49 protein-coding genes, 1 pseudogene and 1 riboswitch (1 of these 51 running past the window's edge) are annotated in these 57,671 nt (G+C 72.2%); of the genes and pseudogenes, 30 read left to right on the top strand and 20 right to left on the bottom strand.

The window, feature by feature from the left end:
* From ABT232_RS21900 to ABT232_RS21825, 16 genes and pseudogenes are all read left to right on the top strand, one after another.
* Positions 1-361 carry the end of a glycosyltransferase family 2 protein gene (locus ABT232_RS21900; RefSeq protein ID WP_351842370.1) on the top strand. Its footprint begins 533 nt before the window's first position, so 361 of the gene's 894 nt are visible here — the last part of the coding sequence; its start codon lies off the left edge, out of view; the stop codon is at positions 359-361.
* A 93-nt stretch (positions 362-454) separates the two neighbouring features.
* Positions 455-1,384: an ABC transporter permease gene (locus tag ABT232_RS21895; RefSeq protein WP_351842368.1), complete on the top strand. Its 930-nt coding sequence runs from the start codon at positions 455-457 to the stop codon at positions 1,382-1,384.
* A complete protein-coding gene (locus ABT232_RS21890) occupies positions 1,377-2,153 on the top strand; it encodes an ABC transporter ATP-binding protein (protein WP_351842366.1) in 777 nt (258 codons plus the stop codon). The genes ABT232_RS21895 and ABT232_RS21890 overlap by 8 nt, the downstream gene beginning before the upstream one ends.
* Before the next feature lie 359 nt (positions 2,154-2,512).
* Positions 2,513-3,424 (top strand): squalene synthase HpnC, encoded by a 912-nt coding sequence (gene hpnC, locus ABT232_RS21885; protein WP_450871712.1) that lies wholly within the window; start codon positions 2,513-2,515, stop codon positions 3,422-3,424.
* On the top strand, positions 3,421-4,371 hold the full coding sequence (gene hpnD, locus ABT232_RS21880; RefSeq protein WP_351842362.1) for a presqualene diphosphate synthase HpnD: 951 nt from the start codon (positions 3,421-3,423) through the stop codon (positions 4,369-4,371). Before hpnC ends, hpnD begins: the two co-directional genes overlap by 4 nt.
* Positions 4,371-4,511: a DUF6380 family protein gene (locus tag ABT232_RS21875; RefSeq protein WP_351842360.1), complete on the top strand. Its 141-nt coding sequence runs from the start codon at positions 4,371-4,373 to the stop codon at positions 4,509-4,511. The genes hpnD and ABT232_RS21875 overlap by 1 nt, the downstream gene beginning before the upstream one ends.
* A pseudogene (hpnE, locus tag ABT232_RS21870) lies at positions 4,445-5,935 on the top strand (hydroxysqualene dehydroxylase HpnE); the annotation flags it as partial. The gene ABT232_RS21875 and the pseudogene hpnE, both read left to right, overlap by 67 nt.
* Positions 5,935-7,065, top strand: a complete 1,131-nt coding sequence (locus tag ABT232_RS21865; protein WP_351842358.1) for a polyprenyl synthetase family protein — start codon at positions 5,935-5,937, stop codon at positions 7,063-7,065. The pseudogene hpnE and the gene ABT232_RS21865, both read left to right, overlap by 1 nt.
* Positions 7,066-7,184: 119 nt before the next feature.
* The gene (shc, locus tag ABT232_RS21860) at positions 7,185-9,203 is read left to right on the top strand and encodes a squalene--hopene cyclase (RefSeq protein ID WP_351842356.1); all 2,019 of its coding nucleotides are present in this window, start codon (positions 7,185-7,187) and stop codon (positions 9,201-9,203) included.
* Positions 9,203-9,844, top strand: coding sequence for a phosphorylase family protein (locus ABT232_RS21855; protein ID WP_351842354.1), 642 nt, complete (start codon positions 9,203-9,205; stop codon positions 9,842-9,844). Before shc ends, ABT232_RS21855 begins: the two co-directional genes overlap by 1 nt.
* A 5-nt stretch (positions 9,845-9,849) precedes the next feature.
* The gene (gene hpnH, locus ABT232_RS21850; protein WP_351842352.1) at positions 9,850-10,872 is read left to right on the top strand and encodes an adenosyl-hopene transferase HpnH; all 1,023 of its coding nucleotides are present in this window, start codon (positions 9,850-9,852) and stop codon (positions 10,870-10,872) included.
* 4 nt (positions 10,873-10,876) lie between these two features.
* Positions 10,877-12,034, top strand: coding sequence for a flavodoxin-dependent (E)-4-hydroxy-3-methylbut-2-enyl-diphosphate synthase (gene ispG, locus ABT232_RS21845; protein ID WP_351842351.1), 1,158 nt, complete (start codon positions 10,877-10,879; stop codon positions 12,032-12,034).
* A gap of 27 nt (positions 12,035-12,061) precedes the next feature.
* Positions 12,062-14,113, top strand: coding sequence for a 1-deoxy-D-xylulose-5-phosphate synthase (dxs, locus tag ABT232_RS21840; RefSeq protein WP_351842350.1), 2,052 nt, complete (start codon positions 12,062-12,064; stop codon positions 14,111-14,113).
* Positions 14,110-15,537 (top strand): aspartate aminotransferase family protein, encoded by a 1,428-nt coding sequence (locus tag ABT232_RS21835; protein ID WP_351842348.1) that lies wholly within the window; start codon positions 14,110-14,112, stop codon positions 15,535-15,537. Before dxs ends, ABT232_RS21835 begins: the two co-directional genes overlap by 4 nt.
* A gap of 132 nt (positions 15,538-15,669) precedes the next feature.
* Entirely contained in the window at positions 15,670-16,302 is a 633-nt protein-coding gene (locus ABT232_RS21830) for a helix-turn-helix domain-containing protein (protein WP_351842346.1), read from the top strand.
* A complete protein-coding gene (locus ABT232_RS21825) occupies positions 16,299-16,433 on the top strand; it encodes a DUF6126 family protein (RefSeq protein WP_351842344.1) in 135 nt (44 codons plus the stop codon). Before ABT232_RS21830 ends, ABT232_RS21825 begins: the two co-directional genes overlap by 4 nt.
* 22 nt (positions 16,434-16,455) lie before the next feature.
* Here the strand turns inward: ABT232_RS21825 and ABT232_RS21820 are convergent, their stop codons facing one another.
* Entirely contained in the window at positions 16,456-17,253 is a 798-nt protein-coding gene (locus tag ABT232_RS21820) for a tyrosine-protein phosphatase (protein ID WP_351842342.1), read from the bottom strand.
* Between the two features lie 204 nt (positions 17,254-17,457).
* Between ABT232_RS21820 and ABT232_RS21815 the strand changes: the two genes are divergently transcribed.
* The 5 genes from ABT232_RS21815 (at position 17,458) to ABT232_RS21795 (ending at position 24,815) form a co-directional block, all read left to right on the top strand.
* Complete coding sequence (locus ABT232_RS21815; protein WP_351842404.1) at positions 17,458-19,533, top strand: alpha-galactosidase; 2,076 nt, start codon at positions 17,458-17,460, stop codon at positions 19,531-19,533.
* A 298-nt stretch (positions 19,534-19,831) separates the two neighbouring features.
* Positions 19,832-19,999: riboswitch (cyclic di-AMP (ydaO/yuaA leader) on the top strand.
* 2 nt (positions 20,000-20,001) lie between these two features.
* Positions 20,002-20,994: a M23 family metallopeptidase gene (locus ABT232_RS21810; protein WP_351842340.1), complete on the top strand. Its 993-nt coding sequence runs from the start codon at positions 20,002-20,004 to the stop codon at positions 20,992-20,994.
* Positions 20,995-21,316: 322 nt separating this feature from the next.
* Positions 21,317-23,212 carry a rhamnogalacturonan lyase family protein gene (locus tag ABT232_RS21805; protein WP_351842338.1) on the top strand — a complete coding sequence of 632 codons (1,896 nt, stop codon included), beginning with the start codon at positions 21,317-21,319 and terminating at the stop codon, positions 23,210-23,212.
* Positions 23,196-23,903 (top strand): DUF6250 domain-containing protein, encoded by a 708-nt coding sequence (locus ABT232_RS21800; RefSeq protein ID WP_351842336.1) that lies wholly within the window; start codon positions 23,196-23,198, stop codon positions 23,901-23,903. Before ABT232_RS21805 ends, ABT232_RS21800 begins: the two co-directional genes overlap by 17 nt.
* A 126-nt stretch (positions 23,904-24,029) precedes the next feature.
* Complete coding sequence (locus tag ABT232_RS21795) at positions 24,030-24,815, top strand: SGNH/GDSL hydrolase family protein (RefSeq protein WP_351842402.1); 786 nt, start codon at positions 24,030-24,032, stop codon at positions 24,813-24,815.
* 195 nt (positions 24,816-25,010) lie between these two features.
* Here the strand turns inward: ABT232_RS21795 and ABT232_RS21790 are convergent, their stop codons facing one another.
* Both ABT232_RS21790 and ABT232_RS21785 read right to left on the bottom strand, forming a co-directional pair.
* Positions 25,011-25,610, bottom strand: a complete 600-nt coding sequence (locus ABT232_RS21790; RefSeq protein ID WP_351842334.1) for a TetR/AcrR family transcriptional regulator — start codon at positions 25,608-25,610, stop codon at positions 25,011-25,013.
* Positions 25,611-25,648: 38 nt separating this feature from the next.
* Entirely contained in the window at positions 25,649-26,827 is a 1,179-nt protein-coding gene (locus ABT232_RS21785; protein ID WP_351842332.1) for a glutamate dehydrogenase, read from the bottom strand.
* A 128-nt stretch (positions 26,828-26,955) separates the two neighbouring features.
* On the opposite strand from ABT232_RS21785, the gene ABT232_RS21780 reads away from it, so the two are divergent.
* The 4 genes from ABT232_RS21780 (at position 26,956) to ABT232_RS21765 (ending at position 31,940) form a co-directional block, all read left to right on the top strand.
* A complete protein-coding gene (locus ABT232_RS21780) occupies positions 26,956-28,146 on the top strand; it encodes an MBL fold metallo-hydrolase (protein ID WP_351842330.1) in 1,191 nt (396 codons plus the stop codon).
* A gap of 229 nt (positions 28,147-28,375) precedes the next feature.
* Positions 28,376-29,146 carry a hypothetical protein gene (locus tag ABT232_RS21775; protein ID WP_351842329.1) on the top strand — a complete coding sequence of 257 codons (771 nt, stop codon included), beginning with the start codon at positions 28,376-28,378 and terminating at the stop codon, positions 29,144-29,146.
* Positions 29,147-29,300: 154 nt separating this feature from the next.
* A complete protein-coding gene (locus ABT232_RS21770) occupies positions 29,301-29,915 on the top strand; it encodes a sigma-70 family RNA polymerase sigma factor (protein WP_351842327.1) in 615 nt (204 codons plus the stop codon).
* A gap of 306 nt (positions 29,916-30,221) precedes the next feature.
* Positions 30,222-31,940 (top strand): tannase/feruloyl esterase family alpha/beta hydrolase, encoded by a 1,719-nt coding sequence (locus ABT232_RS21765; RefSeq protein WP_351842325.1) that lies wholly within the window; start codon positions 30,222-30,224, stop codon positions 31,938-31,940.
* Positions 31,941-31,947: 7 nt separating this feature from the next.
* Here the strand turns inward: ABT232_RS21765 and ABT232_RS21760 are convergent, their stop codons facing one another.
* The 3 genes from ABT232_RS21760 to ABT232_RS21750 form a co-directional block, all read right to left on the bottom strand.
* Positions 31,948-32,811, bottom strand: coding sequence for a carbohydrate ABC transporter permease (locus ABT232_RS21760; protein WP_351842323.1), 864 nt, complete (start codon positions 32,809-32,811; stop codon positions 31,948-31,950).
* The gene (locus ABT232_RS21755; protein WP_351842321.1) at positions 32,808-33,782 is read right to left on the bottom strand and encodes a carbohydrate ABC transporter permease; all 975 of its coding nucleotides are present in this window, start codon (positions 33,780-33,782) and stop codon (positions 32,808-32,810) included. Before ABT232_RS21755 ends, ABT232_RS21760 begins: the two co-directional genes overlap by 4 nt.
* Positions 33,783-33,886: 104 nt before the next feature.
* The gene (locus ABT232_RS21750) at positions 33,887-35,209 is read right to left on the bottom strand and encodes an ABC transporter substrate-binding protein (protein WP_351842319.1); all 1,323 of its coding nucleotides are present in this window, start codon (positions 35,207-35,209) and stop codon (positions 33,887-33,889) included.
* 268 nt (positions 35,210-35,477) lie between these two features.
* On the opposite strand from ABT232_RS21750, the gene ABT232_RS21745 reads away from it, so the two are divergent.
* Both ABT232_RS21745 and ABT232_RS21740 read left to right on the top strand, forming a co-directional pair.
* The gene (locus ABT232_RS21745; RefSeq protein ID WP_351842317.1) at positions 35,478-37,895 is read left to right on the top strand and encodes a glycoside hydrolase family 2 protein; all 2,418 of its coding nucleotides are present in this window, start codon (positions 35,478-35,480) and stop codon (positions 37,893-37,895) included.
* Positions 37,892-38,926: a LacI family DNA-binding transcriptional regulator gene (locus ABT232_RS21740; protein ID WP_351842315.1), complete on the top strand. Its 1,035-nt coding sequence runs from the start codon at positions 37,892-37,894 to the stop codon at positions 38,924-38,926. Before ABT232_RS21745 ends, ABT232_RS21740 begins: the two co-directional genes overlap by 4 nt.
* A gap of 101 nt (positions 38,927-39,027) precedes the next feature.
* On the opposite strand, the gene ABT232_RS21735 is transcribed toward ABT232_RS21740, so the two are convergent.
* The 4 genes from ABT232_RS21735 to ABT232_RS21720 all read right to left on the bottom strand — a co-directional run bounded on the left by ABT232_RS21735 (position 39,028) and on the right by ABT232_RS21720 (position 44,551).
* Positions 39,028-40,650: a cellulase family glycosylhydrolase gene (locus ABT232_RS21735; RefSeq protein WP_351842313.1), complete on the bottom strand. Its 1,623-nt coding sequence runs from the start codon at positions 40,648-40,650 to the stop codon at positions 39,028-39,030.
* Between the two features lie 275 nt (positions 40,651-40,925).
* Positions 40,926-41,897 (bottom strand): ROK family protein, encoded by a 972-nt coding sequence (locus ABT232_RS21730; protein WP_351842311.1) that lies wholly within the window; start codon positions 41,895-41,897, stop codon positions 40,926-40,928.
* Positions 41,881-43,128 (bottom strand): mannose-6-phosphate isomerase, class I, encoded by a 1,248-nt coding sequence (gene manA, locus ABT232_RS21725; protein WP_351842309.1) that lies wholly within the window; start codon positions 43,126-43,128, stop codon positions 41,881-41,883. The genes ABT232_RS21730 and manA overlap by 17 nt, the downstream gene beginning before the upstream one ends.
* A 214-nt stretch (positions 43,129-43,342) precedes the next feature.
* On the bottom strand, positions 43,343-44,551 hold the full coding sequence (locus ABT232_RS21720; RefSeq protein WP_351842307.1) for an MFS transporter: 1,209 nt from the start codon (positions 44,549-44,551) through the stop codon (positions 43,343-43,345).
* Positions 44,552-44,615: 64 nt separating this feature from the next.
* Here ABT232_RS21720 and ABT232_RS21715 point away from each other — a divergent pair, with 64 nt between their 5' ends.
* The gene (locus ABT232_RS21715; RefSeq protein WP_351842305.1) at positions 44,616-45,044 is read left to right on the top strand and encodes a MerR family transcriptional regulator; all 429 of its coding nucleotides are present in this window, start codon (positions 44,616-44,618) and stop codon (positions 45,042-45,044) included.
* Here the strand turns inward: ABT232_RS21715 and ABT232_RS21710 are convergent.
* From ABT232_RS21710 to ABT232_RS21665, 10 genes are read right to left on the bottom strand one after another with little or no spacing between them, the layout of a single operon-like run.
* Positions 45,023-45,916: a fumarylacetoacetate (FAA) hydrolase gene (locus tag ABT232_RS21710; RefSeq protein WP_351842303.1), complete on the bottom strand. Its 894-nt coding sequence runs from the start codon at positions 45,914-45,916 to the stop codon at positions 45,023-45,025. The two genes, ABT232_RS21715 and ABT232_RS21710, sit on opposite strands and share 22 nt — an antisense overlap.
* A 13-nt stretch (positions 45,917-45,929) precedes the next feature.
* Positions 45,930-47,288, bottom strand: coding sequence for a pyridoxal phosphate-dependent aminotransferase (locus ABT232_RS21705; RefSeq protein ID WP_351842301.1), 1,359 nt, complete (start codon positions 47,286-47,288; stop codon positions 45,930-45,932).
* Positions 47,289-47,337: 49 nt separating this feature from the next.
* A complete protein-coding gene (locus ABT232_RS21700) occupies positions 47,338-48,993 on the bottom strand; it encodes an AMP-binding protein (protein WP_351842299.1) in 1,656 nt (551 codons plus the stop codon).
* A complete protein-coding gene (locus ABT232_RS21695; protein WP_351842297.1) occupies positions 48,993-50,108 on the bottom strand; it encodes a Glu/Leu/Phe/Val dehydrogenase dimerization domain-containing protein in 1,116 nt (371 codons plus the stop codon). The genes ABT232_RS21700 and ABT232_RS21695 overlap by 1 nt, the downstream gene beginning before the upstream one ends.
* A gap of 52 nt (positions 50,109-50,160) precedes the next feature.
* Positions 50,161-50,724 (bottom strand): type 1 glutamine amidotransferase, encoded by a 564-nt coding sequence (locus ABT232_RS21690; RefSeq protein ID WP_351842295.1) that lies wholly within the window; start codon positions 50,722-50,724, stop codon positions 50,161-50,163.
* A gap of 11 nt (positions 50,725-50,735) precedes the next feature.
* Positions 50,736-51,539 (bottom strand): amino acid kinase family protein, encoded by an 804-nt coding sequence (locus ABT232_RS21685; RefSeq protein ID WP_351842293.1) that lies wholly within the window; start codon positions 51,537-51,539, stop codon positions 50,736-50,738.
* A complete protein-coding gene (argC, locus tag ABT232_RS21680; RefSeq protein ID WP_351842291.1) occupies positions 51,536-52,603 on the bottom strand; it encodes an N-acetyl-gamma-glutamyl-phosphate reductase in 1,068 nt (355 codons plus the stop codon). The genes ABT232_RS21685 and argC overlap by 4 nt, the downstream gene beginning before the upstream one ends.
* A complete protein-coding gene (locus ABT232_RS21675; protein ID WP_351842290.1) occupies positions 52,600-53,448 on the bottom strand; it encodes an ATP-grasp domain-containing protein in 849 nt (282 codons plus the stop codon). The genes argC and ABT232_RS21675 overlap by 4 nt, the downstream gene beginning before the upstream one ends.
* 45 nt (positions 53,449-53,493) lie before the next feature.
* A complete protein-coding gene (locus ABT232_RS21670; protein ID WP_351842288.1) occupies positions 53,494-53,682 on the bottom strand; it encodes a lysine biosynthesis protein LysW in 189 nt (62 codons plus the stop codon).
* A gap of 59 nt (positions 53,683-53,741) precedes the next feature.
* Positions 53,742-54,896: a hydroxymethylglutaryl-CoA lyase-like TIM-barrel protein gene (locus tag ABT232_RS21665; RefSeq protein WP_351842286.1), complete on the bottom strand. Its 1,155-nt coding sequence runs from the start codon at positions 54,894-54,896 to the stop codon at positions 53,742-53,744.
* A gap of 241 nt (positions 54,897-55,137) precedes the next feature.
* On the opposite strand from ABT232_RS21665, the gene ABT232_RS21660 reads away from it, so the two are divergent.
* Both ABT232_RS21660 and ABT232_RS21655 read left to right on the top strand, forming a co-directional pair.
* On the top strand, positions 55,138-56,313 hold the full coding sequence (locus ABT232_RS21660) for an acyl-CoA dehydrogenase family protein (protein ID WP_351842285.1): 1,176 nt from the start codon (positions 55,138-55,140) through the stop codon (positions 56,311-56,313).
* A 140-nt stretch (positions 56,314-56,453) separates the two neighbouring features.
* The coding region (locus ABT232_RS21655; protein WP_351842283.1) for an acyl-CoA dehydrogenase family protein at positions 56,454-57,671 on the top strand (1,218 nt) is incomplete at its 3' end.

The following is a 57,671-nucleotide window of genomic DNA, read 5'->3' as shown; positions in this document are numbered from 1 at the left end:
CGCCCACGAGGAGACCGACCTGGCCTGGCGGGCCCTCGACGCGGGCTGGATGATCGACTACCGGTCGGACATGGTGCTGTACCACCCGACCACCGCCCCGTCCCGGCACGCGGTCTACCACCGCATGGTGGCCCGCAACCGGGTCTGGCTCGCCCGCCGCAACCTGCCCGGCCTGCTGGTGCCCGTGTACCTGGGCGTCTGGCTGCTGCTCACCCTGGCCCGCCGCCCCTCGCGGCCCGCGCTGAAAGCGTGGTTCGGCGGATTCCGGGAAGGCTGGACGACGCCGTGCGGTCCCCGCCGGCCCATGAAGTGGCGTACGGTGTGGCGGCTGACTCGGCTGGGCCGGCCTCCGGTGATCTGACAGGCTCGCCCCCGAGGCGGGCCGCGACCGTCGGTCCCGGCTCCCGCCAGGCCCGCACCGGCCGCGCATCTTCGAAGACGAAAGTTTCCACTAGTGAGTGAGACAACGCACGACGGCAAAGTCGCCGTGACCGAGCCCTTGTCGCCCGACGCGAACCTGACGCCGGCCGAGCTCGCCGCGAAGTACGGCCTGTCCGTGAGCGGCGCCCGGCCCTCGCTCGTCGAGTACGTCCGCCGGCTCTGGGGACGGCGTCACTTCATCATCGCCTTCTCCCAGGCCAAGCTGACCGCGCAGTACAGCCAGGCGAAGCTCGGCCAGCTGTGGCAGGTCGCCACCCCGCTGCTGAACGCGCTCGTCTACTACCTGATCTTCGGGCTGATCCTGAACGCGGGCCGCGGCATGTCCCGGGACGTGTACATCCCGTTCCTGGTCACCGGTGTCTTCGTCTTCACCTTCACCCAGTCCTCGGTGATGGCCGGTGTCCGCGCGATCTCCGGCAACCTCGGCCTGGTGCGCGCCCTGCACTTCCCGCGCGCCTCGCTGCCGGTGTCGTTCGCGCTCCAGCAGCTCCAGCAGCTGCTGTTCTCGATGATCGTGCTGTTCGCGGTGGCCTGCGCGTTCGGCAGCTACCCGGATCTGTCATGGGTGCTGATCCTGCCGGTGCTGGCCCTGCAGTTCCTGTTCAACACCGGCCTCGCGCTGATCGTGGCGCGGATGGGCGCGAAGACGCCGGACCTGGCCCAGCTGATGCCGTTCATCATGCGGACCTGGATGTACGCCTCCGGGGTGATGTTCTCCATCCCGATCATGCTCCAGGACAAGCCGGCCTGGATCGCGGACGTGCTCCAGTGGAACCCTGCCGCCATCTACATGGACCTGATGCGCTTCGCGCTGATCGACGGCTACGGCTCCGAGAACCTGCCCCCGCACGTCTGGGCGGTGGCGCTGGGCTGGGCGCTGCTCACCGCCGTGGGCGGTTTCGTGTACTTCTGGAAGGCGGAGGAGAGGTACGGCCGTGGCTGAGGCACGCATTCCCACTGTCATCGCCGACGAGCTGCACATCGTCTACCGCGTCAACGGCGCCAAGGGCGGCAAGGGCAGTGCCACGGCCGCGCTGAGCCGCATCCTGAAGCGGGGCTCCGACGACGCGGCCCGCGGGGTGCGCAAGGTGCACGCCGTGCGCGGTGTCTCCTTCGTCGCCTACCGCGGCGAGGCGATCGGCCTGATCGGCTCCAACGGCTCCGGCAAGTCCACCCTGCTGCGCGCCATCGCCGGTCTGCTGCCGGCCGAGAAGGGCAAGGTCTTCACCGACGGCCAGCCCTCGCTGCTCGGCGTCAACGCGGCCCTGATGAACGACCTCACCGGCGAGCGCAACGTCATATTGGGCGGGCTCGCCATGGGCATGACCCGCGAGGAGATCAAGGAGCGCTACCAGGAGATCGTCGACTTCTCCGGCATCAACGAGAAGGGCGACTTCATCACCCTGCCGATGCGCACCTACTCCTCCGGCATGGCGGCCCGGCTGCGGTTCTCCATCGCCGCGGCCAAGGACCACGACGTCCTCATGATCGACGAGGCGCTGGCCACCGGCGACCGCAAGTTCCAGAAGCGCTCCGAGGAGCGCATCCGCGAGCTGCGCAAGGAGGCCGGCACGGTCTTCCTGGTCAGCCACAACAACAAGTCCATCCGCGACACCTGCAACCGCGTGCTCTGGCTGGAGCGCGGCGAGCTGCGCATGGACGGCCCGACCGAAGAGGTCCTGAAGGAGTACGAGAAGTTCACGGGCAAGTGACCCGATACGCGCCGGGCCCCGCCGGAACTGCTCCGGCGGGGCCCGGCGTCTGCAAAGGAAACACCAACTCCGGTCAGGCGCAGGAATCTTGGCGCCAATCGGTGTGTTCTTGTGATGCGCAGGACACCCCCGCGGATCCCTCTGCGTTGTACAACGTAAGCTGTACCGGTGCCGAATCGCGCCAAGTGGGGCGATTGTCCGCGACACCCTCCACCGGGACGGCCGTGCGAACGCCGGGCGGCGTGTCCGAAATAGTGTGTATTGCGTCGGCAGTGTAGAACGGGAGATGTGACGGCAATGGCTACGGAAACTCCCCGGCTCCCCGCAGCATGTGCCGTCCCCGCCCGAGGCAGCGCACGGTGACGGGAACCCCCACGGCGTACCGGGAGGACCCCGCAAGCGCCACCCTCGCCAAGGCCGCCGCCGAGAACTTCCCCGTGGCCCCCTTCTTCCTGCCCCGCGACTGGCGCACCGACCTCATGGCCGTCTACGGCTTCGCCCGTCTGGTCGACGACATCGGCGACGGCGACCTCGCCCCCGGCGGCGCCGACGCCCGCCTGCTCGGCGTCGCCCCCGAGCAGGCCCACGACCGGCTGGTACAGCTCGACGCCTTCGAGGCCGACCTGCGCCGCGTCTTCGACGAAGCCGACGGCGAGCCCCGCCACCCCCTGCTGCGCCGCCTGCGGCCGACCGTCCGCCGCCGCGCGCTCACCCCCGAGCCGTTCCTCGCGCTGATCGCCGCCAACCGCCAGGACCAGCTGGTCGACCGGTACGAGACCTACGACGACCTGCTCGCCTACTGCGAGTTGTCCGCCAATCCCGTCGGCCGCCTCGTGCTGGCCGTCACCGGCACCGCCACCCCCGAGCGGATCCGCCGCTCCGACGAGATCTGCACGGCGCTGCAGATCGTCGAGCACCTCCAGGACGTCGCCGAGGACCTCGGCCGCGACCGGATCTATCTGCCCGCCGAGGACATGAAGCGCTTCCACGTCCAGGAGGCGGACCTCGCGGCACCCTCCGCGGGCGCATCGGTGCGCGCGCTGGTCGCGTACGAAGCGCAACGCGCCCGCGATCTGCTGAATGAAGGCGCCCCCCTCGTGGGTAGCGTGCACGGCAGGCTCAGGCTGCTGCTCGCGGGGTTCGTGGCAGGGGGAAGGGCGGCCGTCGACGCGATCGCCGCCGCCGACTACGACGTACTTCCCGGCCCGCCCAAGCCCGGCAAGCTCCGGTTGCTGCGCGCGGTGGGCGTGACTCTGCGAGGAGAGGGGTGATCCGGACCGTGGAGGCCGAACCACACGTGTCCGCACCGGTACTCGCCGCCTACCGCTACTGCGAGACCGTCACCGGACAGCAGGCACGCAACTTCGCCTACGGCATCCGGCTGCTGCCGACGCCCAAGCGCCGCGCGATGTCGGCGCTGTACGCGTTCTCCCGGCGCGTCGACGACATCGGCGACGGCGCGCTCGGCGACGAGGTCAAGACCGCCCGCCTGGCGGAGACCCGGGCGCTGCTCACCCGGATCCGCGAGGACGCGGTCGACGAGGACGACACCGACCCGGTCGGCGTCGCCCTCGCCCACGCCGCCCGGACCTTCCCGATCCCGCTCGGCGGCCTGGACGAGCTGATCGACGGCGTGCTGATGGACGTCCGCGGCGAGCACTACGAGACCTGGGACGACCTCAAGCAGTACTGCCGCTGCGTGGCGGGCGCCATCGGACGCCTCTCGCTCGGCGTCTTCGGCACCGAACCCGCAGCCCGCGGCGCCGAGCGCGCACCCGAGTACGCCGACACCCTGGGGCTCGCCCTCCAGCTCACCAACATCCTGCGCGACGTCCGCGAGGACGCCGAGGGCGGGCGCATCTACCTGCCCACCGACGACCTCGCCAAGTTCGGCTGCTCGGCCGGGTTCGCCGGACCGACCCCGCCGGAGGGCTCCGACTTCGCGGGCCTGGTCCACTTCGAAGTACGGCGGGCCCGCGCCCTGTTCGCCGAGGGCTACCAGCTGCTGCCCATGCTCGACCGGCGCAGCGGCGCCTGCGTCGCCGCCATGGCGGGCATCTACCGCCGCCTGCTGGACCGCATCGAACGTGACCCGGAGGCCGTGCTGCGCGGCCGGGTCTCGCTGCCCGGCCGGGAGAAGGCCTACGTCGCCGTCCGCGGACTGTCCGGCCTGGACGCCCGGCACGTGACCCGACGCACCGTCCGGAGGCGCGCCTGATGCAGACCGTGGATCCGGGTGACGACACCGTCGAGAAGCGGCACGCAACCCTCCGCCGCACGGCCGCGTCCCTGACGGCAGCGGCCCGCCCGGGCCGGTTCCCGCGGCGCGGCCGACGCTCAGGGGAGGGCGCACGATGACCGACGGCACGAGGACCGAGCGCACGCCGCACGGCGGACCCGCCCGGGCGGGCCGGGACGCCGTGGTGATCGGCGGCGGCCTCGCCGGGATCACCGCCGCGCTGGCGCTCGCCGACGCCGGCGTCCGCGTCACCCTGCTCGAAGGCCGGCCGAGACTCGGCGGCCTGGCCTTCTCCTTCCGGCGCGGGGAACTGACCGTCGACAACGGCCAGCACGTCTACCTGCGCTGCTGCACCGCCTACCGCTGGTTCCTGGACCGCATCGACGCGACGGCGCTGGCACCGCTGCAGGATCGTCTCGACGTGCCCGTACTCGACGTCACCAAGCCCGAGGGCCGGCGGCTCGGCAGGCTGCGGCGCGATGCGCTGCCCGTCCCGCTGCACCTGGGACGCAGCCTCGCGACGTACCCGCACCTCTCGCTCGCCGAGCGCGCCGCGGTCGGCCGGGCCGCGCTCGCGCTCAAGGGGCTCGACCTCGCCGACCCCGCCCTCGACGACCAGGACTTCGGCAGCTGGCTGGCCGCGCACGGCCAGTCCCCGCGCGCCGTCGAGGCCCTGTGGGACCTGGTCGGCGTCGCCACCCTCAACGCGGTCGCGGGCCACTCCTCCCTGGCGCTGGCCGCCATGGTGTTCAAGACCGGTCTGCTCTCCGAGCCCGGTGCCGCCGACATCGGCTGGGCGCGCGTCCCGCTCGGCGACCTGCACGACCGGATGGCCCGCGCCGCGCTCGACACGGCCGGCGTCCGCACCGCACTGCGCACCCGCGTCACCTCCGTCTCCTCGTACGGCGACGGGCGCTGGAGCGTTCGGACGCCCGGCGAGACGATCGAGGCGGACACCGTGGTGCTCGCCGTGCCGCAGCGCGAGACGCACGAGCTGCTGCCCGACGGCGCCCTCGACGCCCCCGAGCGGCTGCTCGCCCTCGACACCGCCCCGATCCTCAACATCCACGTCGTCTACGACCGCAAGGTGCTCGACGCGCCCTTCCTCAGCGCGCTCGGCACCCCCGTGCAGTGGGTCTTCGACCGCACCGAGGCGTCCGGACTGCGCGGCGGCCAGTACCTGGCGCTGTCCCAGTCGGCCGCCCACGACGAGATCGACGCGCCGGTGGCGACACTGCGCGAGCGGTACCTGCCCGAACTGGAACGACTGCTGCCGCGCACCCGGGGCGCCGGCGTGCTGGACTTCTTCGTCACCAGGGAGCGCACCGCGACCTTCGCTCCCGCCCCCGGCGTCGGGCGACTGCGGCCCGGCGCCCGCACCAAGGCCCCCGGCCTGTACCTGGCCGGATCGTGGACCGCCACCGGGTGGCCCGCGACCATGGAGAGTGCGGTCCGCAGCGGCATCAACGCGGCGGACGCCGCGCTGCGCGCCCTGGGCCGGCCCCGCCCCCGCCATCTCTTCGACGTCGAGGAGGCGGCCTGATGCAACGGCTGCGCGGCGCGGCTGGTCACCGCACCCCCGGTACCGCAACAAGAGGAGTAACTGTGCCCACTGTGCCCCCGGCCTTCGAGGCTGCCGACGCGGTGGACGTGACCGCGCTCCTGGAGCGCGGCCGGACCCTGGCCACACCGGTGCTGCGGGCGGCCATCGACCGCCTGGCGCCTCCCATGGACACGGTCGCCGCCTACCACTTCGGCTGGATCGACGCCGAGGGCAAGCCGGCCGACGGTGACGGCGGCAAGGCCGTGCGCCCCGCGCTCGCCGTGCTGTCCGCCGAGGTCACCGGCGCCGCCCCGGAGATCGGCATCCCCGGAGCCGTGGCCGTCGAGCTGGTCCACAACTTCTCGCTGCTGCACGACGACCTGATGGACGGCGACGAACAGCGCCGCCACCGCGACACCGTCTGGAAGGTGCACGGCCCCGCCCAGGCCATCCTCGTCGGCGACGCCCTGTTCGCGCTGGCCAACGAGCTGCTGCTGGAGCTGGGCACCGTCGAGGCCGGCCGGGCCACCCGCCGGCTGACCACCGCGACCCGCGCCCTGATCGACGGCCAGGCGCAGGACATCTCCTACGAGCACCGCGACCGCGTCAGCGTCGAGGAGTGCCTGGAGATGGAGGGCAACAAGACCGGCGCCCTGCTCGCCTGCGCCTGCTCCATCGGCGCGGTGCTCGGCGGCGCGGACGACCGCACCGCCGACGCCCTGGAGAAGTACGGCTACCACCTCGGCCTCGCCTTCCAGGCCGTGGACGACCTGCTCGGCATCTGGGGCGACCCGGTCGCCACCGGCAAGCAGACCTGGAGCGACCTGCGCCAGCGCAAGAAGTCGCTGCCGGTGGTGGCCGCGCTCGCCGCGGGCGGCAGCGCCTCCGAACGGCTCGGCGACATCCTCGCCGCCGACGCCAAGAGCAGCGACTTCGCGAACTTCTCCGAGGAGGAGTTCGCGGCGCGTGCCGCCCTCATCGAGGAGGCGGGCGGCCGCGAGTGGACCGCCGAGGAGGCGCGCCGGCAGCACGCCATCGCCATCGAGGCCCTGGACGCCGTCGACATGCCCGACCGGGTGCGGGCGCAGTTCACGGCGCTCGCCGACTTCGTCGTCGTACGAAAGAGATGATCACTATCGGTCGAATAGCCCTCGCGTAGTCGCCGGCCGGTGCGCGTTCGGACGCGCACCGGCCGACGGCGGACCCACAGCAGATGCTCGCATTCGCAGGACTGCACGAAGGGGAAGCCATGACAGCGACGACCGACGGAAGCACCGGGGCCCCACCGCCCCGCGCTGCCGCGGCCAGCGAAACCGACACGCACAGCCCCGAGGCGGCCGGGGTCCACGAAGCCGCCGTCCGCGCCAACCTGCGCGCCATCGACCACCTGCTCGAACGGCAGGACGCCGAGGGCTGGTGGAAGGGCGACCTGGAGACCAACGTCACCATGGACGCCGAGGACCTGCTGCTCCGCCAGTTCCTCGGCATCCGCGACCAGCGGACCACCCACGCCGCGGCCCTCTTCATCCGCGGCGAACAGCGCGAGGACGGCACCTGGGCCACCTTCCACGGCGGCCCCGGCGACCTCTCCGCCACCGTCGAGGCCTACGTCGCCCTGCGGCTGGCCGGTGACGCGCCGGACGCGCCGCACATGGCGGCGGCCGCCGCGTGGATCCGCGCCCGCGGCGGGATCGCCGCCGCCCGCGTCTTCACCCGGATCTGGCTGGCCCTGTTCGGCTGGTGGAAGTGGGACGACCTGCCCGAACTCCCGCCCGAGCTGATCTGGTTCCCGTCCTGGGTGCCGCTCAACATCTACGACTTCGGCTGCTGGGCCCGGCAGACGATCGTCCCGCTGACCATCGTCTCCGCCAAGCGCCCGGTCCGGCCCGCGCCCTTCCCGCTGGACGAGCTGCACACCGACCCGCGCAACCCCAACCCGCCCCGGCCCCTCGCACCGGCCGCCAGCTGGGACGGGGCCTTCCAGCGGCTCGACAGGGGCCTGCACGCGCTGCGCAAGGTGGTGCCGCGCCGGCTGCGCCGGGCCGCCATGAACGCCGCCGCCCGCTGGATCATCGAACGGCAGGAGAACGACGGCTGCTGGGGCGGCATCCAGCCGCCCGCCGTGTACTCGATCATCGCGCTGCACCTGCTCGGCTACGACCTCGACCATCCCGTGCTGCGCGCCGGCCTGGAGTCGCTGGACCGTTTCGCCGTGTGGCGCGAGGACGGCGCCCGGATGATCGAGGCCTGTCAGTCACCGGTGTGGGACACCTGCCTGGCCACCATCGCACTCGTCGACGCCGGACTGCCCGCCGATCACCCGCAGTTGGTGAAGGCCGCCGACTGGATGCTCGGCGAGGAGATCGTCCGGCGCGGCGACTGGGCCGTACGCCGCCCCGAACTGCCGCCCGGTGGCTGGGCGTTCGAGTTCCACAACGACAACTACCCGGACATCGACGACACCGCCGAGGTGGTCCTCGCACTGCGCCGGGTGCGCCACCCCGAGCCGGAACGGGTCGAGCGGGCCATCGCGCGCGGGGTGCGCTGGAACCTCGGCATGCAGTCGAAGAACGGCGCCTGGGGCGCCTTCGACGTCGACAACACCAGCCCGTTCCCCAACCGGCTGCCGTTCTGCGACTTCGGCGAGGTCATCGACCCGCCGTCGGCCGACGTCACCGCGCACGTGGTGGAGATGCTGGCCGTCGAAGGGCTCGCCCACGACCCGCGCACCCGGCGCGGCATCGAGTGGCTGCTCGCCGAACAGGAGCCGGACGGCTCGTGGTTCGGCCGCTGGGGCGTCAACTACGTCTACGGCACCGGCTCGGTGGTGCCCGCGCTGACCGCCGCCGGCCTCCCGCTCACCCACCCGGCGATCCGCCGGGCGGTCGCCTGGCTGGAGCGGGTGCAGAACGACGACGGCGGCTGGGGCGAGGACCTGCGCTCCTACCGGGACGCCCGGGGCTGGAGCGGCCGCGGCGCCTCGACCGCCTCACAGACGGCCTGGGCGCTGATGGCGCTGCTGGCGGCCGGGGAGCGGGACTCCAAGGCGGTCGAACGCGGCGTCGCCTGGCTCGTCGCCACCCAGCGGGAGGACGGCTCCTGGGACGAGCCGTACTTCACCGGCACCGGCTTCCCCTGGGACTTCTCCATCAACTACCACCTCTACCGCCAGGTGTTCCCGCTCACCGCGCTCGGCCGCTACCTGCACGGCGAGCCGTTCTCCGCCGGCGGGGCCGTGCGGCCGCTCGCCGAGGCCAAGGGGAGCTGATGACCGCCCAGCCCGCCCCGGCCCCGCTGCTGATCGCCTGCGCGCTCGGCATCGAGCACCTGGCCCTGCGCCTGGGCGACCGCGGCGGCGCCGGCGGGCCCGTCACCGTGCTGCGCACCGGCATGGGCCCCAGAGCGGCCGAGCGCTCCGTCACCCGGGTCCTGGCCGGCCCGGCGCTCGCCGACGCCGCCGTGCTCGCCACCGGCTTCTGCGCGGGGCTCGCCCCCGGCATGCACCCCGGCGACCTGGTGGTCGCCGAGGAGACCCGGGACCCGCGCGGCAGCACCCCGTGCGTGGGCACCGAGCTGCTGGTCAAGGAACTGGTGCGGGCCGTGCCCGGCAGTACCGTCCACACCGGCCCGCTGACCGGCTCCGACCACGTCGTACGAGGTCAGGAACGGGCCGACCTGCTGCAGACCGGCGCGATCGCGGTCGACATGGAGTCGGCGGCCACGCTGCTGAGCGCCGGGCGCACAGGGGCTCGCCCGGTTGCGGCCGTCCGGGTGGTCGTGGACGCTCCAGAACATGAACTCGTCCGTATCGGCACGGTGCGCGGTGGAATATCGGCCTTCCGCGTCCTACGTTCCATCCTTCCCGCTTTCTTTGAATGGCACCGTAATGTGCTGCTCCCCAGGAGGTGAGCCCGATGGCCATGCCGCTGCGCCAGTCCATCAAGGTCGCTACATACTTGGCTGAACAGAAGCTCCGCCGGCGCGACAAGTTCCCGCTCATCGTCGAACTGGAGCCGCTCTTCGCCTGCAACCTCAAGTGCGAGGGATGCGGCAAGATCCAGCACCCGGCGGGGGTGCTCAAGCAGCGCATGCCGGTCGCCCAGGCGGTGGGAGCGGTGCTCGAGTCCGGTGCGCCGATGGTGTCGATCGCCGGCGGCGAGCCTCTGATGCACCCGCAGATCGACGAGATCGTCCGCCAGCTGGTGGCCAAGCGGAAGTACGTCTTCCTGTGCACCAACGCCATGCTGCTGCGCAAGAAGATGGACAAGTTCACGCCCTCGCCGTACTTCGCCTTCGCCGTGCACATCGACGGGCTGCGCGAGCGGCACGACGAGTCCGTCGCCAAGGAGGGCGTGTTCGACGAGGCCGTCGAGGCGATCAAGGAGGCCAAGCGGCGCGGCTTCCGGGTCACCACCAACTCGACGTTCTTCAACACCGACACCCCGCAGACCATCGTCGAGGTGCTGAACTTCCTCAACGACGACCTCGAGGTCGACGAGATGATGATCTCGCCGGCGTACGCCTACGAGAAGGCGCCCGACCAGGAGCACTTCCTCGGCGTGGAGCAGACCCGCGAGCTGTTCAAGAAGGCCTTCGCGGGCGGCAACCGGCGCCGCTGGCGGCTCAACCACTCGCCGCTCTTCCTGGACTTCCTGGAGGGCAAGGTCGACTTCCCGTGCACCGCGTGGGCGATCCCCAACTACTCGCTGTTCGGCTGGCAGCGCCCCTGCTACCTGATGAGCGACGGCTACGTGCCGACCTACCGCGAGCTGATCGAGGAGACCGACTGGGACCAGTACGGCCGCGGGAAGGACCCGCGCTGCGCCAACTGCATGGCGCACTGCGGCTACGAGCCCACCGCCGTCCTCGCCACCATGGGCTCGCTGAAGGAGTCCCTGCGGGCCATGCGCGAGACGGTCTCAGGAAACCGGGAGTGACCTCATGACCGCCGTCCCTCTGGGCGTTCCCGAGGTACCGGTCCGGCCGATCGCCGAGCGGCGCCCGTCGCGGCGGATCCACGTCGGGCCGGTGCCGGTCGGGGGCGGGGCCCCGGTGTCGGTGCAGTCGATGACGACGACCCGTACGTCGGACATCGGCGCCACCCTTCAGCAGATCGCCGAGCTGACCGCGTCCGGCTGCGAGATCGTCCGCGTCGCCTGCCCCACGCAGGACGACGCGGACGCGCTGGCGACCATCGCCCGCAAGTCGCAGATCCCGGTGATCGCGGACATCCACTTCCAGCCGAAGTACGTGTTCGCCGCGATCGAGGCGGGCTGCGCGGCCGTACGCGTCAATCCCGGCAACATCAAGCAGTTCGACGACCGGGTGAAGGAGATCGCGCGGGCCGCCAAGGACCACGGCACGCCGGTCAGGATCGGGGTCAACGCCGGGTCGCTCGACCGGCGGCTGCTGCAGAAGCACGGCAGGGCGACCCCGGAGGCGCTGGTCGAGTCGGCGCTCTGGGAGGCGTCGCTCTTCGAGGAGCACGGCTTCCGGGACATCAAGATCTCGGTCAAGCACAACGACCCGGTCGTGATGATCGAGGCCTACCGGCAGCTCGCCGAGCAGTGTGATTACCCGCTGCACCTCGGCGTCACCGAGGCCGGTCCGGCGTTCCAGGGCACGATCAAGTCGGCGGTCGCCTTCGGCGCGCTGCTGTCCCGGGGCATCGGCGACACCATCCGAGTGTCGCTGTCGGCCCCGCCGGCCGAGGAGGTCAAGGTCGGCATCCAGATCCTGGAGTCGCTGGGCCTTCGGCAGCGGCGGCTGGAGATCGTGTCCTGCCCGTCCTGCGGGCGCGCCCAGGTCGACGTCTACAAGCTGGCCGACGAGGTCACCGCCGGCCTTGAGGGCATGGAGGTGCCCCTGCGGGTCGCCGTCATGGGGTGCGTGGTGAACGGCCCGGGCGAGGCCCGTGAGGCGGACCTTGGCGTCGCCTCCGGCAACGGGAAGGGGCAGATCTTCGTCAAGGGCCGGGTCGTCAGGACCGTCCCCGAGTCGAAGATCGTGGAGACCTTGATCGAGGAGGCGATGAAGATCGCCCAGCAGATGGAGCAGGACGGCGTCGCGTCGGGGGAGCCGGCCGTCACCGTGAGCTGAACACCACGGACCGAAGGGGGCCCGAGCGTGACGATTCTGGAGAGCATCCGGGGACCACGCGACCTGAAGGCGCTGCCCGAAGAGCAACTGGGCGAACTGTCCGACGAGATCAGGGACTTCCTGGTGCACGCGGTCGCCAGGACCGGCGGCCATCTCGGGCCCAACCTGGGCGTGGTGGAACTGACCATCGCCCTGCACCGGGTCTTCGAGTCGCCGGCCGACCGCATCCTGTGGGACACCGGCCACCAGAGCTATGTGCACAAACTGCTCACCGGGCGGCAGGACTTCTCCAAACTGCGCGGCAAGGGCGGCCTGTCCGGCTATCCCTCGCGCGAGGAGTCCGAGCACGACGTCATCGAGAACAGCCACGCCTCCACCGCCCTCGGCTGGGCCGACGGGCTCGCCAAGGCCCGCGAGGTGCGCGGCGAGAGCGGGCACGTCGTCGCGGTCATCGGCGACGGGGCGCTCACCGGCGGCATGGCCTGGGAGGCGCTGAACAACATCGCCGCCGCCAAGGACCGGCCGCTGATCGTCGTCGTCAACGACAACGAGCGCTCCTACGCGCCGACCATCGGCGGCCTCGCCCACCACCTCGCCGCCCTGCGCACCACCGACGGCTACGAGCGGGCGCTGGCCTGGGGCAAGGAGGTGCTGCAACGCACCCCCGTGGTAGGACATCCGCTCTACGAGGCGCTGCACGGCGCCAAGAAGGGCTTCAAGGACGCGTTCGCCCCGCAGGGCATGTTCGAGGACCTGGGCCTGAAGTACGTCGGCCCGATCGACGGCCACGACGTGGCCGCCGTCGAGTCGGCGCTGCGGCGCGCCATGCGCTTCCACGGGCCGGTGCTGGTGCACTGCCTCACCGAGAAGGGCCGCGGCTACGAACCGGCCCTCGCGCACGAGGAGGACCACTTCCACACCGTCGGCGCCATGGACCCGCTCACCTGCGCCCCGCTGGCCCCCTCCGGCGGGCCGTCCTGGACCTCGGTGTTCGGCGACGAGATGGTGCGGATCGGCGAGGAGCGGGCGGACGTCGTGGCGATCACGGCGGCCATGCTGCGCCCCGTCGGCCTCGGCCGGTTCGCCGAGCGGTTCCCGGACCGGGTGTGGGACGTCGGCATCGCCGAGCAGCACGCCGCGGTCTCCGCGGCCGGTCTCGCCACCGGCGGGCTGCACCCGGTCGTCGCCGTCTACGCCACCTTCCTCAACCGGGCCTTCGACCAGCTGCTGATGGATGTCGCGCTGCACCGGTGCGGGGTGACCTTCGTGCTGGACCGGGCCGGGGTGACCGGGGTCGACGGGGCCTCCCACAACGGCATGTGGGACCTGTCGGTCCTCCAGGTGGTGCCGGGGCTGCGGATCGCCGCGCCCCGCGACGCCGACCAGCTGCGGGCCCAGCTGCGGGAGGCGGTCGCCGTGGACGACGCGCCGACCCTGGTGCGCTTCCCGAAGGAGTCCGTGGGGCCGGTGATCCCCGCGGTGGACCGGGTGGGCGGCATCGACGTCCTGCACCGCGCCGAGGCGGCCGAGGTGCTGCTGGTCGCCGTCGGTGTGATGGCGCCGGTGTGCCTCCAGGCGGCGGAGCTGCTCGCGGCACGCGGGATCGGCTGCACGGTCGTCGACCCGCGCTGGGTCAAACCGGTCGACCCGGAGCTGCCCGACCTCGCCGCCCGGCACCGGCTGGTGGCCGTCGTCGAGGACAACAGCCGCGCGGCCGGGGTCGGGGCCGCGGTGGAGCTGGCGCTCGGTGACGCCGACGTGGACGTGCCGGTGCGCCGGTTCGGCATTCCCGAGCAGTTCCTCGCCCATGCCAAGCGCGGCGAGGTGCTGGCCGACATCGGTCTCACCCCGGTCGAGATCGCGGGCCGGATCGGCGCGAGCCTGGCGGGCCGGGCGCAGCGGGCGATGCGGGCTGAGCGGCCGGAGAGGCCGGAAGGGCCGCAGAGCCCGGATGCGGGCGTGGCGGGCTCGCACGAAGCGGGTTCGCAGCCAGCGGCCCCGGAGCGAGTCACCGGACCGCAGGAGCCCGCAGCGCCCGCCGCCGTCGACGAGAAGCCGTCCGAGGAGACCCACGCATGACCACCGCGGAATCCGCGTCCCAGCCCTCGGAGCCGGCGCCCTCCGGGGAGTTCGACCTGGGCGCGCTGCTCGCCGAGCGCGGCGGCGAGCGCTACGAGCTGCACGCCCGGTACCTGAACCACCAGTTGCCGCGCATGCTGCACACCATCGGCTTCGACAAGGTCTACGAGCGGGCCGAGGGCGCGTACTTCTGGGACGCGGACGGCGACGACTACCTGGACATGCTCGCCGGGTTCGGGGTGATGGGCCTCGGCCGGCACCACCCCGTCGTCCGGAAGGCGCTGCACGACGTCCTCGACGCCCAGCTCGCCGACCTCACCCGGTTCGACTGCCAGCCGCTGCCCGGACTGCTGGCCGAGCGGCTGCTCGCGCACAGCCCGCACCTGGACCGGGTGTTCTTCGGCAACAGCGGCACCGAGGCCGTCGAGGCCGCGCTGAAGTTCGCCCGGTACGTCACCGGCCGGCCGAGGATCCTGTACTGCGCGCACGCCTTCCACGGACTGACCACCGGCTCGCTCTCCGTGAACGGCGAGTCCGGCTTCCGGGACGGCTTCGCCCCGCTGCTGCCGGACACCGCCGTCCCGCTCGGCGACCTCGACGCGCTCGCCCGGGAGCTGAAGCGGGGCGACGTGGCCGCGCTCATCGTGGAGCCGATCCAGGGCAAGGGGGTGCACGAGGCGCCGCCCGGCTATCTGCGCGCGGCCCAGGAGCTGCTGCACCGGCACAAGGCGCTGCTCATCGCGGACGAGGTGCAGACCGGCCTCGGCCGCACCGGCGACTTCTACGCCTACCAGCACGAGGACGGGGTCGAGCCGGACCTGGTGTGCGTGGCGAAGGCGCTGTCCGGCGGCTATGTGCCGGTCGGCGCCACCCTGGGCAAGGACTGGATCTTCAAGAAGATCTACTCCTCGATGGACCGGGTGCTGGTCCACTCGGCCAGCTTCGGGGCCAACGCGCAGGCCATGGCGGCGGGTCTCGCGGTGCTGTCGGTGATGGAGAACGAGCAGGTGGTGGCCGGTGTCCGGGCCACGGGCGAGCTGCTGAAGTCCCGGCTGGCCGCGCTCGTCGACCGCTATGAACTGCTCTCCGAGGTCCGCGGCCGGGGCCTGATGATCGGCATCGAGTTCGGCAGGCCCACGTCGCTGAAGCTGCGCGGCCGGTGGGCCATGCTCCAGGCCGCGCGCAAGGGTCTGTTCGCGCAGATGGTGGTCGTGCCGCTGCTCCAGCGGCACCGGATCCTCACCCAGGTCTCCGGCGACCACATGGAAGTGATCAAGCTGATCCCGCCGCTGATCATCGGGGAGCGGGAGGTGGACCGGTTCGTGGACGCCTTCACGGCCGTGATGGACGAGGCGCACAGCGGCGGCGGGCTGATGTGGGACTTCGGCAAGACGCTGGTGAAGCAGGCGGTGGCGAACCGGTAGTTCCTGATCCCTGTATGGTCGCCGCTCCGGTGCCTGGTTCCGCTCCCCGGTTCCGGTGCCAGGGGCCCGTGGCGCTTTTGCCTGTGAGGCAAGAAATTTGCCCGGAAGGCAACAGTCCGGCTGAATGGAGGCATGAGCTCCTCCGCCGCCGTCCCCGGCTCCGAGCCCGCCGGTGACCTGGCCACCGTGGCCCCGCAACTGCGCTCGCTGCGCCGCCGGGCCTCGCTCACCCTGGAGGCGGCGGCCCGCGCGGCCGGGCTGTCGCCCGCCCATCTCTCCCGGCTGGAGACCGGGCATCGCCAGCCGTCGCTGCCGATGCTGCTCGCTCTCGCCCGGGTCTACGGTACGACCGTCTCGGAACTGCTCGGCGAGACGGTCGCCGACCGGGACGCCGTGGTGCGCGCCGCCGACATGGAGCCGACCGCGGCGGGCGGCTGGACCTACCGGCAGGCCGGCGCGGCCGGACGCGGCATGCAGGCCCTGCGCGTCCATGTGCCGCACGGCTCCCAGGGCGACATCGTGCGGGTGCACCCCGGCGAGGAGTGGCTGTACGTCCTCCAGGGACGGCTCCGGCTGCGCCTCGGCGACACCACGCATCTGCTCGGCCCGGGCGACAGCGCGCACTTCGACTCGCTGACCCCGCACCGCATCGCCGCCGAGGACCCGGACGGCCTCGACCTGCTCTTCGTCCACACCCTGTTGCAGAGCCCCACGGCCGCGCTGTGCCTCGGCCCCGCCACCCACGTCACCGGAGAGACGCCATGAGCCGATCCCAGCCGCGATCCCAGCCGAACAAGTCCGACCGCCAGGTCTGGGTGCGGCTGTTCATCTACGTGGCCGCGGGGCACGTCTTCGCCGCCTTCCTCTTCCTGCTGTTCGCGGTCGGAGGAAAGTAGCGGCGGGGCCGCACGGCCGGAGTCAGTCGACCAGCCGCTCCCGCAGCCGCTCACGGGTCTGCGGGGTGACCTTCAGGCCCTGCTCCAGATAGGTGTCGACATCGCCCCAGGTCTGCTCGATGGTGTCGAACGCCGCCTCCAGATACTCGGCGCGCGCGTCGAAGAGCGGGCTGAGCAGTTCCATGACCTCGGGCGAGTAGGCCGAGGCGGAGCTGCTGCTGCGGCGCACCTTGTAGCGGCGGTGCTTGGCGTTGGACTCCAGGTAGTCGGCGACGATCGCCTCGCGCTCGACACCCAGCGCGAGCAGTGTCACCGCGATCGACAGGCCCGCGCGGTCCTTGCCCGCGGCGCAGTGCATCAGCGCGGGCACACTGTCCTCGGCGAGGGCGTGCAGCACCTGGGAGTGCTCGGCGGTGCGCTCCTTGATGATCGTGCGGTACGAGGCGATCATCCGCTCCGCCGCCTTGCCGTCCGCCAGCAGTCCGCGCAGCTGGTCCAGGTCGCCGTCGCGGACCATCTTCCAGAACTCGGCGCCGTCGGCCGGGTCGCTCAGCGGCAGGTTGACATTGCGCACGCCCGGCAGCTCGACGTCCGGGCCCTCCAGCTTCTGGTCCGCGGCGTTGCGGAAGTCGAAGATCGTGTGCAGGCCCAGGGAGGAGAGGAACACCGCGTCCTCGGCGGTGGCGTGCGCGAGATGGCCGCTGCGGTAGAGCACGCCGTGGCGCACCCGGCGGCCGTCGACGGTCGGGAGGCCGCCCACGTCGCGGAAGTTGCGCACTGCGGCCAGTTCGGGCTCGGTCGACGGGACCTGCTGCGTCACGTGGGCTCCTCCCAGTCGGCCCCGCCGCGCTGCTCGTCGGCGGGCACGTCCTCGACGATACGACATGGATTCCTGAGGCAATGAAGTTGTCCACAGCCGGGCCGGCCGGCCCGTCGGCGGTTGTCCACAGGCGTTGCCCGAACCCCTTTCGCCCCTCGATCATGTGGATGTCCGGTCGGAGCTGTCGGAATCTGTGGGGGAATGATGCTGGACATCGCCAGGGACGGTCGGACGTGGCTGCTGTCGGGCCCGAAGAGCAGTTACGCCGTCCACCTCACCGAGGACGACGCGCTGCTGCATCTGCACTGGGGCCCCAGGATCGCGCTCGCCGACGCCGAGGCACTGGCCGGCCGGCCGCTGCCGGACCACTGGCCGTTCGAGTCGGCGCTCGACGGCCGCGAGGAGTACCCGGTCGAGGGCGGCCCCCGGTTCGCACGACCCGCCCTTTCGGTGCGCACCGACGAGCGCCGCGGCACCGAGTGGGCCTTCGAGGCGTACGAGACCGAGGGTGGGGGCGAGGAGCTGCGGCTCCGCTTCCGGGACGCGGGGCTGACGATCACCCTGCACTACCGGATGCGGGACGACGTCGTGGAGCGCTGGGTGACCCTGCGCAACGAGGGGCCCGTGGTCGAGGTGCTGCGCGCCGACTCCGCGACCTGGACCCTGCCCGACCGCGAGGACTGGCGGCTCTCCCAGCTGCACGGCCGCTGGGCCGCTGAGTCCCGGCTGACCACCGCGCCCCTCACCTACGGGGAGAAGGTCGTCGGCAGCCGGCGCGGCCACACCGGCCACCAGCACCTGCCATGGGTGGCGCTGGACACCGACGCCACGGAGGAACGCGGCGAGGTCTACGGCTGCGCTCTTGGCTGGTCCGGCTCCTGGCGGATCGCCGTGGCCCAACTGCCCGACGCCAAGGTGCAGATCACCGGCGGCGCCGGACACGACGACTCGGGGCTGACCCGGCTGGCGGCGGGGGAGAGCTTCACGACGCCCGTCTTCGCCGGGCTGTGGAGCGACGGCGGCTTCGGCGGCGCGAGCCGCGCCTGGCACGCCTACCAGCGCGCGCACGTCATCCCCGACGCGGACCGGGACCGCCCGGTGCTGTTCAACTCCTGGGAGGCCACCGGGTTCGACATCTCCGAGGAGCGGCAGCGGGCGCTCGCCCGGCGGGCCGCCGCCGTCGGCGTGGAGCTGTTCGTGGTCGACGACGGCTGGTTCGGCGCCCGCACCGACGACCGGGCCGGGCTCGGCGACTGGACACCCAACCCGGACCGCTTCCCGGCCGGTCTGAAGCCCCTCGCCGACGAGGTGCACGCCCTCGGGATGCGGTTCGGGATCTGGGTCGAGCCCGAGATGGTCAACCCGGACAGCGATCTGTACCGCGCCCACCCGGACTGGGTGCAGTTCCATACCGGTCGAAAGCGGACGGAATTCCGCAATCAGCTCGTACTCAACCTGGCGCGGGAGGACGTCCAGCAGTACCTCTGGGGGCAGCTGGACGGCCTGCTCTCCAGTGCTCCCGTCGACTATGTGAAGTGGGACTTCAACCGCTGCTTCACCGACGCCGGCTGGCCCGGCGAGCCGTATCCGCAGCGGCTGTGGGCCGACCATGTGCGGGCCCTGTACGCGCTGCTGGACCGGCTGCGCGCGGCCCACCCCGGGGTCGCCTTCGAGTCCTGCTCGGGTGGCGGCGGCCGGATCGACCTCGGCGTGCTCGGCCGGACCGACCAGGTGTGGACCTCCGACAACACCGACCCGCTCGACCGGCTCGCGATCCAGCACGGCTTCAGCCAGCTCCACCCCGCGCGCGTGATGGCCGCCTGGGTCACCGACAGCCCCAACGCCATGCTGAACGGCCGGGTCAGCTCGCTGCGCTTCCGGTTCGTGAGCGCGATGGCCGGGGTGCTGGGGGTCGGCGGCGACCTGGGCCGGTGGACCGAGGAGGAGCTGACGGAGGCCGCCGAGTGGGTGGCGCTCTACAAGGAGATCCGGCCGCTGGTGCAGCGCGGGGATCTGTACCGTCTGCGGCCTCCGCGCGGCGGGCTGAGCGCCGTCCAGTACGTCCTGGGTGACGAGACGGTCGTCCTCGCCTGGCTCCAGGCACAGCACCACGGTGAGCCCGCTCCGGCGCTGCGGCTGCGCGGGATCGATCCGACGGCATCGTATGAATGCCATGAAACGGGCGAAGTGCACCGAGGTGCCGTATTGCTGCATCACGGACTTCTCACAGGATTGCGGGGGGATCTCGATGCGACGGTTCTCCGTCTCCGTCGCATCTGAGCGATGTGTCCGAATTGGAGCCTTCGTTGTAACTCGGTCTGGAATAAAGAGTTGTGGGGAGGGGCGCGTGAGCAGCGTCATACAGGTGACGGTGAGTCGCCCGTCATGTCCACGTAATTCACCCTCTTCTTAAGGGCTTTTGGACAAAAGGGCGGCTGCGTAATCAACGGACAGTGACCGGGAATTCTGTGGCGGAAGGGCGTGAAACGCATTCAAGGGCAACCATTCGCTTGTCCTTGTGCGTCCGGGTCGCTTACGTTCCACCTCGATCCGGGCGGACGCCTAATCCTGCCGCCGCCTGGTGCCCGCGCTAACTCACCCGTGCACGGCAGGAGCGGGGGACCCACAGGTTTGACCGCCTGTTCCGGTTCCCGGAACGGCTCGGGGTAAAGCCGCGTCCCGACGTGGCCGGACATCTCCAGTCCGCACCCGACAGCTCACCTCGTAGGCGCCGGAGAGGAATTCGCCATGCCCGCCAAGGGTAAGCACCGCCGTCCCAAGACCCTGCGCTTCACTCGTTCCATCGCCGTCGCCGGTACCGGTGGCGCCGCGCTCGCCCTCCCTCTGATGGGAGCGGCCGGCGCCCACGCCGCCACCCCGCAGTCCGCCGCGGAGCAGGCCGTCCAGTCGGTCGCCTCCGTCCAGAAGGCGGCCGCGGCGGACAAGGCCGCCGACAAGGGCTCCGGTGTCCGGACCTACACCGTGAAGTCCGGCGACTACCTCTCGAAGATCGCTGTCGAGCAGGACGTCGACGGCGGCTGGAAGAAGCTGTACGCGGACAACCGCACCGCCGTCGGCGCGGACCCGTCGCTGATCCACCCCGGTCTGAAGCTGTCCATCGGCAAGAAGGCCGCGGCGAGCGCTCCCGAGTCCTCGTCCTCCGAGACCTCCGAGTCGTCGCAGTCCGCACAGAAGCAGTCCGCGCAGAAGTCGCAGTCGTCCGACACCTCGCAGTCGAGCGAGGCCTCGAAGCCGGTCGAGTCGTCGCCCTCGCAGGCCGCCCCGGCCGCCCAGGCCGCCGACACGGCCGACACCGCCACCTCCACCGCGGCCGGCGGCTTCAGCGCCCCGGTCTCCGGCGCCGGTGTCGGCACCGCCTACAAGGTGGCGGGCAGCATGTGGTCCAGCGGCTACCACACCGGTGTCGACTTCGTCGTCCCGACCGGCACCTCGCTCAAGGCCGTCGGCGCCGGCACCGTCGTCTCCGCCGGCTGGGGCGGTGCGTACGGCAACCAGGTCGTCATCAAGCTCGCCGACGGCTACTACGCCCAGTACGCCCACCTCTCTTCGCTCTCGGTGTCGGCCGGCCAGTCCGTGACCGCGGGCCAGCAGGTCGGTCTGTCCGGTGCGACCGGCAACGTCACCGGCCCGCACCTGCACTTCGAGATCCGCACCACCCCGGACTACGGCTCGGACGTGGACCCGATCGCCTACCTCCGCGCCAAGGGCGTCGCCATCTGACGCCACTCCGCCGTGCCGGTACCTGACACCGGCGGCACCGCCGGTACCTGACGACCGGCGGCCCGCGCCCGCACACGCCGAAGGCCGGACCCGATCCACGGGTCCGGCCTTCGGCGTGTGCGGCTTTGCGCGTTCATGATCGTTTCATTGCGGTCGTGTGGCATCCCTGTTCGAGGCATCGACATGGGGTCGAGGGTGAGGACAGAGTGGTTCCCGAGGGTCAGCAAGCGCTTTCCCCGCGCTTCTACGTCCCCTCTCCGTCTTTCCTCTCCGTCTCCACCCCTCTCCTCCCTCCTCCTCGCCCATGAAGGAGCACTGCCCCATGCACCCCCTCGGACGCCGAAGAATCGGTGCCGTCGTCGCCTCGGCCCTGCTGGCCGGGCTGTTCTCCGCACCCGCCGGGCACGCCGCCGAGCCCCGCCGGATCGTGGAGAACCTGGACCGCGGCCTGGTCGCCGTGCCCTCCGGCGCCGGCACCTTCCTCAGCTGGCGCCTCCTCGGCACCGAGTACGCGCGATACGGCGACGCCCTCGCCTTCAACGTGTACAAGGACGGGCGGCGGCTGAACCGCGCGCCGGTCACCAAGTCGACGACCTACCAGGACGACACCCGCGGCACCGGCACCTACACCGTGCGCGCCGTCGTCCACGGCCGCGAACTGCGGCCGAGCGCGCCCGCCCTCGCCCTGGCCGACGGCCACGCCGAGATTCCCCTCGCCGCCGCCGACGGCTACTACGTCCACCACGCCTGGCCCGGTGACCTCGACGGCGACGGACGCTACGAACTCGTCGTCAGCCGGCTGTCGCAGACCCGGGACCGGCCCGACCTGCTGGAGGCGTACACGCTCACCGGCGAGCGGCTGTGGCGGGTCGACCTCGGCCCCGGCTCGTACACCCAGGTGGGCGGCAACGGCGCCAACGACCCGGCGCCCGCCGCGATCAGCGGCTCGACCCAGATCGGCGGCTACCGCAACGACGACAACGTCACGGTGTACGACCTCGACAGCGACGGCAGCGCCGAGGTGCTGGTGCACACCGCCGCCGGCACCACCTTCGCGGACGGCGGCCAGGTCACCGCCGACTCGCCGGCCCGGCAGTTCGTCTCCGTGATCGACGGCGCCACCGGCACCGAGCGCACCCGTCAGCCCGTGCCCGACGACTTCACCGCCGACGGCCCGTCCGGCGGCCACTTCGGCATCGCCCACCTCGACGGTGTGCACCCCAGCCTGGTCACCAAGCTGGTCACCCGCGTCGGCGCCCGCCGCGGCGCCTTCCGGACCCTCTTGCAGGCCTGGGACTTCGACGGCACCGAGCTGACCCGCCGCTGGAAGTACGTCGTCCCCGCGGACAGCGGCGCGACCAGCTTCCACCAGATCCGCACCGTCGACGTCGACCAGGACGGCAGGGACGAGATCGCCGACGGCAACTACGTGGTGAACGCCGACGGCACGCTGCGCTACGTCGTCGACGGCGCAGGCCACGGCGACCGCTTCGACATCGGCGACCTCGACCCCGAACGCCCCGGCCTCGAGGGCTTCGCCATCCAGCAGTCCGAACTGGGCATCGTGTCCAAGTTCCCCTGGTACTACTACGACGCCGACACCGGTGAGCGTCTGGCGACCGGCGTGCACCCGGCCGACCCGGTGAGCGAGGCCGACCTCGACGTCGGCCGGGGCAACGCCGCCGACATCGACCCCGGCCACCCGGGCTACGAGTACTGGACCTCCACCGCCGACGTGACCCGGCCCGGCGCGGGCGTCTTCAACGTTCGGGACGGCAAGGTCGCGACGACCACGCCCAGCGTCAACTTCCGGATCTGGTGGGACGGGGACAAGGCGTCCGAACTCCTCGACCACACCTACGTCGAGAAGTGGGACCCTGCGAGCGAGACCACCACGCGGATCCTCGACCCGTCCGGTGTCGTCGCCGGCCCGCGCAACGCCACCCCCTTCTACGGCGATCTGCTCGGCGACTGGCGCGAGGAGATCCTCGCCGAGACCGCCGACCACAGCGCGCTGCGCCTCTACACCACCACCGAGCCGACGCGGACCCGCCTCTACACCCTCGCCCAGAACCCGGCCTACCGCCTCGGCTGGACCGTGCGCGGCTATCTCCAGTCCACGTACACCGACTACTACCTCGGCACCGAGACCCGCCGGGTGCCGAAGCCCTCGATCACCACTCCCGAAGGAGCCGACTCCCGTGACCACCACGCGTAGAGCCTTCGGCGCGCTGGCGGCCGGCGCCGCCCTTGCCGCCCTCACCCCGGCGGGCCCCGCGCAGGCCGCGCCCCGCCACGGCCGCCTCATCGCCCGCGACGACTTCCGTCACGGCCTCGGCCAGTGGGCCACCGAACTCCAGGACGGCGGCACCGTCACCGCCTCCCGAGGAGTGCTGGAGATCGACGTGCCGAGCGGCGCGACGGTCTGGTTCAAGCAGCGGCTGCGCGGGCCGTACGTCCTCCAGTACACGGCGACACCCGTCTCCGCGGGCGGCCCCAACGACCGTGTCTCGGACCTCAACAACTTCTGGAACGCGACCGACGTCCGCTCCCCGGACGACCTCTTCGCCACCCCGCGCGGCGGCGCGCTGGCCGAGTACGACCTGCTCAAGACGTACTACGTCGGCTACGGCGCCAACACCAACACCACGACCCGACTGCGCCGTTACGTCGGCGAGGCCGGGGTCCGACCGCTGGTGTACGACTACACCGAGCCGCTGCTGGTGCCCAACCGGCCGCACCGGGTGCGGATCGTCTCCGACGGTTCGACCGTGCGGTGGTGGAACAACGGGCGGCTGGTCTTCGACTGGACCGACCCGGATCCGTACACCTCGGGGCATTTCGCCTTCCGGACCGTGTGGAGTCACTTCCGCATCAGTGACTTCCAGGTGCGGCGCCTTATTCCGTAGTTGACCAATCCTTGAAGAGTGGCTTATCTCACCGCCCGTCAACCCTTCCCTACGATCGCGTAGGTCACATTCGAAGGTGAATCATGGGCCGACGTGGCAGACGATTCGAAGAATGACAGCAGATCAGTGATCGGGTCGTACGTGGCGGTGGGGGACAGCTTCACCGAGGGCGTCGGCGACCCCGGCCCCGACGGGGCGTTCGTCGGCTGGGCCGACCGGTTCGCGGTACTGCTCGCGGACCGGCGGCCCGAGGGCGACTTCCGGTACACGAACCTCGCCGTGCGCGGGAAGCTGCTCGACCAGATCATGGCCGACCAGGTGCCGCAGGCCGTTCGCATGGCCCCGGACCTGGTCTCCTTCTGTGCCGGCGGCAACGACATCCTGCGGCCCGGCACCGACCCCGACGAGGTCGCCGAGCGGTTCGAGCGGGCGATCGCCGCGCTGACCGCCGCCGCGGGCACCGTACTGGTCACCACCGGCTTCGACACCCGTGGTGTGCCGCTGCTCAAGCATCTGCGCGGCAAGATCGCGACGTACAACGGGCATGTGCGGGCCGTCGCCGACCGGTACGGCTGTCCGGTGCTCGACCTGTGGTCCCTGAAGTCCGTCCAGGACCGCAGGGCCTGGGACGGCGACCGGCTCCACCTCTCGCCCGAGGGGCACACCCGGGTCGCCCTGCGCGCGGGCCAGGCGCTGGGCCTGCCCGTGCCCGCCGACCCCGAGCAGCCGTGGCCGCCGCTCCCGCCGCGCGGCACGCTGGAGGTCCGCCGCGACGACGTGCACTGGGCCCGCGAGTACCTGGTGCCGTGGATCGGCCGCCGCCTGCGCGGCGAGTCCTCCGGCGACCATGTCACCGCGAAGGGCGCTCTGTCTCCGGACGACATCAAGCTGCGGATCGCCGCCGTCGCGTAGGACGCGGTGGCCGCGGGGGCCTTGCGTGCGCGGTGGGGTCGCGGGGGACGGGGGACCGGGGCGCGGGGTCCGGCGGGATGGTTCGCGTGGCGCGCGTGGTGGCGCCCCCGTCACACGGTCGCCGGCCGGGCTCGCGGCCCCCGGCCGGCGATCGGGCAGCGGCCCTGGCCCGGCAGCAAGGCCGCTCCCGTCCCCCTACGCCTGCGGCAAGCCCAGTTCTCGGGTCAGGGCCTCGTCCACCCACTGCTGGGCCTTGGTGCGGGAGAGCGTGCCGGTGTAGGAGGTCAGCTGGACGGCGAGGCCGTCGAGGAGCGCGGTGAGGCGGAGGGCGGAGGCGGCGGGGTCCGGGCAGTGGAACTCGCCCGCGGCGACGCCCTCGGCGATCACCTCCGCCAGGGCCGCCTTCCACTGCCTGTCGAGGTCCCGGGTGACGTCCCGCAGCGCGGGCTCGCGCAGCGCCGCCGACCAGCCCTCGATCCACAGCCGCCAGCCCTTGGCCTGGCCCGTGGGGGCGTACCAGCGGACCGCCGCGCGCAGCCGGCGCAGCGCGGTGGTGCGCCGGCCGAGGAGCCCGCGCAGATGGGCGAGGTCGTCCTCGGCCGCGTAGGCGAACGCGGCGGCGACGAGCTTCTCCTTGGTGGAGAAGTGATAGAGGACCAGCGCGTTGCTCACGCCGAGCGCCGCCGCCACGTCCGCGATCCGGACCGCCGCCACGCCCCGCGCCTCGATCTGTCCGACCGCTGCCCGCAGCAACTCCTCGCGCCGCTGTTCGACGCTCAACCGCACTCTCGCCACGCGGTCACCCTAGCGGGCGGAGTCGGAGCCCCCGGCCGTCACCGGTACCAGCCGAAGCGCTCGGCGATCACCGGCAGCCGTTCCTCGGCCAGGGCGTGCGCGGCGGCCCTCGGGGTCGTTCCGTCGGCCTCCGCGCGGGCCAGCGTCCGGTCGGTCAGCTCGCGCACGGCACGGCGTACGTGGGCGAACGCCTCGTCGGGGTCGGCGCCGATGTCGCCGAAGAGCGTCCACCACCACCAGGCGTTGGTCGCGGAGTTGACGACGACGTCCGGCAGCACGGTCACGTCCCGCGCGGCCAGCGGCCCCTCCGCCTCCGGCAGAACGGGCATGTTGGCGGCCTCGGCGATCCAACGCGCGGTGACGAGGGCCTGGTTGTCGGCGTCGATCGTGTAGGAGACGGCCGCCGGCACCAGCACCTCCGCGTCGATGGACAGCCATGCCTCGCCGGGCAGCTCACGGTCGCCGGGCCGCAGCGCGGAGCGGTCCACCGTGCCGTGGTCGTCCCGCGCGGCGAGCAGCGCCTCCACGTCGAGGCCCGCCGGGTTGGCGACGGTGCCCTTGATGTCGGCGACGGCCACGACGGTCAGACCCGCCCCGGCGAGGAACCGCGCGGTGGCGCCGCCCATGGTGCCGAACCCCTGCACGGCGACCCGTGTGCCCGGGTACGGCACCCCGGCCCGGTCCAGCGCGGTCAGCACCGACTCGGCGACCCCGCAGCCGCCGACCAGCTCGTCCAGCCCGATGCCGTCCACCGTCGAGGCGAACGCGTCGGCGAGCCGCCGTCGGGCGGCGGCCTCGTCCTCGAGCAGCGGGTAGACGGCCTGGACGGAGGAGACGAGCCCGGCTTCGACGGCGGCCCGGTCCACCAGGTCCTGGCTGAGACCCAGGTCCTCCCCGGTGGTCCAGAAGCACTCGACGTACGGCCGCATGGCCCGCAGGTAGCGCACCAGCAGCCCGTACGCCTCCGGGTCGCGCGGGTCGCAGTCGATGCCGCCCTTGGCGCCGCCGAGCGGGACGTACCGGTTCTCGGGGCGGTAGTGCAGCGCCTCCTTCATGGTCATCCCGCGGGCGAGCCCGGCCACCTCGTCCAGCGTGCAGCCGGGGCGCATCCGCAGGCCGCCGCTGGAGACGCCGCGCACCAGGCGGTCGACGACCAGGAAGCCCCGGCTGCCGGTGACGTGGTCGGTCCAGGTGAGGGAGATCAGGGGGCCGGTCATGCGGGCTCCTCGGTGCGGGCGTTCCTACTGAATGGCGAGTCAGTATCGGGACCCTGCTCGGTTCATGTCAACGCGGTGTCGGCGAGCGGACCATAATGGAGGCCTCACCGACTCCACCAGGAGGTACCGTGGCCGGTTCCCGTTCCCTGAGCTCCGGGCTCCGCGCCCTGCGGCCCGTGGCCTTCGGCGCGGACCCCAGCGGTGAGCGCATGGCGCGGATCCGCAGATCGCCGCACTCCAAGGACGGCGTCTTCCAGAACCCCGGCGGCCCCTCGCGGATCCGGCCCTCCGGCTCGACCCGGGACTTCGCCAGGATCTACTTCGACAAGGAAGCCCGCGCCCGCCGCGCCCCCCAGGGCACCCTGCCGGTGCACGGCACCACCCTCGCCGACCTCGCCAAGCCGCCGGCCACCGGTCTGCGGCTGACCTGGATGGGCCACTCCAGCGTGCTCGCGGAGATCGACGGGCAGCGGGTGCTCTTCGACCCCGTCTGGGGTGAGCGCTGCTCCCCGTTCCCGTTCGCCGGACCGCGGCGGCTGCACCCGGTCCCGCTCCCGCTCGCCGCCCTCGGCCCGGTCGACGTCGTCGTCATCTCGCACGACCACTACGACCACCTGGACATGCCCACGATCAAGGCGCTGGCCGGCACGGACACCCTCTTCGCCGTACCGCTCGGCGTGGGCGCCCACCTGGAGGCCTGGGGCGTGTCGTCCACGCGTCTGCGCGAGCTGGACTGGCACGAGTCGACCCGGGTCGGCGGCCTCACCCTGACCGCCACCCCGGCCCGCCACTTCTGCGGCCGCGGTCTGCGCAACACCCAGCACACCCTCTGGGCGTCCTGGTCCGTCGCGGGCGAGGAGCACCGGGTGTTCCACAGCGGCGACACCGGCTACTTCGACGGCTTCAAGGAGATCGGCGCAACGTACGGCCCGTTCGACGCCACGATGATCCAGATCGGGGCCTACAGCGAGTTCTGGCCGGACATCCACATGACCCCCGACGAGGGCGTACGGGCCCATCTCGATCTGCTGGGCGGCAGTCCGGGCGGGGTGCTCCTGCCGATCCACTGGGGCACCTTCAACCTGGCCCCGCACGCCTGGGCGGAGCCGGGGGAGTGGACGAAGGACGCCGCGGCGGCGGCCGGGCAGGCGGTGGCCGTACCGCGGCCGGGCGAGCCCTTCGAGCCCGCCGGGAAGCTTCCCGCCGAGCCGTGGTGGCGGTCGGTGTCCGCCCCGGTCGCGCGCCCCTGGCGGGAGGCCGCACAGCCGGACACCGCCGCTGCCGGGCAGCCCGACCTCGACCTCGCCGGCGAGCACTGACACCGGGGAGCACTGTTACCGGCGAGCACTGACACCGGGGAGCACTGACACCGCGGGCACTGGCACACGCGAGCACCGGCAGGGCACCGGGCGGCGCGTGACGCGTCCCACCCGTGCGGTGCGGAACCCGGCGCCCGGACGGTCCGTCTCCCGGAGCGGGTTGAGTGCGCTCCGGTCGTTTTCCGTACCCCTCCCTGAGGACCGGGGCCGGATGCGAGGATGAGGCGCCATGACTGCTGGGTGGTGCTCCCGCATGCTGCGGGCCGCGTTGTTCGCGGCCGTCTGCGTGCTGCTCGCCGCCCTGGGCCATGTGCTGATGTCCGGCACCGACGTCCCGGCCTGGGCGCTCGCGGCCGGTGCGGCCGTCACCTGCGGCGCGGGCTGGTGCCTGGCGGGGCGTGAGCGCGGACTGCCGCTGGTCGTCACCGTCGTGGTCGTGGCCCAGACCGCGCTGCACTCGGCCTTCTCCTTCGCCCAGTCGGCGAGCGCGGGCCCCGCTGCCCCGGTCCCGGCGGCGGACTCCATGACCGCGACGTCCTCGACGGCCTCGACACCGTCCTCCACCATGCTCATGGACATGGGCGCGCCCCACGCCCACGCGCACCCGATCGCCGCCACGCACACCCACCACGCCACGGAAGCCATGAACGCCATGGACACGGCGGACGCGGTGGGTGCCATGGACGCGATGGACATCGGGCCCCTGGGCATGGGCCACGCCATGGCCGGATCCTCGTCGTACGGCATGTTCGCCGCTCATCTGCTGGCCGCGCTGCTGTGCGGGCTGTGGCTGGCGTACGGCGAGAAGGCCGCGTTCCGCATCCTGCGGGCCGTGGCCGGATGGCTGGCCGCGCCGCTGCGGCTGTTCTTCGCCCTGCCCGTCACCCCGGAGCGTCCGCGCGTCCGCGCGCGGCGCCGCCGTTCGGAGCGGGCGCCACGTCTGCTCCTCGTCCACGCGATCACTTCTCGGGGTCCGCCCGTGGGGACCGCTGTCGCCTGACGACAGCCGGCACCACCCGAGGCCGCCCGTGTACGGCGCCTCGGGTCACGGCCGTACGCCCGCACCGGTGCCGTACGGCCGTCCTCCCCTCACCGGACCGGCCGCGCGCCGACGCGTCCCGGCCCGGATCACGGATGACCGAGAAGGATACCAAGTGATCACTTCTGCTCCGCCCGCCTCACGCGGCGCGTACGACCGGACTCCGCACAGGGACGAGTCGATCACCGCCTGGGCCCTCGCCGCCCGCAGCGGTGACACCGAGGCCGTCGAACGCTTCGTGCGCGCCCTGCACCGCGACGTCCTGCGCTACGTCGCCCATCTGTGCGCCGACCCCCAGGCCGTCGACGACCTGGCACAGGACACGTTCCTGCGCGCGCTCGGCAGCCTGCACCGGTTCGAGGGCCGCTCCTCGGCGCGCGCGTGGCTGCTGTCCATCGCCCGCCGCGCGGTGGTCGACAGCCACCGGCACGCCTCCGCGAGACCCCGCCTGTCCGACGTGGCCGACTGGCAGCTGGCCGTGGAGCACGCGCAGCCGCGCGGCCTGCCGGGGTTCGACGACGGCGTCGCGCTGCTCGACCTGCTGGCGGCGCTGCCCGACGAGCGGCGGGAGGCGTTCGTCCTCACCCAGCTGGTCGGCCTGCCGTACGCGGAGGCGGCCGCGCTCAGCGACTGCCCGGTCGGGACGGTCCGCTCCCGCGTCGCACGGGCGCGCGCGACCCTGCTCGATCTGCTGGACGAGCAGGCCTCGTCCGCCCTCCGGGCGGCCTGAGACCGGGGAGCGCGCCAGGTGCCCGCCACCGCCGGGCACCGGTGCGCTCTCCCGTGCCGGGCGCGCGGTGCGCCGCGCCCAGGACGCGGCGCCCGGCCGTGGGCGAGTCCGCGTGCGTCCGTGGGCGCGTTCGTGATCCTCACCGATCCGGTCGACGCCGAAGCGGAATCGCCGAACCGGAATCGACGGGCCGGCCACACGAATCCCGCTCCGCCTATGTGGGCCCGTCCCATAGGGGCTCCGCCGCGCGCTGCCTAGCCTTGCGCCCTCGCAAGGGTGCGAAGGAGACAGAGGAGCGTGGAGCGCATGAGACGGTTCCTTGCCACGGCGGGCCTCGCGGGCACGCTGATCGCCGGCATGTGTGCGCCCGTGGCGCACGCCGAGCCGGTGACGGTGTCCTGCACGGGCCTGGTCGGGCTGGCGATCCCGGCCGCCGCGATCGGCCTGCCGACCACCGGCGGCGAGGTGACCGCGGCCCAGCAGGTGCCCGCGTCCGGGCAGGGCACGGCCGCGACCGGTGCCTACTGCCGCGTCGACGCGGTCGTCCGCCCCGTGGACCCGACCGCCCCGGACATCAGGCTTCGCGTCGCCCTGCCGGTGCTCTGGAACGGCGGCGCGATGATGCTCGGCGGCGGGGGCTACGACGGGACCGTGCCGGACGTGGCGGGCAATGTACCGTTCGGCCCCGTCGACCGGCCCACCCCGCTGGCCCGCGGATACGCCGTGTTCGCCGGGGACTCCGGTCACCAGGCCGCCCCGGACCACCAGCCGACCCCGAGCCTCGACGGTTCCTTCGGCGGCAACGACGAGGCGCTGCGCAACTTCGCCGGGAACGCCCTGAAGAAGACCCGCGACGCCGCCCGGTACGTCCTGCGCGCCCACTACGGGACGAGCCCCGCCCGCAGCTACTTCGCCGGAGGGTCCACCGGCGGCCGCGAGGCCCTCGCCGTCGCCCAGCGCTGGCCGGCCGACTTCGACGGCGTCATCGCCGTCTACCCCGCCTGGAACGCCGCGAGCCTCGACCTGTTCTTCGGCTACGAGGCCCAGGTGCTCGCCCAGCCGGGCGCCTTCCCCGGACCGGCCCAGCAGGAACTGCTCCACCGCAGCGTCATCGAGGCCTGCGACGGGGACGACGGACTGCGCGACGGCGTCATCTCCGACGAGGCGGGCTGCCGCTTCGACCCGCGCACCCTGCGCTGCCCCGACGAGGCTGACGAGGCCGAGGAGACGGCAGACACGGCAGGCCGAGGCGGCGTGGGCGGCACGAGCACCACCGGCGCCACCGCCGTCTGCCTGACCGACCGTCAGATCGACGCGGTGAAGGCCCTGTCCACCCCGCTGCGCTGGAAGTACGAGCTCGCCAGCGGCGAGACCGGCTACCCGGGCTTCCCCTTCCTCTCCGGCGCCGACATGACGACCCCGCTGCTCGGCATGGGCAGCCAGGCACCCGCCGACCCGATGCCGAGGACCAGCGGCTACGGCGTCCAGTTCTGGGACCAGTGGGTGAAGTACTTCGTCACCCGCGACCCCGCCCGCGGCGCCCTCACCGTCGACCCGCTCGCCCCCGGCCGCTGGCAGCGCCGTATCAGCGAACTGTCGGCGCTCCAGGACGTCAACGACCCGGACCTGAGCCGCTTCGCGCGGGCCGGCGGCAAGCTGCTGGTCCTGCACGGCACGGCCGACGAACTGGTCAGCCACCGCTCCACCGTGGAGTACTTCCGGCGCGTCCAGCGGGTCATGGGCAAGCGCGCCACCCAGGAGTTCGCCCGGCTCTACCTGGTGCCCGGCGCCAACCACGCCAACATCGGCACGCCCTTCGCGGCGAGCTGGGACTCGCTGACCGCCCTGGAGGACTGGACGCGCACCGGCGAGGCCCCGCGGAACCCCGTCGTCACCGACCGCAACCCGGGCGCCGGTCTCCGCACCCGGCCGCTGTGCGCCTACCCGGCCTGGCCGCGGTACACCGGCACCGGCGACCCCGGCGCGGCGAGCAGCTTCCGGTGCCGCACCGGTGGCGGACGGTGAGCCGGGCCTACTTCGTCGCCCCCTGCGCGAAGCCGTTGTAGATGTAGCGCTGGAGGAACAGGAACACCAGCAGCGTCGGCAGGATCACCAGGATCGCCCCGGCCGAGATGTTCTCCCAGTGCGCCCCGAACGGGCCCTTGAACCGGAACAACGCGGTGGAGATCGTCCCCAGATCCTCCGACGGCATGTAGAGGAACGGGATGTAGAAGTCGTTGTACGTGGTGATGCCCTTGATGATGACGACGGTGGCGATCGCCGGCTTCAGCATCGGGAAGATGATCCTGCGGTAGATGGTGAAGGCGTTGGCCCCGTCCAGCCGCGCGGCCTCGTCCAGCGAGACCGGGATGCCGCGGATGAACTGGAGGAAGATGTAGATCGACACGATGTCCGTGCCCATGTACAGCAGGATCGGCGCCCAGCGCGTGTCGAACAGGCCGAAGCTGTTGACCACTTGGAAGGTCGCCACCTGGGTCGTCACCCCGGGGACCAGGGTGGCGACCAGGAACAGGGCCATCACCAGCTTCTTGAGGCGGAACTCGAAGCGGTCGATGGCGTACGCCGTCATCGAGCCGATCACCACCGTGCCGGTGATGGAGAACAGCAGGATGAAGGCGGTGTTGCCGAAGGCCGTGAGCATATGGCCGTCGGTGAAGGCGGTCGCGTAGTTGGAGAAGTTGAGCCAGTCGTCGGGCAGGCTCAGCGCGCCGCCGCCGTCGGCGACCTCCCGCGAGGTCTTGAGCGAGGTGAGGAGCACGACGACGAGCGGGATCAGCACCACGAGGGACGCGATCACCAGGGACAGATAGGTCAGCGCGGTGGCGATGCCGGAGGGGCGGCGCTTGTGCGGCCGGCCGGGCGCGGTGAGGGTCATACGAGGTCCACCTTGTCGTCGGGCACCAGACGGCGCTGGATCCAGGTGATCAGCAGGATGATCAGCAGCAGCACCACGGCGCAGGCCGAGGCCAGGCCCGTCTTGTTGAACTGGAAGGCGAGCTTGACCGTCTGGATGACGAAGGTCGAGGTGCCGGTCGCGCCGCCGGTCATGATGTAAGGGATCTCGAAGACGGCCAGGGAGCCGGAGATCGCCAGGATGACACTGAGGCTGAGCACGGGCCGGATGCTGGGGGCGATGATGTGCCGGAACTGCTGCCAGCGGGTCGCCCCGTCCAGCTGCGCCGCCTCATAGAGCTCGCCCGGCACGGACTGGATCGCGCCGAGGAACAGCACGAAGTTCAGACCCGTGAAGCGCCACACGGAGACACCGGCCAGCGAGGTGTTCGCCGATTCCGGGTCGCCCAGCCAGGCGTGGTCGCCGCCGATGCCGAGGAAGGACAGGATCGAGTCGAGGGTGCCGCCGTCCTGGAAGAAGTAGAGGAAGACGAAGCCGATCGCGACCCCGTTGATCAGATAGGGGAAGAACAGGATGCCCTTGAAGAGGTTCCTGAACCGCAGATCGAAGCTGAGCACGGTGGCGAAGTAGAGGGCGATGACGATCTGCACGACGGACGCCGCGAGGTAGTAGAGGCTCACCGCGAACACCCGGAACAGTTCGGGGCGGGTGAACAGCTGGGTGTAGTTCTCGGCGCCGACGAACTCGCGGTCGGGGCTGACGCCGTCCCAGTCGGTGAAGCTGTAGAAGAGCATGTTGCCCACCGGCACATAGGTGAACGTGATCAGCAGTGCCAGGGGGACCACCAGGAACAGCCAGGGCGTGACCCGGCGCAGCGGATGGTCGCGCCAGGAGCGCGCCCGGGCGGCCGAGTGCCGGGGGCGCCGGGGGTCCGGGTCCGCCTTGCCGGCCGGTGCGGGCGGGGATGCGGTGGAGGTGGTGGTTCGGGTCATTGCGGGCGAGAGCCTTTCGTCGTCCTCTGCGGGCGCCGGCGCGCCGGGCACGGTCCGGGGCCGTGGTGGCCGGGACCCGGTGTGCGCCGGCCGGGGGCCGCCGGTCAGGAACCGGCGGTCCGCGCGGCTTCGGCCCAGCGCTTGTCGAGGTCGTCGAAGTAGTCCCGGAGCGATCCGTCCTGGGCGCCGCGGGCGATGTCGACGAGCTTCTGCCGGTAGTCCTGCTTGCTCAGGCCGATCTCGGCGGCGTTGTCGATAGCGTTGACCTCCGCCGTCCTGGTCTCGGAGCGCTCCACCATCTTGACATCGTTGTCAACGTAGGTCTTGAGGGTGTCGGGCAGGGAGGCGGTCTTCAGGGCGGAGACGGCGCCCTCCTCGGCGGAGTAGCCGGACTTCTCGGTGAACCAGTCGATCCAGGCGCGCGCCGCGGACTTGTGCTCGGAGTGGACGTTGACGGCCAGCTGGTAGTCGGAGACCAGCGTCGCGCAGAACTGTCCGTCCGCCTGGTACGGGAAGGGCATGAAGCCGATGTCGTCGGGGTTCTCGCCGGCCTTCTCGGCCGCGTCCCGCATCTGCGTGATGGCCCACGAGCCGAGCAGCATGCTGCCGATCTCACCCTTGGCCAGCAGGTTCTTGGACGCCTCCCAGTTGGTGGTGGTCGGGTCCTTCTCGGCCAGCCCGTCGTGGACGATGTCGTGCAGCAGCGTGTCGATCACATTGAGGTCCGAGCCGGCGGCCCACGGCTTCTCCGTCGTCGCCAGCTTGTCGGAGGCCTGGCTGTCGCAGCTGACCGATCCGACGCTGTTGGTCCAGGGGCTGCTGAGCGGCCAGCCGTCCTTGAAGTTCGTGTAGTACGGGGTGGCCCCGGTCTTCTCCCGGACCGTCCTCAGGTCGTCCAGGAACTCCCGCGGGGTGGTGGCCCAGTCGGTGATCCCGGCCCGCTTCCACAGCGCCTTGTTGTAGACGAGGCCATTGGCGGTGCCGAAGGTGGCGATGCCGTAGGTCCTGCCGTCGACATCGGTCTTGTCGGTGAAGAGGTACCGGTCGCGCATGGTGGGCGTGGCGCCGAGCGGCGCGAAGAACTTGGGGTAGTCGCCCTTGGCGACGGCCGAGGGGATCAGCAGGACGTCACCGTAGTTCTCGGTGTTCATCCGGATCTTCACCTCGCCCTCGTAGTCGGTGATGGCCTCGAACTTCACCGTCACGTCGGGGTAGGTCTTGTTGAACTCCGCGGCGTACTTCTTCATCGTGCCGTTCTGCACCAGGTCGGTCCGGTTGGTCAGGACCGTGATGGTGCCCGAGACGCCGTCCGGGTTCAATGGTGCGACCGCCGTCTCGCCGGCGTTCGGGGTCCCTCCGCCGCTGCACCCCACGACGGTCAGCATCGTGGTGGCCAGCAGCGCGGCGCTCAGGGTCTTCCTCCCCATGTGCCCAACTCCTTCCAAGGGTTACGGCTCGGGCTCCGGTGGTTGACGGCACTATGTCAGCCGTCGGTGAACCGGTAAAGCTCCCCTTCGAACCGAGATGCCCAATCGTTACCTGGCCTCGCGGGGTGATCTACGGCCTTCAGGCCATGGCCTGCGCTTTCTCGGGGCTGAGTCCTTGGAGACAGGGACTAGACCGGTTCATCTGTCGGGGCTAGGTTGAGTCGCGTCGTACACGAATCCAGGCCCGTCCTGCCAAGAGGAGCCGCAGATGAAGGAAGTCGTTCCGCTCGCCGAGGGCTGGAGCCTCCACCACAGCGGGGCCCCGCTGCCCGCCCAGGTCCCCGGCTGTGTCCACACCGACCTGCTCGCCGCCGGAGTGATCCCCGACCCCTACCTCGGTCTCAACGAACGGGAAGTGGAATGGGTCGGCCGCCGGGCCTGGACCTACAGCCGGGACCTGGACCCCGCCGACACCGCCGCCGGCCCGCACGAGCGCACCGACCTGGTCTTCGACGGCCTCGACACCGCCGCCACGATCACCCTGGACGGCCGGGAACTGGGCCGCACCCGCAACATGCACCGCCGCTACCGCTTCGACGTCACCGGCGCGCACGGCGGACTCCACGTGGAGTTCGCCTCCGCCTACGACGAGGCGGAGTTCGTCCGGGTGGTGACCGGAGACCGGCCCAACGTCTATCCGGAACCCTTCCAGTACATCCGCAAGATGGCGTGCAGCTTCGGCTGGGACTGGGGCCCCACCCTGGTCACCGCCGGGATGTGGCGGCCGGTGCGGCTGGAGCGCTGGTCGACGGCCCGGCTCGCCGAGGTGCGCCCGCTGGTGACGGTCGCCGACGGCACCGGCCGCGTGGAGGTGCGCGTCGACGTCGAGCGCACCGAGCAGGGCGCGGGCCGGCCCCTCGTCGTCCAGGCCGCGGTGGGCGGCGTACGGGCGGTGGCCGAGGTCGACGGCACGCGGGCCGTGCTCACCCTGGACGTGCCCGACGTTGCGCTGTGGTGGCCGCGCGGCTACGGCGAACAGCCGCTGTACGACCTGGAGGTGACGCTCGCCGAGGAAGGCCCCGAGGAGCGCCCGCTGGACTCCTGGCACCGGCGCGTCGGCTTCCGCACGGTCGAGCTGGACCGGTCCGCCGACGAGCACGGCACCGGCTTCACCTTCGTCGTCAACGGCGTACGGATCTTCGCCCGCGGCGTCAACTGGATCCCCGACGACGCCTTCCCCTCCCGGGTCACCCCCGACCGCTACCGCACCCGCCTCACCCAGGCCGCCGAGGCCGGAGTCGACCTGGTGCGGATCTGGGGCGGCGGCATCTACGAGGACGACGCCTTCTACGACATCTGCGACGAACTCGGCCTGATGGTCTGGCAGGACTTCCTCTTCGCCTGCGCCGCCTACCCCGAGGAACAGCCACTGCGCTCCGAGGTCGAGGCGGAGGCCCGGGACAACGTTGTCCGACTGATGCCGCACGCCTCGCTGGTGCTCTGGAACGGCAACAACGAGAACCTGTGGGGCTTCCGCGACTGGGACTGGGAGCCGGAGCTCAAGGGCGACTCCTGGGGCGGCGGCTACTACCTGGACCTGCTGCCCCGCGTCGTCGCCGAACTCGACCCCACCCGCCCCTACACCGCCGGCAGCCCCTGGTCCGGCTCCTGGGAGCACCACCCCAACGACCCGGCGCACGGCACCCACCACTCCTGGGAGGTGTGGAACCGGCGCGACTACGCCGAGTACCGCGACTCCGTGCCCCGGTTCGTCGCGGAGTTCGGCTGGCAGGCGCCGCCCGCGCTGGCCACCCTGCGCCGCGCGCTGCCCGGCGAGGACCTCGCCGCCCACTCCCCGGGCATGCTCCACCACCAGAAGGCCGAGGACGGCAACGGCAAGCTGGACCGCGGCATCGCCCGCCACTTCGACCCGCCCGCCGACGACTTCGACCGCTGGCACTACCTCGCCCAGGTCGTCCAGGCCCGCGCCGTGGCCGCCGGCATCGAGCACTGGCGCTCGCACTGGCCGGTCTGCGCCGGCACGGTCGTCTGGCAGCTCAACGACTGCTGGCCGGTCAGCTCCTGGGCCGCGATCGACGGCGACGGCCGGACCAAGCCGCTCTACCACGAGCTGCGCCGCGTCTACGCCGACCGCCTGCTCACCCTCCAGCCGGAATCCGACGGTGCCGTGCTCGCCGTGATCAACCAGGCGGGCGAGCAGTGGCGGACCGCGGTGTCGCTGCGCCGCCTCCGCGCGGACGGCACCGTGGTGGCGGAGACGGTGCTCGACGTCACCGTCGCCGGCCGCGAGGTGGCCCGGATCGCCGTACCGCCGGAGCTGCTTCCGGATCCGAAGACGGGCCAGGAGTTCCTCGTCGCGGACGCCGACGGCCTGCGCGCCCTGCACTTCCCCGTCCCCGACAAGGAGTTCGCCCTTCCCGCGCCCCGGTACGAGGTCGACGTCACGGATTCCGTGGCCGACGGTAGTGTCGAGGTCGTGGTGACAGCTCAGACGCTCGTACGCGACCTCCTGCTGCAAGCCGACCGGCTCGGCGACGACGCCGTCTGCGACACCGGCCTGCGCACCCTGCTGCCCGGGGAGCGGGCCCGGCTGCGGGTGCGCGGCGCCACCGCCGTCACCGCGGACGCGGTACGCGCCGCCCTGTTCAGCGTGGTACCCAGGTGACCGCACCCGCCGGACGCGTCACCATCAAGGACGTCGCGGCCGCCGCCGGAGTCTCCAAGGGCGCGGTGTCCCTGGCGTTCAACCACAAGCCCGGGGTCTCCGAGGCCACCCGGGAGCGGATCTTCGCCGTCGCCCGGCAGCTGGGCTGGGCGCCGAACTCCTCGGCGCGCAGCCTGTCCCGGCAGTCGGTCGACGCCATCGGGCTGGCGATCTGCCGGCCGGCCCGGCTGCTGGGCCTGGAGCCGTTCTACATGGAGTTCGTCTCCGGTATCGAGAGCGTGCTCGCCGAACGGTCCTGCTCACTGCTGCTGCGCCTGGTGGGCAGCCTGGAGGAGGAGATCCACCTTCAGGAGCGGTGGTGGCGGGAGCGCCAGGTGGGCGGTTCCATCCTGGTGGACTTCCACCGGGAGGACCCGCGCATCGCCCCGCTCCGCGCGATCGGGCTGCCCGCCGTCGCGGTCGGCCACCCGTCCCTCACCGGCGGCTTCCCCTCGGTGTGGACCGACGACGCCACGGCCGTCGCCGAGGCGGTGCGCTATCTCGTGGCCCTGGGCCACCGGCGCATCGCCCGGGTCGGCGGCCCGGTGGGCCTCGGCCACAGTGCCATCCGGGCGGACGCGTTCGAGCGGACCATGGCGGAACTCGGCCTCGACGGCGGCCTGCACCTGGAGACCGGCTTCTCGGGCGACGAGGGCGGCCGTGCCACGCGGTCGCTGCTGCTGTCGGCCGAGCGTCCGACGGCCATCGTCTACGACAACGACATCATGGCGGTCGCCGGCCTCGGGGTCGCCGCCGAGATGGGCGTCGCCGTGCCGGACGAGCTGTCGCTGCTGGCCTGGGACGACTCCCAGCTGTGCCGGCTGACCCACCCGACGCTGTCGGCGATGAGCCATGACGTGCACGGCTTCGGGGCCCAGGTGGCGCGGACCCTGTTCGAGGTGATCGGGGGCGAGGACGTCCCGTCCCGGCCCGTGGCGACGCCGCAGCTGGTGCCGCGCGCCTCGACCGCGCCGCCCGCCGCCGAGGGATGACAGAAGGGGCGCGGCCGTCTGCCGCGCCCCTTCGTCCGGTCGGGCCGTCAGCCGTCGACCGGCCACCGTCTCACCCGGCGACCGGTCGACAGCTCAGACGGTCAGGAGCCGCCACACGCCCTGCCGTTCAGCGTGAACGCGGTGGGGACACCGTTGCCCCCGGTCGACGAGCCGCTGAGACCGAAGCTCACCGAACCGCCCGCGGGGATCGTCCGGGTCCACGACTCGTGGACGGCGCGCACGGTGTTCCCCTCCTGGGTCGCCTTCGCGTTCCAGACCGAGGTGAGCTTCTGCGTGCCGGGGAAGGCGAAGGTCAGCTCCCAGCCGTCGACGGGCTGCGTTGAGCGGTTGCGGATGGTGACGTCCGCGTTGAACGAGCTGCCCCAGTCGCTCAGCCGGTACTCCACCGCGCAGGCCGCCGTCCCGTCGGCGCGGGCGGTGGTGGCGGTGACCGTGGCCGAGCGCGGCGAACGGTTCCCGGCCGCGTCACGGGCGTAGACGGCGAAGGTGTACGAGGTGCCGGGGTTCAGTCCGGTCACCGTGGCCGTGGTGGTGGCGGAGGTGGCGACGGCGGTCTCCTGGCCGCCGGCGACGCGCACCACGTCGTAGCCGGTCACCCCGGTGTTGTCGGTGGCCGCCGGCCAGCCCAGCCGGACGCTGTCGGTGGTGACGCCGGAGACGGTCGGAGTGCCCGGCGCGGTCGGGGCGGTGGTGTCGCCGCCGGCCGGGTCGGAGAAGACGCTGGCCTCCTTGGCGGTGGCCCTGATGCCGTTGGCGCCGTCGAAGAGGCGCTGCCCCCAGGCGGTGGGGCGGCCGGCGTCGAAGCCCTGGACGAGGTCGAGGTACTCGACGCCGCCGCCGTTGCCGCTCCAGGACCAGCCGAGGTAGCCGAGGCCCAGCGACTGCGCGGTGGCCATGATGGCGTTCTCGTCCGGGTTGCCGTCGGAGTGCATGTCCCCGAACTCGCCCACCACGATGGGCAGCCGCGCGCTCACGAACCGGTTCAGGTAGTCGCTCACCTCGGCCGCGGTGTCGTAGACGCCGTACATGTGGATGTCGAAGACGGTGTTGCGGTCGGGGTCGGCGGCGAAGACGGACGCGGCGTTGTCGCGCATGGTGAACGACCAGTCCTGGCCCCAGTTGGGGGCGTCGACCATGAGCGTGTGGTCGAAGCCCGCGGCCCGCAGCCGCCCGATGGCGGTCTTGGTGTCCGCGGTCCAGGCGGAGTAACCGCTGTTGCCGTACGGCTCGTTGCCGATGTTGACGATGACGTACTTCTCCTGGCCCGCGAGCGAGCCCTGCACGCTCAGCCAGTAGTCCACGGCCTTGGACAGCGGCGCGGCGGCCCCGGCCTCGCCGTAGCCGGTGGTGTCGTGCGCCTCCAGGACGCAGACGAGGCGGTTGGCCTTGCACTCGCCGACGACACGGGCGACGTCGGCGGCGTCGTTGCGGGTCCACTGGTCGCCGGTGGCGAGGACCACCCGGACGGAGTTGGCGCCCTTGGCCTTGATGTCCTTCAGCGCCTGAGTGGTGCGGTCGGGGTACCAGGTGTGCGCGTGGTTGACGCCGCGCATCACGAAGTCCTTGTCGTTGGCGTCCAGCAGCCGGCCGTCGCGGACGTGGAATCCGGCGGGGTCGGCGGCCTGGGCCGACGGCGCGGCGGCGAGGAATGCGGCGCACACGGCGAGGATGGTGCCCGTGGCCGCGGCCAGTCTCGTTCTCATGCATGCTCCCGGCTCTAGGGCGCACGGAAATAGCCTGTACATGACAGACAGATCCGTGCGCTGATGTCCCTGTGTGACGGTGCGGTGCGCGCGCTCGGTCAGGCGCGCGCGGCCGACAGGGCGGTGCGGAAAGGCAAGAACGGCTCAATGCCTTTCGGCTTTTGAAATACGCGAGGAAAACGGCGAAGTAATACGCCGGCCGGTAATTCCCGCCCTGTGGCATTCACGAGAGTATGGATGCTCCAGGATGAACACAATGCTTTTGACAGAACCGGTTAAGTGAATGCTCGCGTGCGCATCTCGCGAGCCTGGCCGCGGGCGGCGGCGGCCGCGCCGACCAGCCCCGCGTCCCGCTCCAGGGCGGCGGGACGCACCGTGACGTCCCGGGCGAAGCCGAGCACCGCGTACGCCCGCAGATGGCGGCGCAGCGGTCCGAACAGCGTCTCGCCGGCCTGCGCGACGCCGCCGCCGATGACGGCCACCTCGATCTCCAGCAGGGTGGCCGTGCCCGCGATCGCCGCGGCCAGCGCCCGCGCGGACCGGTCGTAGGCGTCCAGGGCCCGCGTGTCGCCCGCGCGGGCGGCCTCGGCCACCGCGGCGGCGGTCGGCTCGGTCCCCGGCGGCGGCGCCCAGCCGGACCGCACGGCGTGCCGCGCGATCGCCGTCCCGCTGGCGTAGCCCTCGACGCACCCGAGGGCGCCGCAGGCGCACGGCGGGCCGTCCATGGCGACGGAGACGTGCCCGATGTGCCCGGCGTTCCCGGACGGCCCCGGACGCAGCCGCCCGTCCAGCACCAGGCCGCCGCCCACGCCGGTCGACACGACCATGCACAGCGCGTTGTCGACGCCCCGCGCGGCACCCCGCCAGTGCTCGGCGGCCGCCATCGCCACCGCGTCCCCCAGGAGCACCGGCTCGATCCCCGGCGGCAGCAACGGATGCCCGCGGACACTGTCCACCAGCGGAAACGCCCGCCAGGCCGGAATGTTCACCGGGCTGACCGTGCCGGCCACCGTGTCCACGGGCCCGGCGCTGGCGATGCCGAGCCCTCGGATCCCGCTCCACGCCGGGTAGCCGGCCAGCGTGTCGAGCACGGCGTCGACGGCCGCGGCGAGGCGGGCGGTGGACTCCCGCGCGGGCGTGGGGCGTTCGGTGCGTGCCAGGACCCGTCCCTCGTCGTCGACCAGGGCTCCGGCGATCTTCGTACCGCCGATGTCGAGGGCGGCGTACACGTCAAGAGAGGTGGACAACGTTGTCATCCTTCAGTAGGTCGATCTCGGAGGGAGAGGTGGAGGCGGGACCGGGGCTCGCGACGAACAGCGTCCCGTCGCCCTCCGCGCGGACGCCCTCGTCGGCGGCGGACAGGAAGCAGGACTCGCCGCGCGCCAGCCGGAGCGTGCTGCCGTCGGCCGAGCGCAGCACGACGGAACCCGCGACGCACAGGGCGATCCGGGGGCCGGAGGCGGGGACGAGCGGCCCGGACGAGCCGGCGAGCTCCGAGCGGTGCAGGGCGAACTCCTCCGCCGGGCTGTCGAAGACCTCGGTGAGGCCGGGTCCGGGCACCGTCCTGGCCCGCACCTCCGGCACCCGCACCGCCGGGTCGGTGACCCGCAGCAGCTCCGGGACGTCCACCTCCTTGGCCGTCAGCCCCGCGCGCAGCACGTTGTCGGAGTTGGCCAGCAGCTCCACGCCCAGCCCGCTCACGTAGGCGTGCAGCCCGCCGGCCGGCATGAACAGCGCGGCGCCCGGCTCCAGCACCAGGTGGCGCATCAGCAGCGAGGCGACCAGGCCGAGGTCCTGGGGGTGGTGCCGGTCCATCCGCACCACCGCGTCGTAGGCGGCGGCGAACGGCCCGCCGTCCCGCGCCCCGTCCGCGCACGCCGCCACGACCGCGGACACCAGCGCCGCGCGGCCCTCGTACGGCCACTCCAGGACGGTGCGCAGGGCCTCGGCAGGCGCGTTGGCGGCTCCCGTGCGCAGGACCGCGACGAGCGGGCGCAGCTCCGCCAGGGCGAGCCCGTCCAGGGCGTCGGCCGCCTCGGCCGCCGGGCGGAAACCGGCCAGGACCTCGAACGGGGTGAGCGCGCAGAGCAGTTCGGGCTTCGGCCAGTCGTCGGCGTACGGCCCGTGTCCGCCGGCCGCCCGCTGGGCCGCGAACGCCGTCCGGGCCCGCTCGCGGTCGGGGTGCACCTGGATCGACAGGGGCTGCTCGGCGGCGAGCACCTTCAGCAGGAACGGCAGCCGGCCGCCGAACCGGGCGGCGCACTCCGGGCCGAGCTCGCGCTCCGGGTCGGCGGCCACCACGTCCCGCAGGGTGGTGCCGCGGCCGTCGCGCACGAGGCCCGCGGGCCCGGACGGATGGGCTCCCATCCACAGCTCGGCCTCGGGCCCGTCCGAGGGTGCGTCCCGCCCCTGGAGCCGGGCCAGCGCGTGCCGCGAACCCCAGGCGTACGGCTTGATGATCGGTTGCAGTAGGTCCACGGGCGTACGGTAACCGGCCGCGAGGGGTTTTATTGAGCCGAGATACGGCCTGTTATTGAACCGGTATAGCGCGACGCGGCCCTACTAAACGGTAACGGAAGAGCGGTGGACGCCGGCGGAGCCGTCGGCGGCCCGCCCGGGCGCTGGAACACCGAACCGGTCCGGCACGCGGGGGACGTCGTGCCGGACCGGAGTTTCTCGGGGTGCCGTGTGGTCAGGAGCCGCGCTTCGCCGGGAAGGCGTGGGCGCGGGCAGCCACGACGACGAGGAGGACCGGGACCAGGAGGATCACGACGCTCCAGGGGAAGGACGTGGGGCCGAGGGCGTCGAGGAGGACTCCTCCGGCCACACCTCCGGCGGCCATGAAGCTGTTCCAGATCGTCACCAGCAGGGCCTGGCCGCGGTCGCCGCCGGCGTCGGTCACGGCCGTCTGCAGCAGGGTGGCCAGACCGCCCCAGCCGAGGCCCCACAGGACCATGGCGCCGTAGACCGCGAACGAACTGTCGGCGAGCACGGCCAGCAGGACCGAGGCCACGAGGAACAGCACGGCGCTGGCGATGGTGAGCTGGCGCAGCTTGCGGTCGATCAGGGCGCCGGTGACGAAGATGCTGACCATGGAGGCGATGCCGAACACCAGCAGCACGGTGTCGCGGTCGCCGCCCATGTCGTACTCGTCGAGGAAGGTGGCGATGTAGGTGTAGAAGGTGTTGTGGGCCAGGACGTACGCGGCCACCACGAACAGGATCGCGACGACGCCGGGGAGGCGGAAGGCCTGGAGGATCGGCTCACGGTGGCCGGGCTTCTGGCCGGGGTGGTCCGGGACCGACGCGAGGATCCACACCACCAGCAGGAGCGAGACCAGCGCGATCAGACCGAACGTCAGCCGCCAGCCGAACAGCGAGCCGAGGAAGGTGCCCGCCGGGATGCCCAGGGACAGGGCGAGCGGAATACCGAACATGGCGATCGCGATCGCCCGGCCCGCGAGGTGAGGCGGCGCCAGCCGGCGGGCGTAGATGACGAGTTCGCCCCACACTGCGGCGGCGGCGATACCGGCGATGAGCCGGAACGTCATCGTGAGGGCGTAGTTGGAGGAGACGGCCGTCACCAGGTTGGCGACGACGAACGCCAGCACGGACACCACCATCAGCCGCTTGCGCTGCCAGGTCGCGGTGGCCGCGGCCAGCGGGATGGCGGCCACACCGGTGGCGATCGCGTAGACGGTCAGTGTCTGACCCGCGGCGGACTCACTGACCGAGAGGTCGCGGGCCATCTCGGGCAGCACACCCGCGGGCAGCGCCTCGGTCAGGACCATCATGAAGGCCGCGGTGGCGAGCGCGAGAAGAGGAGAGAGAGGGAGCTTGCGGTCTTCAGCTGCCGGAACTGACTCCTCCGGCAGGTGAGTCGGGGACGTAGACGTTGACATGCTTGTATCCTCAAAGGGTCACATTGATGTGAAGGTCAAGGCGCTGAGTTGTGAGGTGGGTCATATGCGCATCGGGGAGCTGGCGGACCGTACCGGAACCCCTCGCAGGCTGTTGCGTTACTACGAGGAGCAGGGGCTGATCGTCCCCAGCCGCTCGCCGAACGGTTACCGCGACTACCACGAGGGCTATGTGGACCGGGTGTTGCAGATCCGGGGCCTGCTCGACTCCGGGCTGCCGACCCGGGTCATCAAGCAGCTGCTGCCGTGCCTGCACAGCAAGCCCCGGGCGATCCACATCAGCGATCCGACGCCGGAGACGATCGCCACGCTGGAGGGTGAACTCGAGCGGATCTCCGAGCGGATCCAGTGCCTGGTCCGCAGCCGGGACGCCATCGCCGACTACCTCGACACCACCCGCCGTTCCCAGCAGCCGGCCGCCGTGGCGACGGCCGGCCCCGGCGCGACCGCGCGCTACGAGACGGCAGGCGTCTGAACGTACTGCACGGCGTTGTCGAGCACGATGCCGTGGCTCTTGACGTCGATGACGATCCGGTCGCCGTCGGCGATGCGGAACCCGTCGTGGTAGCTGGCCTTGTCCGCGCCCAGCAGCACGTAGTTGACCATGTCGGGCCGCCGCACCGCCGGGAAGGTGAACAGGTGGTCCGTCATGGCCCGCGCCGTGAAGTACAGCGCGTCCTCACCGCAGTCGAACGGCCCCTCCCACGCGGTGACGCCGTCGCGCTCGATGGTGACCCGGCCGGTCACCGACGCCGGCGGCGCACCGAGGAACAGCCACGGCGCGATGGAGGTGTCGCACAGCTTGCAGTACGGGTTCCAGCCCGGGTTCTCGATGTGCAGACCGATGTCGCACAGGTCGTTGGCGATGGTGTAGCCCGCGTAGTGCGGGTTGCCGTCGGCGTCGTTGACGTAGACGAGCGCGACCTCCGGCTCCTCGATGAGACCGCGGACGTCCTGCGGGACGACCAGCGGCTCACCGGGCAGGCGCAGCCAGGAGCCGAAGCCCTTGAAGAACCAGTTCGGCGGCACGAACTCCTCGCCCTCCACCGGCTCCGCCTCGAACTTGGACTTGTGGGTGCGCATGAAGCCGCTCAGCAGGGCGTTTCCGGTGGTCCGCGGCAGCAGCGGCGGCAGGTGGCGCAGCCCGTCCGCGTCGCCCTCGACCGTGACCGACTCGGCGTCGGCCTTGATGGCGTCGACGACCTGCTCGGGCCGCTCGGCGGCGATGAACTCGGCCTGGAGACGGCCGTCGGAGACCTTGTACAGCGTCACGGGCCGACCGGGCTCGGGCTTCTCGAAGCCCACCCAACGGGCTTCCTGGTACTCGCATTCGAAGAGGATGGTCATGGCTGGGGCCCTCCTAGGCCCGTGATCGGGGTCGGTCCGACGCAGCCGGGGCATCGGACGAGTGGACGTCGGACGGGTGGACGTCGGACGAGTGGACGTCGGACGGGTGCACGAGGTCGGTCAGGACCTGCCGGATCCGGTCGACAGCCGCGCGGATCCAGGGCAGGCCGAGCGGGTCGTCGGTGGCGAGCGCGGCGGCGCGCTGCTCGCCGGTGTCGCCGTACAGGCGGCTGGTGGCCGCCCGCAGCCGCAGCGGCTCCGGCGACTCGCCGAAGGCGGAGGCGGGCAGCACGCCCACGCCGTACCGGTCGGTGAACAGCCGGGCCAGGTCGTCCCCGGTGCGCACGCCGTGCGCGAGGGCGAGCCGGTCCCGCAGCGGCTCGAAGTCCGGATACAGATAGCAGGTGGCCACCACCGGAGCCAGCAGCGCGCCGGCCGCGGTGAACTGCTCCGCGACCGCCCGGGCGACCGTCGCGTGCAGCCGGCGCGCGGCGCTCACATAGGCGGTGACCTCCGGCGGCTCGGTGAAGGCGCGGGCCGCCGCCGCCTGGATGGGCGCGGGCGGGCTGGACCAGATCTGGCTGGCGATGGCCACCAGCCGGGTGCGCAGCTCCCGCCCGGCCGGGCTGTCGGGCAGCCGGGCGACACCGGTGCGCCAGCCGCCGACGGCCAGGTTCTTGGTCAGCCCGGTCGTCACCACCGTCCGCTCGGGGGCGAACACCGCCGGGGAGACGACGGGCGTGGCCGGGTCGAAGACGAGGTCGCAGTAGATCTCGTCGGAGATGACGAAGAGATCCAGCTCACGGGCGACCTCGCCGAGCCGCCGGACGGTGTCGGGCGAGGCGACGGTGCCGGTGGGGTTGTCCGGCACCGTCACCACGACCGCGCGCGGGTCGCGCCCCGCGGCCCGGGCCGCGCCGACGGCCTGCCGCAGCCGGTCCGGATCGGGCACCCCGCCCTGCCCCGGCAGGACCGGCACGTCGATGGCCCGCGCACCGACGAGCCGGGCCTGGGCGGCGTAACTGACCCAGCTGGGCCGGGGGATGACGACGTCCCCGCCGACGGCCATGAGCAGCGCGAACAGCAGCGGCTTGCTGCCCGGCCCGGCGACCACCAGCTCCGGGTCGACCGCGAGGCCGCGCCGCCGCCAGTAGCCGGCCGCCGCCTCGCGCAGCGGCGCACCGCCGGCCACGGGGCCGTAGGCTCCCTCGCTCGCGGCCTCGGCGAGCCAGGCACGCATCCCCTCGGGGACGGGCAGGCCGATCTCGCCGCTGGCCATGGACAGGACCTGCTCGCCGGCCAGACGTCTGCGGGCGAGGGCTTCGTCGGCGGCGAGCGTCGCCGACGCGGTCACCTGAGCGGGAACGGGCATGGAGGGCTCCACGGGTCGGAAGGAGGTGGTTCGGTGGTGCGCGGCGGGGTCACGCCTCGGCGTACCGCCGCCGCAGTTCGGCCTTGCGGACCTTGCCGGTCAGCGTCTTCGGCAGGGCCTCGACGACCTCCAGACGCTCGGGCAGGAACCGCGGGTCCTGGTCGGCCGCGCGCAGATGGGCGCGTACGTCCTCCAGCGTCGGGCGGACGTCGCCGCCGGGCACGACGACCGCGACGATCACGTCGTCGATCTGCCCGCTCGGTCCGATCAGCGCCGCCTCGGTGACCAGCGGATGGCTCGCGATGATCGCCTCCAGCTCGGTCATCGGCACGACGATGCCGTCGCGCATGATGGCGTCCTTGGCGCGGCCCAGGATGCGGATGCCGCCGCGTCCGTCCTCGCGGGCCACGTCACCGGTGTCGAACCAGCCGTCGGCGGTGAGTTCCGCCGCGAAGACGTCCTCGCGCTTGTAGTAGCCGAGCGCCTGCGAGGCGCCGCGCACCCGCAGCCGGCCCACCGCGGCCCGCTTGCCCGGGTCGTGGCAGGCGTCGATGCGGATCTCCATGGAGTCGATCGCCTGCCCGTTGCTGTGCGCCGCCCAGTCCTGGTTGTAGTCGAGGCGGGTGATGGTGACCGGCCCGTACTCGGACATGCCCCACACCGAGTACGTGCGCGCGCCGAGCGTCTCGCGCAACTCGTCCACCAGCGGCTGGAGAACGGGCGCGGAGCCGGTGACCACGTGCCGCAGGGTCGCGACGTTCCGCGGCACGGACCGCTGGGAGGCGGCGATGTCGGTGAGTGTCGGCGGCGGCCCGTACAGCAGGTTGGCGCCGTAGCGTTCCACCAGGTCCAGCAGCGTGGCGTGGTCCTTCACGTCCTGGAAGGCCACCGTGCCGCCGAGCATCACACCGGCGAGCACGCCCTGCGCGAAGCCGGAGTAGTGGACCAGCGGGGTGGTGACGGCGGCGACGAGACCGTCGTCCAGCAGGAAGTGGTCGACATAGCCGCGCACCGCCGAGTGCACGGTGTTCTGACTGTGCAGGACACCCTTGGACTCGCCCGTGGTCCCGGAGGTGAACAGCACCACGAACGGGTCGTCCGGGCCGAGTTCACGGACCTCCGGGTCGTCCGCGAGCCGCTGCTCCCAGGGCTGGGCGACGAAGTGGTCGTGGAAGTCCACTGAGCCCTCGGGGCCGTGCCCGTCGACCACCACCACGTGCTCCAGCGGCAGCTCGGAACGCAGTTCGGCGACCGGGCCGGCGAGCGCGTGGCCGTCCCACTCCGGCACCGTGACACACACCCGCGCCTCCGTCAGCGCCAGGCGGTGCCGCAGCTCGTTCTCCCGGCAGTCGGGGGCGATCGGGCAGATCACCGCGCCGACCCGCATGCAGGCGAACATCAGCGGCACCATCTCCCACCGGTTGGGGAGCTGGACGGCGACGAAGTCCCCGTGCCGCACGCCGAGTTCGCGCAGCGCGCCGGCGAACCGCTCGGTGAGCCGGGCCAGGTCCGCGTAGTCGAGGGTGTCGGTACGCGCCTCGCGCAGCCGGCGGCCGGCGATCGCCGTCTTGTGCGGCCGCTCGCGGGCCTGCCTGCGCAGGTCGTCCAGGAAGGTCTCGTCCCGCCACCAGCCGCGGCGCCGGTACTCCGCCGCCCGGTCGCCGGCGGAGGCGGTGGCCAGGCCGGTGTGCGTGGCCGTGGTCATCACAGCTCCTTTCGGCGGGCGGCCAGCAGTTCGGGAAGCGGGTTGCCCGCGCGGGCGGCGGAGATCTCCAGCAGGTCCCGGGTGTTGCGCCGGACCCGGTCGGCGACCCAGTCGAAGACCCACTGCTTGCGGGCCTGCGCCGGCAGTTCGAAGGGGACGACCCGGGTGACGGCCAGCGCCGCCGAGCCCGCCCCGCCGATGTTGGCGATCACACCCGGCACCAGGTCCGCGCCGGAGGCGGCGACCTTCTCCCGGGCGTCGTCGGTGGAGGCGAGGTTGGCGCCCTCCACGACCAGCCGGGCCCGCAGCCGGTGCGCGTTCTCGGCGTTCAGGGCGTGCTTCTGCGCGGCGAGGATCAGCAGGTCGGCGTCGACTTCCAGCCAGGCGTCCGGCTCGGACGAGAGCGTGACGTGCTGCGGCAGCCGGGTGCGGTCGATGTGCCCGAACTCGTCGGTGACGGCGATCAGATCGGCCACCGGGAGCCGGTCGGCACTGATGGTGCCCCGCACGTCGGCGACGCCCACCACGACATGGCCCCGGTCCTCCAGGAACCGGGCGACCGCGCGGCCCACCGCGCCGAAGCCCTGCACCACCACCCGGGCCGGCCCGGTGTGCCCCCGGGCCTCCAGCGCGGTGACCGCGGCGACGCCCACGCCGTGACCGGTGGCGTCGATCAGCGGCTCGTAGTAGGTGCGCCAGTCGATCGGCATGTCGGGGGCGCCCAGCCGGTAACGCGGGTCGTAACCGGCCTCGGCGAAGAAGACGGCTCGGTCGGCCGGGGTGACCCCCATGTCGATGCCGAGGTGGATGCCGCCGTGCAGCAGCGGTTTGACGGTCCGGCCGAAGGTGCGGAACGTCTCCTCGCGGTTGGTGCCGTCGGAGACGATGCCGCCCTTGGCACCGCCGATGCGCAGGCCGGCGAGGGTGAACTTGTGGGTCATGTCGCGGGCCAGCCCGCGCACTTCCTCCTCCGTGACCCCCGGGGTCATCCGGACGCCGCCCATCGCCAGCCCGTCGACGAGGGAGTCGACGACGACCCAGCCCTTGACGGCGCCACCGCTGCCGTACAGATGGGTGACGAACGCCGGGTCCTGCGGTTCTTCCAGAACGCTCATGGTCAAGTCCTCAGTGGGTCGGTGAGTCGGTGAGTCGGTGAGTCGGTGGGGGTCACTGGTAGAGCTGCGCGAAGCCGCGCAGGATCTCCAGGCCGTCACTGCGGAACTCCAGGTGGGCCTGCGCGCCGAAGACGCGGCCGTCGTCGGAGCGCAGGAACTCCACGGGCGCGTGCTCGGAGCGGCCGATGGAGCGGAAGCCCGCCGGGGCCTCCTGCAGATACAGGGTGTGCCGGTGGAACACGGTCACCGTCGGCTTGACGTAGGTGAACAGGGGCTCTTCCTTGTCCACCTGGACCTCGTAGCCGCCGACCCGCTGCGGGCCCTCGGCGAGGCGGCCGCCGGCCGACACCGCGAGGATCTGCATACCGCCGCAGATCCCGAACACCGGGACATCGGCGTTCATCACGAGATCGACGAGCGGCTTGTAGTAGTCGCGGTCGTACGCCCGCACCTTGGTGCCGCTCAGCACGACGGCCTGGTAGCGGCCGTCGAGCCGGGCGGGCACCGAGGCGGCGTCCACCGCGTCGGTCTCGGAGCCCAGCTGTTCGAACCGCGCCCGCAGTTGCTTCAGCGACAGGGTTCCGTTGTTGACCACCAGGACACGGGATTTCGCCACGTGTTCGCTCCTCAGTCTCGCGTGATGACGGTGCCGGTGCGGGCGGCGAGCAGCTCGCTGACGGGCGCGCTGCCGATGACGACCCGCGCCACGCCCCGGTCCAGCGCCTCGCCGGCCGCGCGCAGCTTCTTGCGCATGCCGCCGGTGGCGCCGTTGTCCCGGAACCGGGCGGCCGCCGCCGCCGTGATCCGGGGCACCGGCTCGCCGTCGATCAGCAGATGGGCCACATCCGTGACCAGGACCAGGTCACTGGCGCCGGTGGCGCCCGCGACGGCCGCCGCCGCCCGGTCGGCGTCGGTGTTCACCTCCTGGCCCGCGCCGTTCCTGGCCAGCGGGGTGACCAGGTAGGCGTGGCCCGGCTGGAGGTTCTTCAGCGGCGCCGGATCCACTCCGGTGATCGGGCCGACCAGGTTCTCCAGCTCGACCAGCTGCTTGCCCTGCCACCACCAGCGCTCGCCCTCGCCCGCGCTGACCAGGCCGTCGCTGCCGAGCAGCCGCTCGGCGGTGATGCCGCGCCGGCCGAGCCGCTCGAAGACGTCCTCGGCCAGCTGGGCGCTGACGGTCTTGATGTCGGCGATGACCTCCGGCGTCGTCCAGCGGCTCTGGTTGCCGTACCGGTCACGCAGGATCGCCGACGGTTCGCTGTAACGCGGGCGGAGCCTCTTGAGCGGCTTGGACCAGCCGTGCACCAGGACCAGGGGGTGTTCCCGGCCGTGCCGGGCCAGGTCGTCCCACCAGTCCCCGGCGAGATCGTCCAGGCAGCTGCCGCCGAGCTTGACGACGGTCGGAGCCGCCTTGTTCACGGAGGCGCTCATGCGGGCACCACCGGCTGCATCGTCAGCCCCGTCTCCTCGGGCAGGCCGAACCGCAGGTTGGTCACCTGGAGGGCCTGACCCGCCGCGCCCTTGACGATGTTGTCCAGGGCGGCGAGGACGACGATGCGTCCACGCGCGTCCGGCTCCTCGTCCAGCAGGACCGTCACATCGACGTAGTTGGATCCGAGCACGGCCTGCGGGTCCGGCACCGGGATCAGCGTCTCGGTGTGCCGGCGCACCCGCACGAACCGGTGACCCTTGTAGAAGCGCAGGTAGGCGCGTTGCAGCTCGCGCTGGTCGAGCTCCTCGTCGATGAAGACATAGCTGCTGGTGAGCAGCCCGCGCACATGCGAGACGCCGTAGGCGGACATGCTCAGCGACTCGACCGCGCCGGGCTTGCCGCGCTCCAGGAAGTCCTTGACCTCGGCGGCGTGCCGGTGCCCGGTCGGGGCGTACGGGGCGATCGCCCCGCTGCGGAACGGGTGCAGGTCGGCGGTGCGCAGCTGCAGACCGCCGCCGCTGGAACCACTCTTGCCGTCCACCACGACCGTCTTCAGGTTCAGGCCGAGGCCCAGGGTGAGCGGCGCGAGGCTCACGGTGATGGCGGTGGCGTAGCAGCCCGGCAGCGAGATCAGCGCCGCGTCCTTCAGCTGCTCGCCGATCAGCTCCGGCACACCGTAGACGAAACGATCGGCCAGCTCGGTGCGGCGCGTGACCTTCGGGTACCAGCGGTCGTGCAGCTCCGGGGTACGGATCCGGAAGGCGCCGCTGAGGTCGACGACGGCCGCGACCCGGTCGGCGAACAGCTGCGCCAGCTCGGCCGACACCGGCGCCGGGGTGGCCAGGAAGAGGACGTCCACGCGGGAGGCGACGTCCTCGGTGACCGGCTCCACGGTCAGCCCGCCCAGGTCCAGGCGCAGGCCGGGGTGCAGCTCGGCCGGGCGGCGGCCGATGTGGGACGAACCGCCCAGGTAGGTGAGTTCCAGGTCGGGGTGCTGGGTGATCAGACGTATGAGTTCTCCGCCGGCGATGCCCGAGGCGCCGACGACTCCTGCGCGGATCATGCGAGCAGCTCCTGCAGATGGCGGCCGATGGCCGAGGGGACGTCCGCACCGGTCGCCGACGCCACCGCCCGGAAGGCGGGCGCGTGGTTGACCTCGTTGACGACATAGCCGTCCTCGGTGCGGAAGAGGTCGACTCCGTAGATGCCCGGGCCGAGGACCCCCAGGACGGCGTCGATGATCTTCAGCGCCTCGGGGTCGTGGTCGACGGCGCGGTTCTTGTTGCCGAGCGCCGCGTTGTTGCGCCAGTCGGTGCCGGCGCTCTCGAACTCGGCGGCGCCCACCAGCTGGTCGCCGACGACCAGGCAGCGCACGGAGCTGCCGCCCAGGTACGGCTCCACCAGGCAGGCCTGCTCGAAGGCGTGCCCGAGGTCCTCGACGTAGTCGTACACGGAGTGGGCCGTGTCGGGGTGCCGCAGCAGCGTGACCCGCTTGCCCATGCCGCCGAAGACCGGCTTGAGGACCAGCGGCGCCGGCAGTTCCTCCAGCGCCTTCTCGAAGTCCTTGCGGGACAGGACCAGCCGGAAGTCCGGCACGGGGACGCCGGCGGCGCGCAGCCGGGCGCGCAGCTCGGCCTTGTTCTCGCAGGCGTGGATGGCCGCGGCCGTGTTGATGGTGGGCACGCCCGCCTCCTCGGCGAGGCTGGCGACCAGCCCGCCGCGGGTGTAGCTGCGGCTGCGCACCAGCACGGCGTCCAGGCCCTTGAGGGAGGGCGCGCCTGCCCCGCCGAGGCACAGCGACTCGTCGTTGACCCACTCGATCCGCAGACCGAAGTCGGGCGCGGTCTCGATCAGCCGGCGTTCCTCCCAGCTGATCCGGTCCGCGATGATGGCAACGGTGTTGCCCATGAAAGGTGTCTCCTTAGAAGAGAGGCGCCGGGGGAGCGGCGGCTGTCACTGGCCCCAGTCGCGCAGCTGCACCTGGACCATCTGCAGGACCAGCCGGCCGTCCTGGATGTCCTCGACGCGGAGGGTGAGCATGCACTCGGGGCAGGAGAGGGTCTCGCCCTGGACGACCGGCGGCACGGTCAGGTCGGTCTCGCACTCGGGGCAGGCACCGGTCAGGGTGGCGGCAGTGGACATGAGGTAACTCCGTTCTGATGCAATGGTGTTGACTCGTCCCAGGCTGTCGGCGCCTGGACTCACTCGGACTGGAAGTCGATGGCGGCCTTGCGGATGGCGTCCCGGTCGAGCAGCGGCGCGCCGTTGCGCTCCTGGCGCTCGACGAGCCACGGCGTGAAGGCGTCGACGTCGACGAAGACACCCGACTCGGCGAGCGCCCAGCGGACCAGGGCCGGCGTCAGCCGGCTGCGGACCCGCAGCTCGCGGGAGTTGCCGACGAGCTCGGCGGGCAGCGTCTCGTAGGCCTCGGGGTGGGTGAGCTGCCCGGGCAGCTCGTACGCGAAGGCGTGCGGCGTGGTCGGACCGGACTGGAAGGCCTCGCCCAGGCCGGCGCCCTTCAGGGCGATCCGGGACAGCTCGGTGAGATGAGAGAGGTCGAAGCGGGTGTCACCGTGGATGACCCGCAGCGAGGTGAGCAGCTCCGCCAGCGGGGCGTTGCCGCCGCGCTCACCGATCCCGCCGACCGTCGCCGAGATCCACTGCGCGCCGGCACGGACCGCCGCGAGCGAGTTCGCCACGGCCATGCCCAGCATGTTGTGGGAGTGGATCTCGATCTCGGAGCCGTCGATCGCGGTGAGGTCGCCGATCACCTCCTCCATCTGCCAGGGCGAGAGGTAGGCGACGGTCTCCGCGAGGCGGAACCGGTCCGCGCCGGCCTCGAAGCCCGCGGTGACGTACGGGACGAGCCGCTCCTTGGGGGTGCGGGCGCCGTCCTCGCCGCTGAAGGTGACGTGGAAACCCCGCTCCTTGGCCTGCTGGATCGCCGAACGGGCCAGTGCCTGGACGAACTTGGCGCTGGGCGAGCCGAGCTTCAGCTTGGCGTGCTGCTCGGACGTCGGGATCGAGTACATGATGTGGCGCACGCCCAGCCGCTCGGCCTCGTCGAGTGCCGTGGCCACCTGCTGGCGGTCCCGCACGACCAGGAGGGTCATGCTGCGCTCGGGGCCGACGGCCTCGTGGGTGGCGAGGACGAGGTCGGCGTCCTTGGAGTTCGGACCGGACACCATGCCGACCTCGACCAGTTCGATCCCGGTCTTGACCAGCAGGTCCGCGATACGGGCCGCGTCCTTGGGGCCGAACTCGACGCCCGCCATGTGCGCGGAGTCCCGCAGGGTGGCGTCGGACAGGCGGGGCAGCCCCGTCACGGGCTCGGACCCCTGCACTGCTGCTGACATTTGCGTTCCTTCCCTCGTCGAATTCCGGTGGAGCGCTGGGAAATATGCTGGCCGACCCTGTGTCAGGGAACAACGCTCCCTGTGTCAGAGGATTGTCAAGGAGTGTGGCGCAACGTTATGGAACGTCGAGAGAGCGAATTTCCCTCGAATCCATCGACAAATTTCTGCCCGATCCGGCTCGCCCGGAAATGACGCGGCTAGGGTGCGCAGGACCCGATGAATTGGGGAGAAGGGAAATCCCATGGTCATTTCGAATTCCCTCGCCGGCGCCGGTCTCGGCGCCGAAGGGGACGAGCGCTCCGTGGCCGAACGCGTCCGCAAGCTCGCCGACCGGCTCGTACGGCCGACCGCCCCCGCACGCGACCGAGACCGCCGGTGGGATCCGGAACTGTTCCGGGAACTGGCCGAGGCGGGGCTCGCGGGCGCTCTGATACCACCCGAACTGGGCGGCGCGGGCCTCACCGCCCGGGAGACGTTCGCGCTGCTCGAAGGGCTGGGCGAGGGCGCCCGCGACCCCGGCCTGGCGCTCGCCGTCGGGGTGCACGCGGTCCTCACCGCCGTACCGCTGCGCGCCTTCGGCAGCGCGGCGCAACGCGAGCGCTATCTGCCCCCGATGGCCGACGGCAGCCGGCTCGGCGCCCTGTCGCTGCGGCAGACCCAGCACACGGGCCTCGCCCCCACCGTCACCGCCCGGCCCGCCCCGGCCGAGGGCGACGGCTGGGTGCTCACCGGTGAACTCGACCTGGTGGCCGGCGCTCCCGAGGCACACCACTTCCTGGTCGTCGCCGGGCACGACGGGCGCGGCGGCCGCACCGCGTTCGTCGTCGACCGCGAGACGCCGGGCCTGCAGATCACCGACGCCGGTCCGGCCGCGATGCCCACCTGCCCGTGGGGGCGGCTGGTGCTGCACGGCTGCCCGGTGCCGGACACCGCCGTGCTGGGCACCGTCGGCGGCGCCGCCGACGAGGTGGAACCGCTGCTGGCCTGCCTGGACTGGGTCTTCACCGGCGCGCCCTGGCTGGGCGTCATGCGCGCGCTGACCCGGGACGCCGTCGGGGAGGCCCGCGAGCGTCTGCTCTTCGGACGGCCGGTCGCACACGACCAGTCGGCCCGGTTCACGCTGGCCGACCTCGCGGCCCGCTGCGAACTGGCGGCCGGGCTGCTGTACCGGGCCGCCGAGCAGTTCGACGGCGCCGGCCGGCCCGCGCACGAGGACGCGGCCGCCGCCCGGCTGTTCACCGCGAGCGCCGCGCGGGCGGTCACGGAGGAGGTGGCGCGGCTGTCCGGTCCGTTCGCCCTGACCGGCGACCACCTGATCGAGCGGGCGCACCGCGACGCGCTGTTCTTCGCGGAGACCGGCGGCGGCAGCGGCGTGCTGCGGCCGGTGGTCGCGGCGTCCCTTCTGGACCTCGGCTGAACGTGACGTCCGGACCGTTGCTGGACGTGGCTTCCGGACCGCGGCTGAGCGTGGCTTCCGGACCGTTGCTGGACGTGGCTTCCGGACCGCGGCTGGACCTGACTTCTGGAACTCGGCTGAACGTGAGGAGTGCAACCGACATGACCGGCACCCAGCGTGGCACCGGCACCCAACGTGGCACCGGCACCGCATGGAGCTTCCCGGGCGTGGCCGCCCGGGCCAACGAGACCGACGTGGCCGGCCGGATCCATCCGGCCAGCTGGCAGGAGACCGCCGACAGCGGCTACCTGAGGATGTTCCACGCCCCCGAGCTGGGAGGCACCGGCGCCGACGTCCTCGCCCAGCTGGAGGCCATGGAGACCCTGGCCCGCGCCTGCCCGGCCACCTACTGGACGGCGACCGTCTCGGGGCTGCTGTGCGCCAAGCTCATCGCCCGCTACAGCCCCGCCCGCGAACACGCCCGGCTGCTGGAGCCGGTGCTGTCGGGGGAGAAGCTGGCCTGCTTCGCGATCGTCGAGCGCGGCGCGGGCAGCGACGCGGCCACCCTGAACACCCTGGTGCGCCCGGCGGGGGCACCGGGGGAGGGGTATCTGATCAGCGGCGAGAAGAGCAGGATCGCCAACGCCGCCGAGGCCGATCTGGCGGTCACGGTCGTCCGGCGCCACCGGCCCGCCGAGGAGGGCGGCCCGGAGTGGTGCCTGGCCTTCGTGGACCTGCGCCGGCCCGGGGTGCGCCGTTACGACATCCCGCGGATGGGCCTTCGCGGCATGCCGTGGGGCGGCATCGTCTTTACCGACGCCCATGTCGCCGAGTCCGACGTCGTGCCGGTGCCGTTCGGGGAGCTGGGCGGGGAGCTGTCCGAGAGCATGGCGTGGGGCTGGCTGCTGATCGCGGTCGCGGCCGTCGGCATCGCCGAGTCCGCGCTGGACGCCTCGGTACGGCACGCGCGCGAGCGGGTCTCCTTCGGCCGTCCGCTGATGCACATGGAGGGCGTCCAGGCCCAGCTCGCCGACGCCCGGGTGCGGATCGACGCGGCCCGGTCGCTGGCCCGGCGGGCACTGGCCGAGAAGGCGGCGGGCCGGCCCGCCCGGGATCTGATCGCGATGCTGAAGATCTACGCCACCGAGATGGCCGTGGACGTCACCGCCGCGGCCGTGCAGATCCACGGGGCGAGCGGGGTGACCCAGGGCCATGAGGTCGAACGCCTCTACCGGGACGCGCAGATGAACGTCATCGGCGGCTTCACCTCCAACCGGCTGCGCGAGGTGGTTGCCGAGGGGCTGGGTCTGGGACCGGCGGTCTACAGCGCCTTCGACTGGCTGAGGCCCACCGGGCTCGGCAAGGACCCGGTGGGCTTC

Origin of the sequence: Streptomyces sp. NPDC001532, from assembly GCF_040298625.1 — a bacterium.
In the GTDB taxonomy this organism is placed as follows: domain Bacteria; phylum Actinomycetota; class Actinomycetes; order Streptomycetales; family Streptomycetaceae; genus Streptomyces.
This window is presented reverse-complemented; position numbering and strand designations above follow the sequence as displayed.

Excerpts from the sequence above, each read along its gene's own strand:
- ABT232_RS21805 (WP_351842338.1), top strand. The coding sequence starts at position 21,317 with ATGCACCCCCTCGGACGCCGAAGAATCGGTGCCGTCGTCGCCTCGGCC.
- ABT232_RS21745 (WP_351842317.1), top strand. The coding sequence starts at position 35,478 with ATGAAGGAAGTCGTTCCGCTCGCCGAGGGCTGGAGCCTCCACCACAGC.
- ABT232_RS21685 (WP_351842293.1), bottom strand. The coding sequence starts at position 51,539 with ATGAGCGCCTCCGTGAACAAGGCGGCTCCGACCGTCGTCAAGCTCGGC.
- ABT232_RS21835 (WP_351842348.1), top strand. The coding sequence starts at position 14,110 with ATGACCACCGCGGAATCCGCGTCCCAGCCCTCGGAGCCGGCGCCCTCC.
- ABT232_RS21785 (WP_351842332.1), bottom strand. The coding sequence starts at position 26,827 with ATGACCGGCCCCCTGATCTCCCTCACCTGGACCGACCACGTCACCGGC.
- shc (WP_351842356.1), top strand. The coding sequence starts at position 7,185 with ATGACAGCGACGACCGACGGAAGCACCGGGGCCCCACCGCCCCGCGCT.
- ABT232_RS21825 (WP_351842344.1), top strand. The coding sequence starts at position 16,299 with ATGAGCCGATCCCAGCCGCGATCCCAGCCGAACAAGTCCGACCGCCAG.
- ABT232_RS21815 (WP_351842404.1), top strand. The coding sequence starts at position 17,458 with ATGCTGGACATCGCCAGGGACGGTCGGACGTGGCTGCTGTCGGGCCCG.
- ABT232_RS21710 (WP_351842303.1), bottom strand. The coding sequence starts at position 45,916 with ATGACCATCCTCTTCGAATGCGAGTACCAGGAAGCCCGTTGGGTGGGC.
- ABT232_RS21735 (WP_351842313.1), bottom strand. The coding sequence starts at position 40,650 with ATGAGAACGAGACTGGCCGCGGCCACGGGCACCATCCTCGCCGTGTGC.
- ABT232_RS21700 (WP_351842299.1), bottom strand. The coding sequence starts at position 48,993 with ATGACCACGGCCACGCACACCGGCCTGGCCACCGCCTCCGCCGGCGAC.
- ABT232_RS21830 (WP_351842346.1), top strand. The coding sequence starts at position 15,670 with ATGAGCTCCTCCGCCGCCGTCCCCGGCTCCGAGCCCGCCGGTGACCTG.
- ABT232_RS21750 (WP_351842319.1), bottom strand. The coding sequence starts at position 35,209 with ATGGGGAGGAAGACCCTGAGCGCCGCGCTGCTGGCCACCACGATGCTG.
- ABT232_RS21695 (WP_351842297.1), bottom strand. The coding sequence starts at position 50,108 with ATGAGCGTTCTGGAAGAACCGCAGGACCCGGCGTTCGTCACCCATCTG.
- ABT232_RS21755 (WP_351842321.1), bottom strand. The coding sequence starts at position 33,782 with ATGACCCGAACCACCACCTCCACCGCATCCCCGCCCGCACCGGCCGGC.
- ABT232_RS21670 (WP_351842288.1), bottom strand. The coding sequence starts at position 53,682 with ATGTCCACTGCCGCCACCCTGACCGGTGCCTGCCCCGAGTGCGAGACC.
- ABT232_RS21855 (WP_351842354.1), top strand. The coding sequence starts at position 9,203 with ATGACCGCCCAGCCCGCCCCGGCCCCGCTGCTGATCGCCTGCGCGCTC.
- ABT232_RS21875 (WP_351842360.1), top strand. The coding sequence starts at position 4,371 with ATGCAGACCGTGGATCCGGGTGACGACACCGTCGAGAAGCGGCACGCA.
- ABT232_RS21665 (WP_351842286.1), bottom strand. The coding sequence starts at position 54,896 with ATGTCAGCAGCAGTGCAGGGGTCCGAGCCCGTGACGGGGCTGCCCCGC.
- argC (WP_351842291.1), bottom strand. The coding sequence starts at position 52,603 with ATGATCCGCGCAGGAGTCGTCGGCGCCTCGGGCATCGCCGGCGGAGAA.
- ABT232_RS21765 (WP_351842325.1), top strand. The coding sequence starts at position 30,222 with ATGAGACGGTTCCTTGCCACGGCGGGCCTCGCGGGCACGCTGATCGCC.
- ispG (WP_351842351.1), top strand. The coding sequence starts at position 10,877 with ATGACCGCCGTCCCTCTGGGCGTTCCCGAGGTACCGGTCCGGCCGATC.
- ABT232_RS21865 (WP_351842358.1), top strand. The coding sequence starts at position 5,935 with ATGCAACGGCTGCGCGGCGCGGCTGGTCACCGCACCCCCGGTACCGCA.
- ABT232_RS21660 (WP_351842285.1), top strand. The coding sequence starts at position 55,138 with ATGGTCATTTCGAATTCCCTCGCCGGCGCCGGTCTCGGCGCCGAAGGG.
- ABT232_RS21715 (WP_351842305.1), top strand. The coding sequence starts at position 44,616 with ATGCGCATCGGGGAGCTGGCGGACCGTACCGGAACCCCTCGCAGGCTG.
- ABT232_RS21675 (WP_351842290.1), bottom strand. The coding sequence starts at position 53,448 with ATGGGCAACACCGTTGCCATCATCGCGGACCGGATCAGCTGGGAGGAA.
- ABT232_RS21720 (WP_351842307.1), bottom strand. The coding sequence starts at position 44,551 with ATGTCAACGTCTACGTCCCCGACTCACCTGCCGGAGGAGTCAGTTCCG.
- ABT232_RS21705 (WP_351842301.1), bottom strand. The coding sequence starts at position 47,288 with ATGCCCGTTCCCGCTCAGGTGACCGCGTCGGCGACGCTCGCCGCCGAC.
- hpnH (WP_351842352.1), top strand. The coding sequence starts at position 9,850 with ATGGCCATGCCGCTGCGCCAGTCCATCAAGGTCGCTACATACTTGGCT.
- ABT232_RS21760 (WP_351842323.1), bottom strand. The coding sequence starts at position 32,811 with ATGACCCTCACCGCGCCCGGCCGGCCGCACAAGCGCCGCCCCTCCGGC.
- ABT232_RS21810 (WP_351842340.1), top strand. The coding sequence starts at position 20,002 with ATGCCCGCCAAGGGTAAGCACCGCCGTCCCAAGACCCTGCGCTTCACT.
- ABT232_RS21775 (WP_351842329.1), top strand. The coding sequence starts at position 28,376 with ATGACTGCTGGGTGGTGCTCCCGCATGCTGCGGGCCGCGTTGTTCGCG.